The sequence below is a fragment of the Vibrio sp. T3Y01 genome, assembly GCF_013114525.1.
GTDB classification, from domain to species: Bacteria; Pseudomonadota; Gammaproteobacteria; order Enterobacterales; family Vibrionaceae; genus Vibrio; species Vibrio chagasii_B.
Genome location: NZ_VTXJ01000005.1, coordinates 1 through 57671 on the forward strand (window position 1 = coordinate 1; position 57671 = coordinate 57671).

Annotated in this window: 52 protein-coding genes, 1 tRNA gene and 1 riboswitch (1 of these 54 running past the window's edge); of the genes, 30 read left to right on the forward strand and 23 right to left on the reverse strand. The window is 44.0% G+C overall.

Going from position 1 to position 57671, the window contains the following annotated elements; all coding sequences use genetic code 11:
- Positions 1-168: 168 nt before the first annotated feature.
- From F0232_RS06905 to sodB, 3 genes are all read right to left on the reverse strand, one after another.
- Positions 169-852, reverse strand: a complete 684-nt coding sequence (locus tag F0232_RS06905; protein WP_061033818.1) for an SDR family oxidoreductase — start codon at positions 850-852, stop codon at positions 169-171.
- A 268-nt stretch (positions 853-1120) separates the two neighbouring features.
- Complete coding sequence (locus tag F0232_RS06910; protein WP_269999530.1) at positions 1121-1624, reverse strand: VC2046/SO_2500 family protein; 504 nt, start codon at positions 1622-1624, stop codon at positions 1121-1123.
- A 233-nt stretch (positions 1625-1857) separates the two neighbouring features.
- A complete protein-coding gene (sodB, locus tag F0232_RS06915; protein WP_105057425.1) occupies positions 1858-2442 on the reverse strand; it encodes a superoxide dismutase [Fe] in 585 nt (194 codons plus the stop codon).
- 269 nt (positions 2443-2711) lie between these two features.
- Between sodB and F0232_RS06920 the strand changes: the two genes are divergently transcribed.
- Complete coding sequence (locus tag F0232_RS06920) at positions 2712-3050, forward strand: Grx4 family monothiol glutaredoxin (RefSeq protein WP_004741702.1); 339 nt, start codon at positions 2712-2714, stop codon at positions 3048-3050.
- A gap of 96 nt (positions 3051-3146) precedes the next feature.
- Positions 3147-3776, forward strand: coding sequence for a DsbA family protein (locus tag F0232_RS06925; protein ID WP_105057424.1), 630 nt, complete (start codon positions 3147-3149; stop codon positions 3774-3776).
- Positions 3777-3955: 179 nt separating this feature from the next.
- Here F0232_RS06925 and F0232_RS06930 read toward each other — a convergent pair whose 3' ends face one another.
- Both F0232_RS06930 and rnt read right to left on the reverse strand, forming a co-directional pair.
- Positions 3956-5281: a Na+/H+ antiporter family protein gene (locus F0232_RS06930; RefSeq protein WP_061033815.1), complete on the reverse strand. Its 1326-nt coding sequence runs from the start codon at positions 5279-5281 to the stop codon at positions 3956-3958.
- A 64-nt stretch (positions 5282-5345) separates the two neighbouring features.
- Entirely contained in the window at positions 5346-5990 is a 645-nt protein-coding gene (rnt, locus tag F0232_RS06935; RefSeq protein WP_105057423.1) for a ribonuclease T, read from the reverse strand.
- Between the two features lie 188 nt (positions 5991-6178).
- On the opposite strand from rnt, the gene F0232_RS06940 reads away from it, so the two are divergent.
- Positions 6179-7060, forward strand: coding sequence for an OmpA family protein (locus F0232_RS06940; RefSeq protein ID WP_032498507.1), 882 nt, complete (start codon positions 6179-6181; stop codon positions 7058-7060).
- Positions 7061-7165: 105 nt separating this feature from the next.
- On the opposite strand, the gene F0232_RS06945 is transcribed toward F0232_RS06940, so the two are convergent.
- The 9 genes from F0232_RS06945 to rsxA form a co-directional block, all read right to left on the reverse strand.
- On the reverse strand, positions 7166-7600 hold the full coding sequence (locus tag F0232_RS06945) for a DUF2753 domain-containing protein (RefSeq protein WP_004741697.1): 435 nt from the start codon (positions 7598-7600) through the stop codon (positions 7166-7168).
- Positions 7601-7801: 201 nt separating this feature from the next.
- The gene (gene gloA, locus F0232_RS06950; RefSeq protein WP_008220190.1) at positions 7802-8218 is read right to left on the reverse strand and encodes a lactoylglutathione lyase; all 417 of its coding nucleotides are present in this window, start codon (positions 8216-8218) and stop codon (positions 7802-7804) included.
- 108 nt (positions 8219-8326) lie between these two features.
- The gene (gene nth / locus F0232_RS06955) at positions 8327-8962 is read right to left on the reverse strand and encodes an endonuclease III (RefSeq protein ID WP_105057422.1); all 636 of its coding nucleotides are present in this window, start codon (positions 8960-8962) and stop codon (positions 8327-8329) included.
- Positions 8963-9131: 169 nt separating this feature from the next.
- Positions 9132-9824, reverse strand: a complete 693-nt coding sequence (locus F0232_RS06960; RefSeq protein ID WP_061033813.1) for an electron transport complex subunit E — start codon at positions 9822-9824, stop codon at positions 9132-9134.
- Positions 9824-10453, reverse strand: a complete 630-nt coding sequence (gene rsxG, locus F0232_RS06965; protein WP_105057421.1) for an electron transport complex subunit RsxG — start codon at positions 10451-10453, stop codon at positions 9824-9826. The genes F0232_RS06960 and rsxG overlap by 1 nt, the downstream gene beginning before the upstream one ends.
- A 13-nt stretch (positions 10454-10466) precedes the next feature.
- A complete protein-coding gene (gene rsxD / locus F0232_RS06970; RefSeq protein ID WP_105057420.1) occupies positions 10467-11513 on the reverse strand; it encodes an electron transport complex subunit RsxD in 1047 nt (348 codons plus the stop codon).
- A complete protein-coding gene (gene rsxC, locus F0232_RS06975) occupies positions 11513-14185 on the reverse strand; it encodes an electron transport complex subunit RsxC (protein ID WP_061033810.1) in 2673 nt (890 codons plus the stop codon). The genes rsxD and rsxC overlap by 1 nt, the downstream gene beginning before the upstream one ends.
- Before the next feature lie 7 nt (positions 14186-14192).
- The gene (rsxB, locus tag F0232_RS06980; RefSeq protein WP_004734040.1) at positions 14193-14786 is read right to left on the reverse strand and encodes an electron transport complex subunit RsxB; all 594 of its coding nucleotides are present in this window, start codon (positions 14784-14786) and stop codon (positions 14193-14195) included.
- Positions 14787-14788: 2 nt separating this feature from the next.
- On the reverse strand, positions 14789-15367 hold the full coding sequence (gene rsxA, locus F0232_RS06985) for an electron transport complex subunit RsxA (RefSeq protein WP_004737335.1): 579 nt from the start codon (positions 15365-15367) through the stop codon (positions 14789-14791).
- Between the two features lie 842 nt (positions 15368-16209).
- On the opposite strand from rsxA, the gene F0232_RS06990 reads away from it, so the two are divergent.
- The 5 genes from F0232_RS06990 to F0232_RS07010 all read left to right on the forward strand — a co-directional run bounded on the left by F0232_RS06990 (position 16210) and on the right by F0232_RS07010 (position 21566).
- Positions 16210-16977 carry a transcriptional regulator gene (locus F0232_RS06990; protein ID WP_367613619.1) on the forward strand — a complete coding sequence of 256 codons (768 nt, stop codon included), beginning with the start codon at positions 16210-16212 and terminating at the stop codon, positions 16975-16977.
- 130 nt (positions 16978-17107) lie between these two features.
- Positions 17108-17488, forward strand: coding sequence for a hypothetical protein (locus tag F0232_RS06995; RefSeq protein ID WP_239938164.1), 381 nt, complete (start codon positions 17108-17110; stop codon positions 17486-17488).
- 186 nt (positions 17489-17674) lie between these two features.
- A complete protein-coding gene (gene sph / locus F0232_RS07000; protein WP_061033819.1) occupies positions 17675-19078 on the forward strand; it encodes a sphingomyelin phosphodiesterase in 1404 nt (467 codons plus the stop codon).
- A 696-nt stretch (positions 19079-19774) separates the two neighbouring features.
- Positions 19775-21106 (forward strand): hypothetical protein, encoded by a 1332-nt coding sequence (locus F0232_RS07005; RefSeq protein ID WP_061033806.1) that lies wholly within the window; start codon positions 19775-19777, stop codon positions 21104-21106.
- Positions 21107-21125: 19 nt separating this feature from the next.
- Entirely contained in the window at positions 21126-21566 is a 441-nt protein-coding gene (locus tag F0232_RS07010; RefSeq protein ID WP_061033805.1) for a hypothetical protein, read from the forward strand.
- A 466-nt stretch (positions 21567-22032) separates the two neighbouring features.
- Here the strand turns inward: F0232_RS07010 and F0232_RS07015 are convergent.
- Positions 22033-22108: transfer RNA gene (locus F0232_RS07015), tRNA-Asn, on the reverse strand.
- Between the two features lie 509 nt (positions 22109-22617).
- On the opposite strand from F0232_RS07015, the gene uvrB reads away from it, so the two are divergent.
- From uvrB to luxU, 3 genes are all read left to right on the forward strand, one after another.
- Positions 22618-24648 (forward strand): excinuclease ABC subunit UvrB, encoded by a 2031-nt coding sequence (gene uvrB / locus F0232_RS07020; RefSeq protein ID WP_105057418.1) that lies wholly within the window; start codon positions 22618-22620, stop codon positions 24646-24648.
- Positions 24649-24937: 289 nt separating this feature from the next.
- The gene (gene luxO / locus F0232_RS07025; RefSeq protein ID WP_032553998.1) at positions 24938-26326 is read left to right on the forward strand and encodes a quorum-sensing sigma-54 dependent transcriptional regulator LuxO; all 1389 of its coding nucleotides are present in this window, start codon (positions 24938-24940) and stop codon (positions 26324-26326) included.
- A gap of 23 nt (positions 26327-26349) precedes the next feature.
- Complete coding sequence (gene luxU / locus F0232_RS07030; protein WP_061033803.1) at positions 26350-26694, forward strand: quorum-sensing phosphorelay protein LuxU; 345 nt, start codon at positions 26350-26352, stop codon at positions 26692-26694.
- 78 nt (positions 26695-26772) lie between these two features.
- Here luxU and F0232_RS07035 read toward each other — a convergent pair whose 3' ends face one another.
- The gene (locus F0232_RS07035) at positions 26773-27660 is read right to left on the reverse strand and encodes a YvcK family protein (protein ID WP_061033802.1); all 888 of its coding nucleotides are present in this window, start codon (positions 27658-27660) and stop codon (positions 26773-26775) included.
- A gap of 194 nt (positions 27661-27854) precedes the next feature.
- A riboswitch (molybdenum cofactor riboswitch) is annotated at positions 27855-28007 on the forward strand.
- Between F0232_RS07035 and moaA the strand changes: the two genes are divergently transcribed.
- The 11 genes from moaA to F0232_RS07090 all read left to right on the forward strand — a co-directional run bounded on the left by moaA (position 27996) and on the right by F0232_RS07090 (position 38324).
- Positions 27996-28985, forward strand: coding sequence for a GTP 3',8-cyclase MoaA (moaA, locus tag F0232_RS07040; RefSeq protein WP_004737343.1), 990 nt, complete (start codon positions 27996-27998; stop codon positions 28983-28985). Its footprint overlaps the riboswitch before it by 12 nt.
- Before the next feature lie 79 nt (positions 28986-29064).
- Positions 29065-29577: a molybdenum cofactor biosynthesis protein B gene (gene moaB / locus F0232_RS07045; protein ID WP_004737344.1), complete on the forward strand. Its 513-nt coding sequence runs from the start codon at positions 29065-29067 to the stop codon at positions 29575-29577.
- A gap of 12 nt (positions 29578-29589) precedes the next feature.
- The gene (gene moaC, locus F0232_RS07050) at positions 29590-30069 is read left to right on the forward strand and encodes a cyclic pyranopterin monophosphate synthase MoaC (protein ID WP_004734026.1); all 480 of its coding nucleotides are present in this window, start codon (positions 29590-29592) and stop codon (positions 30067-30069) included.
- Positions 30066-30311: a molybdopterin synthase sulfur carrier subunit gene (gene moaD / locus F0232_RS07055; RefSeq protein WP_004737346.1), complete on the forward strand. Its 246-nt coding sequence runs from the start codon at positions 30066-30068 to the stop codon at positions 30309-30311. Before moaC ends, moaD begins: the two co-directional genes overlap by 4 nt.
- 2 nt (positions 30312-30313) lie before the next feature.
- Positions 30314-30769: a molybdopterin synthase catalytic subunit MoaE gene (moaE, locus tag F0232_RS07060; protein WP_105057417.1), complete on the forward strand. Its 456-nt coding sequence runs from the start codon at positions 30314-30316 to the stop codon at positions 30767-30769.
- A 652-nt stretch (positions 30770-31421) separates the two neighbouring features.
- On the forward strand, positions 31422-33053 hold the full coding sequence (locus F0232_RS07065; protein ID WP_061033800.1) for an ABC transporter substrate-binding protein: 1632 nt from the start codon (positions 31422-31424) through the stop codon (positions 33051-33053).
- A gap of 112 nt (positions 33054-33165) precedes the next feature.
- On the forward strand, positions 33166-34086 hold the full coding sequence (oppB, locus tag F0232_RS07070) for an oligopeptide ABC transporter permease OppB (RefSeq protein ID WP_017062174.1): 921 nt from the start codon (positions 33166-33168) through the stop codon (positions 34084-34086).
- A gap of 12 nt (positions 34087-34098) precedes the next feature.
- Entirely contained in the window at positions 34099-35001 is a 903-nt protein-coding gene (oppC, locus tag F0232_RS07075; protein WP_061033799.1) for an oligopeptide ABC transporter permease OppC, read from the forward strand.
- Positions 35002-35053: 52 nt separating this feature from the next.
- Positions 35054-36028 (forward strand): ABC transporter ATP-binding protein, encoded by a 975-nt coding sequence (locus F0232_RS07080; RefSeq protein WP_061033798.1) that lies wholly within the window; start codon positions 35054-35056, stop codon positions 36026-36028.
- The gene (gene oppF / locus F0232_RS07085; RefSeq protein ID WP_061033797.1) at positions 36025-37020 is read left to right on the forward strand and encodes a murein tripeptide/oligopeptide ABC transporter ATP binding protein OppF; all 996 of its coding nucleotides are present in this window, start codon (positions 36025-36027) and stop codon (positions 37018-37020) included. The genes F0232_RS07080 and oppF overlap by 4 nt, the downstream gene beginning before the upstream one ends.
- A 365-nt stretch (positions 37021-37385) precedes the next feature.
- Entirely contained in the window at positions 37386-38324 is a 939-nt protein-coding gene (locus F0232_RS07090; protein ID WP_105057415.1) for a glutathione S-transferase family protein, read from the forward strand.
- An 82-nt stretch (positions 38325-38406) separates the two neighbouring features.
- Here F0232_RS07090 and pta read toward each other — a convergent pair whose 3' ends face one another.
- Together pta and F0232_RS07100 are read right to left on the reverse strand one after the other, a co-directional pair.
- Entirely contained in the window at positions 38407-40572 is a 2166-nt protein-coding gene (pta, locus tag F0232_RS07095; RefSeq protein WP_105057414.1) for a phosphate acetyltransferase, read from the reverse strand.
- A gap of 139 nt (positions 40573-40711) precedes the next feature.
- On the reverse strand, positions 40712-41908 hold the full coding sequence (locus F0232_RS07100; RefSeq protein WP_004737356.1) for an acetate kinase: 1197 nt from the start codon (positions 41906-41908) through the stop codon (positions 40712-40714).
- A gap of 344 nt (positions 41909-42252) precedes the next feature.
- Here F0232_RS07100 and yfbV point away from each other — a divergent pair, with 344 nt between their 5' ends.
- From yfbV to F0232_RS07115, 3 genes are all read left to right on the forward strand, one after another.
- A complete protein-coding gene (yfbV, locus tag F0232_RS07105) occupies positions 42253-42705 on the forward strand; it encodes a terminus macrodomain insulation protein YfbV (RefSeq protein ID WP_105057413.1) in 453 nt (150 codons plus the stop codon).
- Positions 42706-42975: 270 nt separating this feature from the next.
- Positions 42976-43941, forward strand: coding sequence for an ABC transporter substrate-binding protein (locus F0232_RS07110; protein WP_105057412.1), 966 nt, complete (start codon positions 42976-42978; stop codon positions 43939-43941).
- Positions 43942-44197: 256 nt separating this feature from the next.
- Entirely contained in the window at positions 44198-45664 is a 1467-nt protein-coding gene (locus F0232_RS07115; RefSeq protein WP_061033792.1) for a sensor domain-containing diguanylate cyclase, read from the forward strand.
- Between the two features lie 49 nt (positions 45665-45713).
- On the opposite strand, the gene dusC is transcribed toward F0232_RS07115, so the two are convergent.
- On the reverse strand, positions 45714-46670 hold the full coding sequence (gene dusC, locus F0232_RS07120; RefSeq protein ID WP_102424921.1) for a tRNA dihydrouridine(16) synthase DusC: 957 nt from the start codon (positions 46668-46670) through the stop codon (positions 45714-45716).
- Between the two features lie 179 nt (positions 46671-46849).
- Between dusC and F0232_RS07125 the strand changes: the two genes are divergently transcribed.
- Entirely contained in the window at positions 46850-47470 is a 621-nt protein-coding gene (locus F0232_RS07125) for an SEC-C metal-binding domain-containing protein (RefSeq protein ID WP_105057411.1), read from the forward strand.
- 374 nt (positions 47471-47844) lie between these two features.
- Here F0232_RS07125 and dsbB read toward each other — a convergent pair whose 3' ends face one another.
- Together dsbB and nhaB are read right to left on the reverse strand one after the other, a co-directional pair.
- Positions 47845-48354: a disulfide bond formation protein DsbB gene (dsbB, locus tag F0232_RS07130; protein WP_061033789.1), complete on the reverse strand. Its 510-nt coding sequence runs from the start codon at positions 48352-48354 to the stop codon at positions 47845-47847.
- 147 nt (positions 48355-48501) lie between these two features.
- Complete coding sequence (gene nhaB / locus F0232_RS07135) at positions 48502-50094, reverse strand: Na(+)/H(+) antiporter NhaB (RefSeq protein ID WP_102426095.1); 1593 nt, start codon at positions 50092-50094, stop codon at positions 48502-48504.
- Positions 50095-50734: 640 nt separating this feature from the next.
- Here nhaB and fadR point away from each other — a divergent pair.
- Positions 50735-51574: a fatty acid metabolism transcriptional regulator FadR gene (gene fadR, locus F0232_RS07140; protein WP_008220261.1), complete on the forward strand. Its 840-nt coding sequence runs from the start codon at positions 50735-50737 to the stop codon at positions 51572-51574.
- A 117-nt stretch (positions 51575-51691) separates the two neighbouring features.
- Here the strand turns inward: fadR and F0232_RS07145 are convergent, their stop codons facing one another.
- Both F0232_RS07145 and metG read right to left on the reverse strand, forming a co-directional pair.
- Entirely contained in the window at positions 51692-52171 is a 480-nt protein-coding gene (locus F0232_RS07145) for a DUF1456 family protein (protein WP_105057410.1), read from the reverse strand.
- A 214-nt stretch (positions 52172-52385) separates the two neighbouring features.
- A complete protein-coding gene (metG, locus tag F0232_RS07150) occupies positions 52386-54446 on the reverse strand; it encodes a methionine--tRNA ligase (protein ID WP_105057409.1) in 2061 nt (686 codons plus the stop codon).
- Between the two features lie 157 nt (positions 54447-54603).
- On the opposite strand from metG, the gene apbC reads away from it, so the two are divergent.
- From apbC to F0232_RS07165, 3 genes are all read left to right on the forward strand, one after another.
- Positions 54604-55680, forward strand: a complete 1077-nt coding sequence (apbC, locus tag F0232_RS07155; RefSeq protein WP_105057408.1) for an iron-sulfur cluster carrier protein ApbC — start codon at positions 54604-54606, stop codon at positions 55678-55680.
- Positions 55681-55956: 276 nt separating this feature from the next.
- Positions 55957-56598 carry a uridine kinase gene (gene udk / locus F0232_RS07160; protein WP_004737367.1) on the forward strand — a complete coding sequence of 214 codons (642 nt, stop codon included), beginning with the start codon at positions 55957-55959 and terminating at the stop codon, positions 56596-56598.
- Between the two features lie 106 nt (positions 56599-56704).
- A protein-coding gene (locus tag F0232_RS07165) for an AsmA family protein (protein ID WP_105057407.1) crosses the window boundary here: on the forward strand, positions 56705-57671 show its beginning. Its footprint extends 1160 nt past the window's final position; 967 of the gene's 2127 nt are visible here — the first part of the coding sequence; the start codon lies at positions 56705-56707; its stop codon lies off the right edge, out of view.

The following is a 57671-nucleotide window of genomic DNA, read 5'->3' on the forward strand; positions in this document are numbered from 1 at the left end:
AAGATAAAGCTAATCAAGCGAATGGGATATGGGTATCGAGATACAGACTACTTCTTCTTGAAGATAAAAGCGGCTTTCCCCGGAAAGCCGCGATGAACCTTTTTTATGGCTGTTGATTAGTGAACTGCCCTTAGAGTTGAGACTTTATCTGAGTAGGAATGGGGGAGTCTAAACCTCTGCTGCAACAACTCGTCCACTGAAGTAATCATTAGAGATAATGTATTCAGCGGTTCGGGTGAGTTCGTCTTGCAGTTGCGCCCAGTGACAACGGTTGAACTTACCATCGGCGTTGTGAATCGCAGGAACGACACCGCCAACACGGATCTTAAATGGGGTGAGTTCTTTGGCCCAGCTGTGGGTAAAACCGGTGATCATGGAATTGGCGCTTTCTAGTCCAGATACATCGTGAAAATCGTCGTGCGATATGACATTCACGATAACCCCTTCTTTGTTTTCTTCTCGTAGCCTCTCAGCGCTGATTTGGCCAAAAGCAAAAAGGGTCGATGCCATAGAGGAAAGATCATTAATAAAGCTGCTGACGGGCTGATCACCAATTAGGCTCGGCATCGGTGAACTTATCCAGTTATTGACCAGTACATCGGGGGTGGTGTTGAAAGTGGTTTGGATAAAATCAAACACGCTGAGAATCGACTGGCTGTCATGGCTTTCGAGTGGGTAGTGGTAAACGGAATCAGAGAACCGAGCACATTGTAAATAAGTAGCCTGAAGCGCTTCGGTATCGTTATCACAAAGGATGACGGTGGCTCCAAGGTTCACAAAGTGGTTCGCAATCGTCCCTCCTAGTCGCGAACCGGCAGCTGTTACCAATATGATTGAGCTTTTTATTTCCATCCCAGTACCTAAACAAATCATCCATGTAGGATAAGGATGGGTTAAATTTTATACAATGGGTGTGAATTGGTTCAAACTAAGTTAGGTGAATTAATAAGTTTTTATGAACTTAGTGGCAGGTCACATTTTGTAGTAACTTCAAGCAGTAATCGACATTTGTTAATTTGAGGGTGCCTAAGGCTGGTGGTTCATATCACTCTCGTGAATCATTCGAATGGCGTGAATTGAACAAAGCAGATAGAGATGCAGAAATAAAGTGAGACTGAAGCTATACCTGAGCCTGGATCTGGTACTTACGTTGAGCTGTAGATAGCACGTTGTACAGCGTTGCTGATGGTAAGTCAGGCTGGTTTTTGTTTGCTAGCTTACGACGATCGTGACCAGATAGGTTTTGGTAAACTTCTTCAGGTAAGTCACCAGTGTCTTCTGGCATAAATGCCAGTGCTTCTGGTTTTAGATAGTGACAGAGCTTAGCACTCACCAAGCTTGATTGGTGAAAGTGATTAGACTGTTGTGCTGATATCTCGTAAGACGATTGATTTGAACGCAGTTGCTGAGGTTCGGCGATGCCAAACTGTTTACGGAGGCGATCTTCCGTTGTCTCTGTGACTTCAATAGTATCGATAGGCGTACAGTCTCGAACATCATTAGAGAACATAGATAACAGCAACGCGAAATCCGCACGGCGACCTTGCTCAACCGCTTGGCTGATTCCGATGCCGAACTTCAGTTCGTTGATGATTCCTGCTTTATCTAAAGTATGTATTTGCATGACGCCTCTCATTTGATACATCTTTAACGGCATGAAGGCAGCAAACTTTAGCCTTTAATTACAAGCGAATAGAGATTTAATTTAGGCTAGGAAAGGGTAGTTAAAAGGGCTAGATTATTGATCGTTATGTTCGTTGTTTACTATGTAGCATATCGTAGATACAAAAAAGCTCACGCCGAGGCATGAGCTTTTAATAGTTAACTCGCTATAAATAGCGCAGTTTAAGTAATAGATTACTTAGTTAGGTTCTCTTCTACGAAAGACCAGTTTACTAGGTTCCAGAATGCAGCCATGTAGTCAGGACGAACATTGCGGAAATCGATGTAGTAAGCGTGTTCCCATAGGTCAACAGTTAGAAGTGGAGTAACACCTTCTTCTGTTAGAGGAGTCGCAGCGTTAGAAGTGTTAACGATGTCTAGAGAACCGTCAGCTTTCTTAACTAACCAAGTCCAAGAAGAACCGAAGTTGTTGATTGCTGAATCAGTGAATTTTGCTTTGAATTCTTCGAAAGAACCGAATGCAGCGTTGATAGCTTCTGCAACAGCGCCAGTTGGTTCGCCGCCTGCTTTTGGAGCAAGACAGTGCCAGTAGAACGTGTGGTTCCAGATTTGAGCAGCGTTATTGAAAACACCACCAGTAGAAGTCTTAACGATCTCTTCTAGTGTTTTGCCTTCAAACTCAGTACCTGGGATAAGACCGTTTAGCTTAACAACGTAAGTGTTGTGGTGCTTACCGTGGTGGAAATCTAGCGTTTCTGCTGAGATGTGTGGTTCTAGTGCGTCTTTCGCGTAAGGAAGAGCCGGTAGTTCAAATGCCATTGCTCAATTCTCCATTGATATGAAAGAGTTAACTCTTTCGATTGCTTCCAGTGATATTATTATTCATGGCTCGCTATACTGCCAACCATGGTCAATTTGCTGACTTGGTTTCTAGTTTAGCAAGTTTTTACTTTATTAAAAGCATATTTCATCACTTTTATGTGAATTGTTAGTCTAGCTTGTTAACCGCTTTTTTTATATGGTTTTTATTCTTTTGGTTTGGGGTAGAATAAAGGCAATAAAAGCCGTAATCCATTAACGAGGAAGCAATGGAAACTATCGATAAAATCAAACAGCAAATTGAAGAAAACACTATTCTACTGTACATGAAAGGTTCTCCTAAGCTACCTAGCTGTGGTTTCTCTTCTCAAGCGTCTCAAGCTCTAATGGCATGTGGCGAAAAATTTGCTTACGTAGATATTCTACAAAACCCTGATATCCGTGCAGAGCTGCCAGCTTACGCACAATGGCCAACTTTCCCACAGCTTTGGGTTGAAGGTGAGCTAATCGGTGGTTGTGACATCATTCTTGAGATGTTCCAAAAAGGCGAACTTCAGCCAATCATCAAAGAAGCGGCTGCTAAAGTTGCTGGCGATGACGCAGAGTAAGTTCTAGCCTTTATGCTGAACAGTAAACTAGGGGCCTTAATCAGGCTCCTTTTTTGTTGGAACTGAGAGAAGAATTGACTCGATAAGGAACGAACAATGGATGTAAAACTGCATTATGTACATGATCCAATGTGCAGCTGGTGTTGGGGATATAAGCCGACACTGGAGTTACTAAAACAACAATTGCCTGCGAGTATTGAGTTTAACTATGTAGTCGGTGGTTTGGCTCCGGACTCTGACGAGCCAATGTCAGAAGAGATGAAAAGTAAGCTGCAAGCTATTTGGAAGCAGATCGAAGCTAAGCTAGGTACTGAGTTCAATCATGAATTTTGGACTGAGTGTAAACCTGTTCGCAGCACTTACCCTGCGTGTCGCGCTGTTATTGCTGCGGGTTTCCAAGATCACTATGAGCAGATGCTTGAAGCGATTCAACACGCATACTACTTGCGAGCGATGCTGCCGCACAGTGAAGAGACTCATAAGCAATTGGCTGAAGAGCTAGGCATGAATGTTCAGCAATTCGAGAATGACCTTGCTGGTAAGTTACTAGAGGGTGAACTAGAAGATCAGCTGAGCTTCAAACATGCGATGGGTGTGCATTCTTACCCAACCCTAATGCTTGAAGTTGACGGTATCTTCACTGAAGTCGAGCTGGATTACCACTCATCAGAAACGACACTTAAGTCGATTCGAGAAGTTCTAGTAATGAGCGCTCCTACCGTTTAATTGGCGATACTGAATCGTACTACTTCAAAGGCTTGCTCATAAGAGTAAGCCTTTTTTGTATTAGGTATGCGGTTCTTCTGTGTAACTTGGTGGGAGAAACGCCGGATACAAAAAAGACCGCACTAGGCGGTCTTTTTAAATTTTTAACATTGATTCTGACTATAGAACCTAGCTATAAGCTACAGAACCATGGCTGCAATCCAACCGAATACGATCAGTGGGATGTTGTAGTGTAGGAATGTCGGTACAACGGTTTCCCATACGTGCTCGTGTTGGCCATCAGCATTAAGACCAGACGTTGGACCTAACGTTGAGTCAGAAGCCGGAGAGCCTGCATCACCAAGTGCTGCCGCTGTACCTACTAGAGCGATGGTTGCCATAGGGGAGAAACCAAATGCTGCCGCTAGTGGAACGTAGATAGTTGCAAGGATTGGGATCGTAGAGAATGAAGAACCGATACCCATGGTAACCAATAGACCAACCACTAGCATAAGTAGTGCAGCTAGAGGCTTGTTGTCGCCGATGCTTGTTGAAAGTGCTTCTACCAAAGATTCAACGCCACCTGTCTGCTTCATTACTGCTGCGAAACCTGCTGCGGCAATCATGATGAAACCGATCATTGCCATCATATGTACACCCTTGGTGAAGACGTCTTGTGTCTCTTTCCAAGCAATTACGCCACCGAAAGTGAATACCATGAAGCCAGCAAGTGCACCGATGATCATTGAACCCGTCGATAGCTGAACTGTTAGTGCTGCAACAATACCTGCTGCCGCTACTAGGATGTGCTTCTTGTTGATCTGTTTTGCTTCAGTTGAAACGATCGTGTGAGAGGTTTCTTTGTATTGGCGAGGCTTACGGTAAGTGAAGAACACTGCCGTTAGAAGGCCGAAGATCATACCCGCAGCTGGTAGCAACATAGCCATTGGAACTTGGCTCGCAACGACGCTTTCAAGGCCGTTGTCGTGAAGGTTCTTAAGCAGGATGTTGTTTAGGAAGATGCCACCAAAACCGATCGGCAATACCATGTATGGCGTAATCAGACCAAAAGTAAGCACACACGCAACCAGACGACGGTCTAGGTTCATTTTTGCGAATACGCCTAATAGAGGTGGGATTAAAATTGGGATGAAGGCGATATGTACTGGAATCACGTTTTGCGAAGACATGGTCACTAAGATCAAAGACGCAAGGATGCCGTATTTAAGACCAGTCGATGCTGCACTGTTCTCTTTGCCGTGAATGCGTTTAATAACACTTTGAGCAAGTAAGTCTGTGATACCAGAGCGTGAGATAGCAACAGCGAATGTACCAAGCATGGCATAGCTAAGTGCAATCGTTGCACCGCCGCCTAATCCACTTTCGAAAGCCGCGACTGCATCGTTCAAGCTCATACCAGAGGCTACGCCACCGATAATTGCACTGAACGTCAGAGCAACGACTACGTTTACGCGCATCAAAGCTAAAACAAGCATGATGCAAACTGAAATTACAACAGGATTCATATTATTCTCGGGATGTTGTGTTCTTTATGAAGGCAATACGAATGAACGTTTACCAACTCTATTTTTATTCTTCGTCAACAAGCGGCCAACCACCAAGGGCTTTCCACTTGTTTACGATGCCGCAAAATAACTCTGTGGTTTTTTGCGTATCATACAAAGCAGAGTGTGCTTCTTTGTTGTCAAATTCCATCCCTGCAGTGCGGCAAGCTTTAGCCAAAACGGTTTGACCGTAGGCAAGACCACTAAGAGCTGCAGTGTCAAATGTAGCAAATGGATGGAACGGGACGCGTTTAAGCTTACAACGCTCACTTGCTGCATTAACGAAGTTTAAATCGAATGTTGCATTGTGAGCGACCATGATTGCACGACTGCAATCTGAAGCTTTTTGTTCTTTTCTCACTAGCTTGTAGATTTCTTTAAGGGCTTCTTGTTCCGACACAGCACCACGTAATGGGCTAAATGGGTCTTTAATTCCGTTAAAGTCTAATGCTGCCTGCTCTATATTTGCGCCTTCAAAAGGCTCAACGTGAAAATGAAGCGTTGATGCAGGCTGCAGATCTCCGTTCTCATCCATTTTTAATGTAATGGCACAGATTTCTAATAATGCATCGGTTTCAGCGTTAAACCCTGCGGTTTCCACGTCGATGACCACTGGAAAATAGCCGCGAAAGCGTTTTTTTAGGGTCAGAGCTTCGTTTTCTACAGTCATGTTAGCCCAAATAAGTGTGATTAAGGCTGCATTATTGCAGATAATAGCAGTGATAAAAACTAGGGAAGGGCAATAAATCTTAAATTACCTAACCTATTGCGGCTTGATAATTGCATATTTAAACACGAGAGAAAAATGCGGCAATTGGCTGCATTGTTAAACGAATTGCTTAAGAGATACTCCACTTTATGAAGAAACAACTCATAACAGGTTCAATGCTATTTTCGCTACTTATGTCGTCATCAGCCATGGCACAAGAAAAGCGTTACGGAGCATCTCCTCAACAGTCGACATGGGAGATGGTGGCCAACACGCCATTAGAGTGCCGCTTAGTGCATCCGATCCCTAACTTCGGTGATGCTGAGTTCTCATCCCGAGCGAGTAAAAAGATCATTTTAGATTTCGAACTGAAAATGCGTCGCCCAATGGGGGCAACTCGTAATGTTAGCTTGATCTCGATGCCACCACCTTGGCGTCCAGGCGAGAGTGCCGATCGCATGACAACCATCAAGTTCTTCCAGCAATTTGATGGTTATGTTGGCGGGCAAACGGCTTGGGGTATCTTGAGTGAGTTAGAGAAAGGGCGCTACCCAACATTTAGCTACCAAGAGTGGCAGAGCCGAGATCAGCGTATTGAAGTGGCGTTATCGTCGGTGTTGTTCCAAGAGAAATACAATGTGTTCAGTGACTGTATCGCTAACTTGTTGCCGTACAGCTTCGAAGATATCTCATTCACTATTTTGCATTACGACCGTAATAGCGATCAGCTAAACAAATCGTCACGTAAAAGGCTTAGTCAGATCGCCGAGTATGTTCGTTATAACCAAGACATTGACCTCGTTTTAGTTGCAACCTACACCGATTCGGCAGACAGCAAAGGCATTAGCCAAAACCTGTCAGAACGAAGAGCTGAGTCTTTAAGAGAGTATTTTAAATCTCTTGGTTTACCGGAAGACCGCATTCAAGTGCAAGGCTATGGTAAGCGTCGCCCAATTGCTGATAATAGCTCGCCAATTGGTAAAGATAAGAACCGACGTGTGGTTATCTCCCTAGGTCGAACACAGGTCTAAGCTGGAAACGAAACACCTTAAATGGAAAAGCCCGTCACTATGACGGGCTTTTTGTATCTGATATTTGGTTAAATCAACTCTATTTATGCCTATAAAGGGGGTTGCTTAGTTTAGGCGAAAGCGAGCGATCATTTCGCAGTTGGTCGCGGTATCGATTTTTTCCACCATAGAAGCAATTTTTGGGTTTGGATGGCGTTTCATGAAGTCGATAAGTGCTTTTTTACAACAGCCAATGGAATCAATAAAGCTAGCACATTGAGTATTGGGACACTGAGGGATCAGAGTCAGTACTTTCTCTGAAGCCAATTGAAGATACTTAAGTTCATACTCGGTATCACCTGCCCAGCGCCAGAATTGTGCAAGGTTATGACAAGATATAACCGAGATCAGTAACCGCTCATCGGCCTCTATATCTGTGCGCTCAGTAATTTCCTCACTTAGGTTCAATGCCTGCTGATAATGAAGAATACTTCGTACAGGATCGTCGAGCTGCAATGCAGTATCGGCAAGTAACGTGTGTTTTTCCCATTCGCTAATCATTGTATTACCTCACTAATCAATAGGGGTGATAATTTAAATGATAATCATTATCAAGTAAAGTTTCATCAGTGAGATTGTTAATAATTATTGGTAAAGAATATCGATTGTGAGGGAAGTGATAAAAAAGAAGCGAGCACTGTGCTCGCTTCTTTGTTTATCTTATTAGGCGTTCTAGCCGTATCTCGCAAAGGTATTTCGGAATTAACCTTCTAGACCTGCGCTCGCTTGTTTGTTTTGAATCAGCTCAATCATGTAGCCGTCAGGGTCCTTAACGAATGCGATGTGTGTTGACCCGCCTTTTACTGGACCTGGCTCACGAGTCACGTTACCGCCTGCTGCTTTAATCGCGTCACACGTTGTGTAGATATCATCAACACCGATAGCCACGTGGCCGAAAGCAGAACCAAGGTCGTATTCAGTCGTACCCCAGTTGTACGTTAGTTCAATTACAGCGCCTTGAGACTCGTCGCCAAAGCCAACGAAAGCCAGTGTGTATTCGTACTCTTTGTTTTCGTTCTTACGTAATAGCTGCATGCCCATTACATTGGTGTAGAACTCGATAGACTTGTCTAGATCACCCACGCGTAGCATGGTGTGTAAAATACGACCGTTTGACATGATTTGCTCCTAGCTTTAACTATGTTTACGTTTTTGTAATTCTGTTTTCTGCCGCCAGACAATTGCGACACTGTTTAGCCAATAGGCTTGTGGTTCTTGTTTATGAACTTAGACGTCAGTTTTCTCTTTAAACTCACACAGATCTTCAATAATACAGCTGCCACAGCGAGGCTTACGTGCGACACAGGTGTAACGTCCATGAAGAATGAGCCAGTGGTGAACATCCAGTTTGAACTCTTTTGGCACTACTTTAAGTAGCTTGGCTTCGACATCATCGACTGTCTTACCCATCGCGAGTTTAGTTCGGTTCGATACACGATAAATGTGAGTATCAACGGCAATGGTTGGCCAGCCGAAAGCGGTGTTCAATACTACGTTGGCAGTCTTGCGGCCAACACCAGGAAGAGCTTCCAGTGCAGCGCGATCTTCTGGCACTTCACCATTATGAAGATCAAGCAGCATACGACATGTCTTAATGGTGTTTTCTGCTTTCGAATTAAACAGACCGATAGTCTTGATGTACTCTTTCAGGCCATCGACACCTAGGTCGAAAATCGCTTGTGGAGTATTGGCAACAGGGTAAAGCTTATCTGTAGCTTTGTTCACGCTGACGTCAGTTGCCTGTGCAGACAAAAGTACCGCAATCAGAAGTTCGAAAGGGCTACTCCAATTTAGCTCAGTCTCTGGCTTTGGGTTGTTTTCTCTCAAACGCGCAAGTATTTGTACTCGTTTTACATTGTTCATAGCGACATTACTTTCAAATAGTTAGGGCAGAGCTCTGAAGTGGGTATTCAATACACTCGAAAAACTCAGGCCGTATCATCGGTTACGCGCTCTTATGAGCGTCATTGTTATGTGTATTGGTTATATCTATTTCTGCTGAGCGGTTGAGCAGCTCAGCAGATTTTTGTTGTTAAGCGTTAGTCACGCGGGCACGCTCAATAACAGGTTTTTCTGGCTTTGGTTGTTTCGATTTCGCTTGATGATCGATGATGTTTTTCAACGCTATCAAGAAACCAACACCAATAAATGCGCCCGGTGGAAGTAGAGCCAACAAGAAGCTGTTATCAAACTGGAATATTTGGATTCGTAACACAGAAGCCCAATCACCAAGAAGCAGGTCTGCACCATCAAACAGAGTACCGTTACCAATAACCTCACGCATTGCGCCCAGTACCACCAATACTGATGTCATACCAAGGCCCATCCAGAAACCATCTTGAGCGGCAGGTAATACTTCATTTTTAGAAGCGAAAGCTTCCGCTCGGCCAATGATGATACAGTTAGTTACGATCAGTGGGATGAAGATACCGAGAGATAGGTACAGGCCATAAGCGTAAGCATTCATCAGCAGCTGAACACACGTTACCAGTGATGCAATGATCATCACGAATACTGGAATACGCACTTCTTTTGGCACGTGGTTACGAACCAGAGAAACGGCAACGTTCGAACCGACTAATACAAGTAGCGTGGCAATACCGAGCCCAAGTGCGTTGGTCACCGTTGAAGAGACAGCCAATAGCGGACACAAGCCAAGTAGCTGTACTAGGGCAGGGTTATTGGCCCACATGCCATTTTTGATTAGTGTTTTATGATCACTCATTATTCACCACCACAATTTAGAGGTTGAGCAAGCAATGCTTGGTTGTTTTGGTTAACGTATTGAACCGTTTGTTTGACTGACTTCACGACTGCTCTTGGTGTGATGGTTGCACCAGTAAACTGGTCAAAGTCACCACCGTCTTTACGAACCTTCCAACGGTCTAGATTAGAATCCGTCACTTGCTTACCTGCAAACGAAAGAATCCAATCACTCACACGTAGATCAATCTTATCACCTAATCCCGGAGTTTCTTGGTGAGAAAGTACACGTGTGCCCAAAATGGTACCGTCGATTTTCATACCGACGATCACTTTAATTGCACCGTTATAACCGTCTGGTGCAATTGCCTCGATAGCAATCGCGCTTGGCTCACCATTGATTTTTGCGATGTAAGCGGGCATCGCTTGTTCAGTACCAAGCTCTTCAGCTTGAACTAAAGTACAAGACGAAAACAGTTCGTTGTCGTGAAGATCGTGCGGGATCACTTGGTTAAGAACAGACAGTAGCTGAGCTTGTTCTTGTTGTTTGATCTGGTCTTTTGTGAGGTAGTGGGTTACCGCCACTAAACCTGTCGATGCACAGGCAAAAATCGCGAGCACAAGGCCGTTTTTCTTAATCGCATTTAGCATGATGTCCGCTCCTTTAGTGGCCGTATGTACGAGGCTTGGTGTAGTAGTCAATCAGTGGAACACACATATTGGCTAACAATACAGCAAACGCAACGCCATCAGGGAAGCCACCCCAACTGCGGATAATAAACACTAGCGCACCAATTAGGGCCCCAAACACTAAGCGGCCTTTAACAGTCGTCGAAGCCGAAACTGGGTCGGTTGCAATAAAGAATGCACCAAGCATAGTCGCGCCAGACAGAAGGTGAATGGTTGGAGAAGCGGTTTCACCAGGAGTGAGCACTAAGAACACTAGGCTAAATAGAGCAAGGCTGCCGATGAACGCCACAGGAATATGCCATTGAATCACGCGTTGCTTGATAAGTACCAGGCCGCCAACGAGGTAAGCAAGGTTCACCCATTCCCAGCCTACGCCAGCTAGCCAGCTAAATTGCGGTTGAGACAGAGCTTCAGACGCTGTGTTACCTGCTGTTAATGCGGTTTTGAATGCATCAAGCGGCGTTGCCATAGTGGTGCCATCAATACCAAGACGAGCTTGTTGTAGAGATAACCCTTCATTATTGAAACCAGTAAAGATCATCAAGAAGGAGTCAACAAAGCTTGTCGCTTCTGCGGTTAAGCTGGCTGGTGCATTCCAACTGGTCATCTGAACTGGGAATGAAATCAGCAAAACAACGTAAGCCACCATCGCCGGGTTAAATGGGTTTTGCCCTAAGCCGCCATATAGGTGCTTCGCAATAATAATCGCGAAGAACATACCAATCACCAGAATCCACCACGGTGAGTGCGGAGGAATAGCGACACTGAGTAGCCAAGCGGTCACAACTGCACTGTAATCTCGTAGCGCCATTACTGGCGGACGTTTTCTTAGCAGCATTACGGCTGCTTCAAAGGTAACAGCAAGTGCGATAGCAAATACTAACTGGATGAGCGTACCCCATCCAAAGAAGTAGGTTTGAGCTAGTAGACCTGGCAATGCACAAATAGCGACCCATTTCATGAGATCTGGTGTGCTTCTACGATTGTGTGCGTGCGGTGAGCTGGCGATAAAGAAGGCCACTACTCTTTCTCCTCATTGTTCTTTTTATCTTGCTCTTGCTGCGCTTTTCTTGCTTTAGCACGAGCAATAGCGGCAGCAACGGCTGCTTTCTTAGGATCGACTGGTTCTGATTGAATCTCAGCTTCCACTTCAACTAAAGGTTCAACCACAGATTCAGACGTTTCTGCTGACTCTTCTTGTTTAGCTTGTTGTGCCTTTCTTGCTTTAGCGCGAGCGATTGCGGCAGCAACAGCAGCTTTTTTAGGATCAACGGGTTCTGATTGAGTTTCAGCTTCAACTTCAACCACTGGCTCAGGAGTTTCTGCCGTTTCATCTTGCTTGGCCTGCTGTGCTTTCTTAGCCTTAGCGCGAGCGATGGCCGCAGCAACAGCAGCTTTCTTAGGGTCGACTTGCTCCGATTGAGTCTCGGTTTCAACTTCAACCACTGGTTCAGATGTTTCTGCTTGCTTCGCTTGCTGGGCTTTTTTGGCTTTAGCACGAGCGATAGCGGCAGCAACAGCATCTTTTTTAGCGTCACCAGAGCTTTCAGCAGGAGCATCAGAAGCTGATGCTGCTTGTTGTGTTTTCTTCGCTTTGGCGCGAGCTATTGCGGCAGCAACGGCATCTTTCTTAGCATCGCCAGAACTCTCAGTAGGAGCTTCAGAAGTAGATTCCGCTTGTTGGGCTTTCTTCGCTTTAGCGCGAGCTATTGCGGCAGCAACGGAATCTTTCTTAGCATCACCAGAGCTTTCAACAGGAGTCTCAGAAGTTGATTCCGCTTGCTGTGCTTTCTTCGCTTTAGCGCGAGCAATCGCAGCAGCAACGGCGTCTTTCTTCGTATCGCCTGAGCTTTCAGCTGGAGCGTCCGAAGTAGATTCAGCTTGTTGAGCTTTCTTCGCTTTAGCACGAGCAATAGCCGCAGCAACGGCGTCTTTCTTGGCGTCGCCAGAGCTTTCTGCAGGAGTATCGGCTGCTGCTTGTTGTGCCTTGCGCTCTCTCGCTTGACGCTTGCGCTCTTCACGCAGTTTAGACATTTCAGAGTTGTCTGGTTCAGCGCCTTCCGCTTTTTGAGCTGCAGCTTGTTTCGCTTTTGCCTTCGCAATAGCTGCAGCAACCGCAGGTTTCACTGCTGGTTCTTCATTCGGAGCCTGATCCGCAGCGGCTTTTTGTGCTTTAACACGAGCAATCGCAGCAACAATAGCATCATCACCGCCGGATGTTTTCATATCTTTACGGCGGTTATCTGCGGCTTTTTTAAAGCGGTTTTCACGTTCGGCTTTATCACGCTCCATACGAGCGTTCTTCTCTTCAAAACGAATCTTGGCGCGTTCTGCAGCAGCGGCTTCATCTTTTCGAGTTTTGATTTCAGCTTTTGCTTGGCGATAGTACTGAACAAGAGGGATTTCGCTTGGGCAGACAAATGCACATGCACCACATTCAATACAGTCTTTAATATTTAGCTCTTCACACTTGTCTAGCTCATTGGCTTTTGCATGCCATTGCAACTGTTGAGGTAACAGTGACGCTGGACAAGCTTCGGCACATGCACTGCATCGAATGCACTCCATTTCGTAAGTGCTTGGTGAAATTTCACGACGCGTTGGCGCTAAAATACAGTTCGACGTTTTAGTGATTGGCACATTGGCATGTGGCAAGGTGAAGCCCATCATAGGGCCGCCCAAAATTAAACGCGGCAGCTTTTTATCAGCTTTGTAGCCAAATTCTTCAAGCAGCTCATGTACCGGCGTGCCTAATAGCGCCCAAACGTTACGTGGTTGCTTAAAGGTCTTGCCGGTTAAAGTCACAACGCGGTTAACGACAGGTTCGCCGTCGATTACTGCTCTCTTGATCGAATAAAGAGAGCCGACGTTTTGAACCAGAACACCAATATCTGCAGGAATACCGCCAGCCGGAACCTCTTTATTGGTGAGGATCTTGATCAGCTGTTTCTCACCACCTGAAGGGTATTTGGTTGGGATAACACGAATGACGATGTCTTTGTCTTTCGCTGCAATCTCAAGTGCTTTTATCGCGTCTGGCTTGTTGTCTTCAATGCCGATAACCGTCAGCTTTGGTTGAAGGATGTGTTCAACCACTTCGATGCCTTTTAGTACTTCTTCGGCATGTTCTTGAAGCAACTTGTCATCAGAGGTGATGTAAGGTTCACACTCAGCTGCATTGACGATCAGAATATCAGTACGGCCAAGGCCAGACTGAAGCTTTTTCGCAGTAGGGAAGCCTGCACCGCCCATACCTGAAATACCAGCTTGACGAATCACATCAAGCAGTTCGTCTGAGGTCTTTGTTGAAAATTCTTCAACGGGAGTTCGTTCAATCCAAGCGTCTAAGCCGTCAGGTTCAATGACGACACTGAGTTCGCTTAAGCCTGAAGGGTGAGCGGTAGTTCTTGGTTCGATAGCAGTAATCACACCTGATGTAGGTGCGTGTACCGGTAATGTAAAACCGGTATCTAGAGCCGTTAGTTGTTGGCCTTTCAGTACGGTGTCACCCACGGTAACCAATAAGTTACCTGGCTTACCGATGTGCTGTTTTACCGGAAGGACGATTTCTTCTGGAAGCCTTGCATGAACGATGTCAGTGGTATTGGACTGTTTCTTGTTTTCAGCAGGATGCACGCCGCCTGGGAAGGTCCAAATAGAGCCCGTGCGAATTTGTTCAATTAAAGAGATCATACTAACCCTATGCCTTAGGCTCTGACGCGGTCGCATCAGTTGCTTGGTTAGTGATATCTGTAACAGGAATGATGTTCATCTGCCATTTCCAATTTTCAGTCGTTGTTGCCACTGGAATCATTTCAATACAGTCAGTAGGGCACGGCGCGACGCAAAGATCACAACCAGTACATTCATCTTTAATTACTGTGTGTAGTGCCTTAGTACCACCAACTATGGCGTCGACAGGGCAGGCTTGAATACATTTAGTACAGCCGATACACATATCTTCATGAATGAAGGCAACAGTTTTTACTTTGTTATCTAAGTCGTGAGCGGAGTCTTCAACTTCTACGCCCATTAAGTCTGCTAGCTTCTCAATGGTTGCTTGGCCACCAGGAGGACATTTATTGATTTTGTCTCCGTTAGCAATCGCCTCCGCGTATGGGCGACAACCTGGGTAGCCACACTGGCCACATTGTGTTTGCGGTAAAATGGTGTCGATTTGATCGACGATAGGATCGGCTTCTACTTTGAAGCGAATAGAGGCGAAGCCCAAGATAGCGCCAAAAACAGCGGCTAAAACGGCTAGCGCAATGATCGCAATTAAAATGGTACTCATGCTTATTTCACCAACCCAGTAAAGCCCATGAATGCCAGAGACATTAGGCCTGCTGTGATCATCGCTATCGATGCGCCTTTAAATGGCATTGGAACATCAGCAACCGCAATACGTTCACGCATTGCAGCAAATAGGATCAGAACAAGGGAGAAACCTACCGCCGCGCCAAAACCATAAACGATCGACTGGATGAAGTTGTGGTTTTCATTGATGTTCAAGAGTGCCACGCCTAATACCGCACAGTTGGTGGTGATAAGGGGTAGGAAGATACCCAATAGGCGATAAAGAGTCGGGCTGGTTTTGTGAACCACCATTTCCGTAAATTGAACCACCACCGCGATAACCAAAATGAAACTCATGGTACGCAGGTATTCAATACCCAGAGGGGTAAGGATGTAGGTTTCTACTAGGTATGCAGATACCGACGCTAACGTCAGAACGAAAGTCGTCGCGAGGCCCATGCCAATCGCAGTCTCCAGTTTCTTGGAGACTCCCATGAAAGGACATAGCCCTAAAAACTTCACTAGCACAAAGTTATTGACCAGCACTGTGCCAACCAACAACAAAAGGTATTCGGTCATAATGGATTAATTCTTGAGATTCCGATCCCGATATTATCCTGCTTTGCTCACCTAATAACAACCAGTGAACGGTGTGGTTTTGTATGTCTGATGGAAATTTATACGCTTAATAAGAGGATAGCAGATCTCATTGAAACAAATCAGTTGTTCTAAAGCGTGATAATGACACACGTATCACGGACGTGTTTGGGCTTCTATACGTGGTTTTCTCGAGCAGAGAATTGACAACTTTAACGAGGTTACTGTCTTCTTGTTGAGTACTGAATGTATCAGCTTTTAAGAAACCGGTTTCACCAGTGAGGATTAGAGGGAAGGGGCAAATCGTCTACCCTAAATGAGCCTGACATCGGCAAAAACTTAATCTGCGCAGATTAGTTTGTTGTAATTCAGATTTTTAGCGAACGTCTAGGCATAGGTTTTTTCCGGTAAGAGAAAAAATCAAAAGACATTTACTGTCATTATAAGTCAATTTGTGAATTAAATTGTAATATTTACTAATAATTAAGTGAAATTCACTCTCTTTTTTTTATGAAATAGTTGTCAAGTTTGGAATATATGTATTTTAGTTTTTTTTGTTTCATGGCGATGCATTTTTTATATATAGTTGCCTTTACAAAAAAGTTACTTATTTTGTCTTTTTAAATAACCATTTAATTAATCCTGTTAACGTTCGGTTAGTGACAAATGGTTTAATGAATCAAGTGACATATCAAAAATTGTTTTAAATTAATCCAATATTTATCCATGAAAATTATATTTGTATAAATATTATGGTTATTCAGTTTCAAGGCTAATTTATGTACAAATTAAATAATTGGTTAATTCACTTAGACCACCCGTTAGTGACTGATTTACTCAAAAATGAAGAAAAGCGCATCGGCTATCATGATCATCTTGTGATTCTAATGTTGTGTGAAAACGCTGGGAAAATTAATACAAAAGAAGATTTGTTGAATAGAGCTTGGCCAGGAAAGCACGTTTCGGAAGGGTCACTTACACAATCGATTAGCGCGATACGTACGTTGATCGAGGATGATGGGAAGCAACAAAAGTATCTGAAAACGGTCGCTAAGGTTGGTTATAAACTAGAAAGTGAGGCGGTGTCGTGGCTAGAAGAGAGTGATAGTCAATTAGATAGCCAAGACCACTTATTAACCGGGGACCCGAGTGGTAAGGCTGGGAGTTTTGAAGACAGCACCGACAAAAACACACAACATACATTTGGTCGTAATCAAATCTATATTGCATTGGGCCTCGTATTCATTGTGATTGCCGCATTGTTTCCATTGGTGTTTGCTACAAAAGAGCCTAATTTAACGAGTTGGCTCCCACTAACCAAAATGTTTTCTAGCGAAGCGTTAACAGTCTACAGCGATAATGAAGAAGAGGCCAAAGTAGTCGCAAAAGGCGTTACTCCTCTGGTTTCTGAAGAAGTTAAACAAGGTAGGTTAAGCCGATTGATCCTTGCCCACTCTCAAGAAAGCTTATCTATTGTCATCCTCAAGCCACTGGCACCACCTGTCAATTTAGTGGTTTTGTTTGAATCTCCTCAGTCTACGGATGATCTCGTTGGTATGGTTAACGCGGAGCTTAGTCGTTATGTTTACTAAAAATAAAAGCATTTACTTTCTTCTTTTTTGTCTTTGCATAATGTTTGCTTCTATTACACATAGCCTACGTTCGAAAAAAAATGTTTTGGTCAACTCTACCACCCTTTATATGACAGTAGATGGTGACTATATGGCCACAGAGAACATGGACGTAGTGATCAGTGAGGATAATTTTGAGGCGGTTACGGTTATAAAAGAAGCTGGACTCAATAACACCCTAGATATTTACACAAAAGGAAAATTCATTCGCAAGAGTGATGGCCTATTTAATGTAAGCTTACGTGAAGAACGCGTTGACCATGGAGACATTGATTTTGAGCGTGATGATGACATGCTTGTTTATGATAGGTATGTAAAAGCACGAAATAAGTTGTCGTTCTTTAAGTCGGTTCAAATACTTGAAGAGCTACCGAACCAATATATGCTTATCATTTCAAATAGCCCTGTAAAGAAAATGGTCGCTGTGAAAATGGAACCACTGCCAATTGTAGACTTTTATGATTACTATTAAGGTTTTAACCATGGTTTGATATTTTTTTTAGACCTATTTAATTATTATCAATTATATCACTATGGGAGGATACATCTCAGTTTAATAGGAGATGTACTAACCATGACAAGATATCTGATATCAGTTTTTCTAATACTATTCACATTTACTTTACGAGCTGAGGAGAGCAGTTCACCTCCCAAGATAATGAATTACAATGTCTATATGCTGGATCACCATCTGGGAATTTTCGTTGGTGGGACTAATCCAAATAAACGAGCAGAGTTATTGGCAAACTCGTCGGTTTTTGATGATATCGACGTGGTTGTATTTAATGAAGTGTTCGATAACCGAGCGAGTCAAATACTTATCGATGCACTCGCTCAGAAATTTGGGTATCTAACGCCTGTTTTGGGCCGTACAAAGAATGGCTGGGACCATACTGAAGGTTGGCGTTCGACATCTCTTGATGATGGCGGCGTGATTGTATTCAGTAAATATCCAATTGAGTATAAGTCACAAGTGATTTTTAGAGATGGTTGTGGCGCAGACTGGGCATCCCAAAAAGGTTTTATACACACCGTCATTAATAAAGGCGGAGAGAGATACAATATTATCGGCACCCATGTTCAAGCTGACGATGATACCTGTAATATTGCTCCCTCTGTGGTTAGACAAGACCAGTTCGCACAAATAGAGAGCTATATTTTCGGGGCAAGCCGCTCAGCTGACGAAATGTTTTTTATTGCTGGTGACCTAAATGTCGCAAAGGACTCACAAGAGTTTTCCTCAATGCTCGCGACCTTAAATGCATCAGCGCCGACTAACTATGCTGGCGCGCCTTACTCATGGGACCCTGCTGTCAATGGTTTAGCTCACGCAAACTACCCAAATTTTAAAGGGCAATTACTAGATTATGTTCTTGTTGAGCGTAGTCATAAGCAACCCAAGAACTGGCATAACCAAGTGTTAGATATCGTGTCGGATAGAGTTGAGTTACCCGGCACTCAGGAGCCGTATTACTTTTATGAGTATTCAGACCATTTCCCAGTCACTGCATTTGAGTATGCAGATGAAACCACGCCAACTCAGAGTGTGCGCCCAAACAATAAGCCGTATAACGCCATCAGACTAAAGCATCGATTAACTGGAGAATATGTTTACGCAGATCCAAATGTGTCTAATGGCTGGCTTACCTACGGTCCCGATGGAGAGCAATCCAATGCGAAGTTTAAGTTAGACAACTGGCATCCATATATAGGTACTTGTATCCACGACCATGACTATGTACAGATCTCTAGAACAGATGGTTATAAAGATCACTACTGGACTTATAGTGGTAGTACGTATTACACGGAAGATCACGATTCTTCTGACTTCATGAAGATTAGCCGCTTAACAGAATCCGATAGCTGCATCCAAAATGGTGATGTCGTGTATATTTATGATCATGCTCATCATCTCTGGACATCCCCGAACAAATATCTTGAGCCTAGTAACCTGTATATCCAAGGGACTAAAGAGCTACCCGTTGGAGAAAATGGGCTGTTCATTATTGAGATGGACAACTTTGAATTCTCCGACTGGGAATCGAGTCTTTCCTATAAATGAATATATTCTAAATATTGATTTTTCTTGAAATTACTTGATTGTCAGTACTATTTGACTCATTTGGTTTATTGTAAATAGTGAATCAATAGAGTGTGTTGGGTGATAGTAAGAGGTCAGGTTGGTTAGCCATCAATGTAGCCCTTAAGTTACCATCTTTAAATAAAAGCCACTTTAGTGTGGCTTTTTATATTATAAAAAATCATCCAATTCTCGGTTGGTTAATAAATGGCTAAACGAATTTTTAAATTCATGATGTGTTGAAATTTGGTTTTTATAAATTGCCTTAATTAATAAAAACTTGTTGGAATGGTTTTTGGCGTTAGTAAGATATTGAATTATGAACTTTGACGGATACTTTGAAAAAATACAAATTCAAATAGAGAAGGTGGATTCGCTAGAAGACCTTTTAGTATGGCGGAAGAGAATTAATATAGGGCATTCTGGTCTTTCTTTTCGTACAGAGCAAGGCTGTCTTATTTCACATTGTTACCGAAGGTTTAAGGAAGAAGACTCAAAAATTATCGAACTTAATTTTTCTTGTGATATATGAATGAAATGGTGACTTCACTATTGTTCAGGTTTTTTCAATAACAGAATATATTTTTTTATTACTACTTTATTGTGATTATATTTTTTTGACTCGTTAATTTTAAAAGGCATCGATATTGATGTTAATGCAGTTAAAAGGAACGAGTGATGAAATTAAGAAGCTTCAGTCTAAGCTTGATAACAGTCTCTGTGTTATCTGGCTATGCTAATGCATCTCCTATCCCCGGAATTGATGATGCTTACTTTAAAGGTGCTGACGAGTACGTTGTGTACGACGACCCGGCGACAGCCTGCGATATATTTAATGCAAAAGTAGAATATATTAATAACCATCTAGAGCAGGAGGGTTTACCTGGAAAAATTGCGAATCTTTGCCAGCATGCAAGAATAGAAGATGGTCAAATTGAAGAACAGTTCATTATTACCTCTCAGAATGGTGCCTATGGCCCAGGTAAGGAAAAGTACAAAATTCATGAGCAGGTTGACGTTGCTCGTACTATCGATCTGTTGATGTTTTCTCAGTCAAACAAGACTAACTATATTATGGCGGTTGACGGCAGCATGAATGTCACACGTCAAACCCTTGCCGATGGAGGCTATTTTTTCGAGTGGGAAGATGAAAAAGTTGCGCCGCACTTTTATTACCGAGAAGGATACTTAGGTCAGATTTTCCACGGGAATTCTCAATTCAATTTCATGTCAGGTGAAGATGCTTACAATCAGATGCACCGTAGAGCGGTTAATGAAGCCCCTAATGATCTAGAAGAGCAAACAAGGTTGACTTGGAAGTATTTAAGTGAGAGGTGTGAAAACGACGAACTCAACGATCACTGTCTTCCTCAACACCGTCACGGAAATCTGTTTGTGAACCAGCAAAGCTTTCCGGGCTCGAGTAATGTGAATAAAGAGATTTCGTTAGCTGAGAGTACGTCTTTTAGCTTTGATATTACGGGTTCTTTTGAAGCGAGCAAATCAGATGGTCCGTCTGCTGGTCTCGCAGTAGGCTTTGGTTTTAACAAAACCAAAGAATCTAGTCAAACACACAGTATGTTGAATTACACCTCGGTTGATGAGGGCAATGATATCGGCCATACGGTTGTCCAGACTATTAATACAAAAGCGGTGGGGGAAGCTGGCTATTATGCGGATAATCCATCTTCAGAATTTTGGCATGTAAAGAATGCTGCTGAAATCTGGGGTGAAGATCTGTACCGAGTTTATGATCTGAAGAGTTATGAGACTTGGCAGGAAAACTACACTGCGGATTGGAATACTTGTCGTGATCAAAAACTGGTATTTGGCAATGCGGTGACGGTTTCGCGCGCTTATCTCAATATGTATGGCAGCACTTGGTCAATTAATGAGAATGAGTCAATTTTGTACCAAAGAGATTCTAACTACGGCATTACGATCGATACCGATTGTACTACGGATGATAAAGGTCAAACTTTCCGTATTATGAAAGAAACAATTCTTTAGTTATTAGAGGGTAAAGAGAATGAATTTTGTTAAAAGCACTATTTTTGCTAGTACGCTGCTATTGTCTTTGGCTTCTAATGCTGCGAGCCTATCTACCATTGGAACGCAAGATAACGGTGTATTCAATGAGATGCAGCGAATCCAACTGAAGTCTGCTGGAGAACGTAGCTCTGCGAAGTCTGCGGATATCTTTTTTATTAATAGTAATGATGTTCAAGTTGAAGACTTGACGAAAGAGTTACTGAAAGACTTTAACTCTATCGTGATCGTTGGCGACTCATTTAAAAATAAAGAATTGATGATTAAGCTGGTTGGATTTGGTATCGAGAGAGAAGTGGTAGCTATTACCAATATCCACGACTCATCGAAGCGTCAGATCAATACCTACAGCAAAGGCGATAAAGCTGGCGATGATAAGGTAGCAGCTGTGCTAATGGATACGATTGCTCGTCACCTGTAATACAACATAAATAGACTCTGCAGTGTACCGATTATTTTTCGGTTAACCTGTGGTCTCAAAATTAAGTAAGCCACGGACTCGTTCGTGGCTTTTTTGATCTGCACTAGGCATAGGGCATAGCAAAGTCCTATTTTTGGGCTGAGATATTGGTTTGGTATAAACCAGTCGCTTTAAAACGCAAAAAGCCGCATCAAGTGATGCGGCTTCTTTAAATTTGGTTCCCCTTGTCGGGACTCGAACGCGGGCGGCTAGTACGGTCCGACGCTTCGGCTGAGACATTAACTTGGAACAAGTTAGTCGCAGTTAAAATGAAAAAAGCTCAATCTTTCGATTGAGCTTTTTCCTAGAATTTGGCTCCCCCTGCGGGACTAGAACGCGGGCGGCCAGCTCTGAGACATTGGCTTGGTACAAACCAGTCGCTTTATAACGTAAAAAGCCGCATCAAGTGATGCGGCTTCTTTAAATTTGGCTCCCCCTGCGGGACTCGAACCTGCGACATACGGATTAACAGTCCGCCGTTCTACCAACTGAACTAAGGGGGAATTGCTTGTTAGCGACGCGAATTCTAATAAGAGTCCTATTTTCTGTCAACAAAAAATAGTAGAAAAAAATTAGATAAATAACTTTACTTTCTTGAATGCCTTGTTGGATTTGGCTTTGTTTTAGTTATCCACCAAAATTGTGGATAAGTGTGTGTGTGAAACTTTAACAACAATAGCCGGGATAAATCTGAAAATGTAAAAAATTGATCTAACTTGATGTATTTAAAGGATAGTTTGCAATTTATTACGATTGTATAACTTTTCTTGATTACAAAGGGAACAGTAAAACAAGCGGTATTTTTAGGTTTTTTGGGGAAAAGTAGTGGATTAAAATTCGAGTAATTTAGCTGAGGAAACTTTGCAGGGGCACGGATAATACCAAGTTCTAAGATTAAAAGCTATAACTGATCTCTAATCTTAAGATGCATTTCTCCAGATAATAGTTGCATCGACACTCCTCCTAGAGTGACAATGACCTGATTAAAAAAACAGTATGGAAATGGCGACCTATGAGTAAACTTTTTGATTTGGTATCGGACTACAGTCCGTCCGGTGACCAGCCAACTGCGATTACCCAATTACTAGATGGACTGGATTCTGGTCTTGCACATCAAACTCTATTAGGGGTAACGGGGTCGGGTAAAACCTTTACGCTTGCGAACGTCATTTCACAATCTCAAAGACCAGCAATCCTATTAGCGCCGAATAAGACGTTGGCTGCCCAACTTTATGGTGAGATGAAGTCTTTCTTCCCAAATAACGCTGTTGAGTATTTCGTTTCTTACTACGACTACTACCAACCGGAAGCCTACGTTCCAACGACGGATACATTTATTGAGAAAGATGCGTCTGTAAACGCTCATATTGAACAAATGCGGCTCTCGGCGACTAAGGCCTTATTAGAAAGAAAAGACGCCATTATCGTTGCGTCTGTTTCCGCTATCTATGGTTTGGGCGACCCTGAGTCTTATTTGAAAATGATGCTTCACTTGAGCCGTGGCGAGATCATGGATCAGCGCGATATCTTGCGTCGTTTGGCCGAACTTCAATATTCCAGAAACGATGTTGCTTTTGAGCGTGGTCAGTTCCGTGTTCGTGGTGAAGTGATTGATATCTTCCCGGCTGAATCTGACCAAGACGCAGTGCGAATCGAGATGTTTGATGATGAGGTCGACTGCATCAGTATCTTCGACCCGCTAACTGGCGCAATTAAACAAAGAGATTTGCCACGCTTTACGGTTTATCCAAAGACTCACTACGTTACGCCAAGAGAAAAAATCCTTGAGGCTATCGAGAACATCAAGGATGAACTGCGAGAGCGTGCCCAATATCTGAAAGACAACAATAAACTTCTCGAAGAGCAGCGCATTTCGCAGAGGACTCAATTTGATATCGAGATGATGACAGAGCTCGGTTTCTGCTCGGGCATTGAAAACTACTCACGTTACTTAAGTGGCCGTGCTGAAGGTGAAGCGCCGCCAACATTATTCGACTACTTGCCTGACGATGGCCTGCTAATCATTGATGAGTCACACGTTACCGTGCCGCAAATCGGTGCGATGTATAAAGGTGATCGCTCTCGTAAGGAGACTTTGGTTGAATTTGGCTTCCGTCTACCGTCTGCGTTAGACAACCGACCAATGAAGTTCGATGAGTTTGAATCCATCGCGCCGCAAACGATTTTTGTCTCTGCAACGCCTGGTAACTATGAACTTGAAAAATCAGATGGAGAGATCGCCGATCAAGTCGTTCGTCCTACTGGTTTATTAGACCCTATTATTGAAGTAAGGCCAGTCGCGACTCAGGTGGATGACTTGTTGTCTGAAATCAGAATCCGTTCAGCGAAAGAAGAGCGTGTATTGGTGACTACGTTGACCAAGAGAATGGCGGAAGATCTTACTGAATATCTAACAGAACATGGGGTGAAAGTGCGTTACTTACACTCGGATATCGATACGGTTGAACGTGTTGAAATCATTCGAGACCTACGTCTTGGCGAGTTCGATGTGTTAGTAGGTATTAACTTACTTCGAGAAGGTTTGGATATGCCTGAAGTATCGCTGGTGGCGATTCTTGATGCTGACAAAGAGGGATTTTTGCGTTCTGAACGCTCTCTGATCCAAACGATCGGTCGTGCAGCTCGTAACCTAGAAGGTAAGGCGATCTTGTACGGTGACTCGATCACTAAATCGATGAAAAAGGCGATAGATGAAACGGACCGCCGCAGAGAAAAGCAGCAGGCCTACAACGAAGAACAAGGTATTACGCCACAAGCTCTTAAGCGTAATATCAAAGATATCATGGAGTTGGGTGATATCACTAAGTCGAAGCAGCAACGACAATCTAAGCAGGTACCATTGTCTAAGGTGGCAGAGCCATCAGAAAGTTACGCAGTACTAACACCACAACAGCTCGATAAAGAGATCAGTAAGTTGGAAGCGGCGATGTATCAACATGCTCAAAACTTGGAGTTTGAATTGGCAGCGCAGAAACGCGATGAAATTGAACAGCTGAGAAAGCAGTTTATAACCAATAGCTAAATGTTACTTATTATTGGCTCAACCTCCCTCTTGCTCGTGTTCTAGACAAAAAATAGCCAGTAGGAAATGTTCTACTGGCTTACGTTTGTGAACACTTAGTCCACTAACAACGTCAGTTGGCTAGGTGACCCGAAGGTCATCTAATCGACTGCATCGTTCATGCCATATAGATAAGATATTGATTGTTTGAAGTCGGTATAGAAATACAATACAAATATTGTGGCCAATTTGCATAATGCAAAGCGGAATGCGACTATAATAAGAAATGCAAATTATAAATGGCTAGGATATGCAATCAAAAACGCTAGATAACAAATCAAAGTATTTGTTGATGGTAGAGGATACCGCCTCGGTAGCAGCTTTGTACCGCTCGTATCTTACACCGCTCGAAATTGATATCAACATTGTGGGCACTGGTCGCGATGCAATTGAGAGCTTGAATCATCGAATCCCTGACCTAATTTTATTAGATCTACGCCTGCCTGATATGACGGGCATGGACGTGCTATTTGCGGTTAAACAAAAGTACCCTGAGGTGCCTGTTATCTTCATGACAGCTCACGGTTCGATTGATACCGCAGTTGAAGCGATGCGTCACGGTTCTCAAGACTTCCTTATCAAACCGTGTGAAGCAGACCGCCTTCGTATCACGGTCAATAATGCTATCCGCAAAGCGACGAAATTAAAGAACAGTTCAGAGCACCCTGGAAATCAGAACTATCAAGGTTTCATCGGTAGTAGCCAAACTATGCAGCAGGTGTATCGAACTATTGACTCTGCCGCATCAAGTAAAGCGAGTATTTTCATTACTGGTGAAAGTGGTACCGGTAAAGAGGTGTGTGCAGAAGCTATTCATGCTGCGAGTAAGCGTGGCGATAAACCGTTTATCGCTATCAACTGTGCGGCGATTCCCAAGGACTTGATTGAAAGTGAACTGTTTGGTCACGTGAAAGGGGCATTTACAGGGGCGGCAACAGATCGTCAAGGCGCTGCTGAACTGGCTGATGGTGGCACTTTGTTCCTTGATGAGCTCTGTGAAATGGACCTTGAACTGCAAACCAAGCTTTTACGCTTTATCCAGACAGGTACTTTCCAAAAAGTGGGTTCGTCGAAGATGAAGAGTGTCGACGTTCGTTTTGTGTGTGCGACCAACCGCGATCCTTGGAAAGAAGTTCAAGAAGGGCGTTTTAGAGAAGATTTATACTATCGTTTGTACGTGATTCCTCTGCACTTGCCACCATTGCGTGAGCGTGGTGAAGATGTCATCGAGATTGCGTACTCACTGCTAGGATATATGTCCGTAGAAGAGGGCAAAGCGTTTGTGCGTTTTGCTCAGGAAGTGCTTGATCGTTTCAATCAGTATGAATGGCCTGGTAATGTACGTCAGCTGCAAAACGTGCTGCGAAATGTTGTGGTATTGAACAATGGTAAAGAGATTACGCTCAACATGTTGCCGCCACCACTAAACCAGCCAATTGAAAACAGTCTACGCTTGAAAGAGAAGCAGAGTGAAGACATCACCGTTAAAGATATTTTCCCGCTGTGGATCACTGAAAAAACAGCCATCGAGCAGGCCATCAAAGCGTGTGATGGCAACATTCCAAGAGCTGCTGGTTTCTTGGATGTAAGTCCTTCGACCATTTACCGTAAATTGCAAGCGTGGAATGCAAAACAGTAATCACCAAACGAAAAGAAATAACAATGACCAAAGTATTGAATCAACAAAAAGTTGATGAGCTTGCCGGTGAAATAGGGCAAGAGAATGTTCCGGTGTTACTGGAGATCTTTTTAGGAGAATTAAAAGGCTACTATGAGCACCTAGAGATAAATAAAGAGTCGGATACCTCCAAGTATTTGGCGGATATTAGCCATGCTCTAAAGAGCAGCGCTGCCAGCTTTGGTGCTGACTCCTTGTGCAGTTTCGCGATTGATTTAGACAGTAAAGTGAAACAGTCTCTGCCTATTACCGATGGTGATTTTGAAGATATGCAGTCATTACTGCTTTCGACATACACAGAATATCAGCAGTTGATGACGGATCTCTAAAGTAGAGAATTACTATAGAAACTAAAAAGGAGCGGAATGCTCCTTTTTTAGTTTCTGTTGTTTGAGCTGGTTTGTGGTTTAAGCCAACTGAGCTTCGATCGCTTGTTGTAACTTCACTCGGTCATGGCGCCAGTCTCGGTTGGCCGACGCAAGATCAGTGGTGACACAATTCCATTGTCCTTCAAGTTCAGGGTGAGGCTCATTACCAAGAATAATATCTATCTTGCGTGCTTTACAGGTACGTTCACACCACTCAAGCTGTTCTTGAAGTGTCATTTTCCCGGCAGGACCATGCTCTGGCGATAAGTTTTCAACGAAGATAAGCTTAGCATGGGTATTTTCGGAAATAGCTTTACCAATCTCTGGGAGCAGAAGTGGTGGCATCACACTGGTCAAAAAGCTCCCTGGCCCAAGAACGATGCAGTCCGCTTGCTCAACTGCAGCAACGGCTTCTTTAGTTGCTGGAACTTCCGGCGACAAGTCCATCATGCGTAGCTTTTCTGTCATGTCATCCACATTGGTTTCACCTGTTACCCAGCGCCCATCCATAGATAGGGCGGTAAGGTCTGACGGGTGTTCGGTCATAGGGACGATATTGACATCGACCTTGAGCATATTTCGGATCAGGTTAATCGCTTCTAATGGTCGAACCGAGAGGTTGTCTAGTGCGGTCAGCATCAGATTACCCAAGTTATGACCGTCGAGTTCACCTTGACCGCGAAAACGGTATTCAAACATCATCGAGCTGATTGACGGCTCAGTGATTAATTGATTGATGCAGTTACGAGTATCACCCCATGCGATACCACCTTGGCAATCTCGAATTCGTCCGGTTGAACCACCGTTATCTGTTGTAGCAACAATGCCCGTGGCGTTACTACCGAAATCTTTTAATGCCGCCAACATGCGACCTAAGCCATGGCCGCCACCGATTGCGACCACTTTCTTTGAAGTGTAAATATTCATTTTTTATTCTTGTTAGATTATTACCAACTATAATTTAGGTTAAATGCTTCTTGTCAGATACTCAACAAGAGTTATTTTGAGCGTTTGATACGTTTTTTTTGCCAATGTGACCCGTTTTTTGTCATCAAAGCTAGATTCACGTACAAATATTAAGTATTTTATTACCCAGCTACTGTGCGTGTGAATGTAACGTGCGGTTGCCATAACTCCGAGCTCTCGCATGCTAAGTCGCACAGTGGTATTTGCTGTACCGATACGCATCAAGAGCCAGTGACATGTTGTCACAAGGGCTTAATTGGAAATGATTATGCCTCCCGTGTTTGGAAAGGTGTTCCGTGGCGCAACAATTCGAAGATAGATTCCATCGCAAGTTTTATTACTTGCGCTTGTCGGTTACAGACGTCTGTAACTTTAAATGTACTTACTGCTTGCCAGATGGTTACAAACCGTCAGGGCAAAAAAACTCGTCTTTTTTAAGTGTTCCCGAGATCAAACGTGTCGTTAAAGCGTTTGCAGATTGTGGCACCTCAAAGATCCGCATAACAGGCGGAGAGCCGAGCCTGCGTAAAGACTTCCCCGAAATTATTCAAACCGTTGCCAACACTCCAGGTATCAAAAAAGTTGCTACAACAACTAACGGCTACCGCATGGAGAAACAAGTAGGGCAGTGGCGTGATGCTGGTTTAACTCACATTAACGTAAGCGTAGATAGCTTAGATCCGCGCATGTTCCATCAGATCACTGGTGAGAATAAGTTTACTGAGGTAATGCGAGGCATTGATAAAGCGTTTGAGGTTGGCTTTGAACAAGTCAAAGTAAACGTAGTATTGATGAAAGACCTCAATAGCCAAGAGTTACCCGCCTTCCTTAATTGGATTAAAGACAAACCGATTCAACTGCGTTTTATTGAGCTGATGAAAACCGGCGAGATGGACGAGTTGTTTGATAAACACCATGTGTCAGGTGTCGCGATTCGTAACCAGCTTATTGCTAATGGTTGGTTGCTTAAAGTGAGAGCCGTTAATGATGGCCCTGCGCAAGTGTTCGTTCACCCAGATTACAAGGGTGAAATTGGTTTGATCATGCCTTACGAGAAAGACTTTTGTGAGAGCTGTAACCGACTGCGCGTTTCTGCGACCGGTAAGCTTCACCTATGTCTGTTTGGCGATCACGGTGTTGAACTGAGAGATTTGATTCAAGAAGATCAACAAGAGCAAGAGCTCATTGATCGTATTCAGGCTCAGCTACAAACCAAGTCCGTTAGCCACTTCTTACATGATGGCAACAGCGGCATGACTCCAAACTTGGCGTCAATCGGCGGTTAACCCGCACACACTCAAACGTATTTTATCGCTCAGTTTATTTAAGCTGGGCGAATCAGTCTAATTTTATATAGGTGAACAAATGGGTCACGCAGAAAGCAAATTTCAAGCAGCAAACATCGCAGTACTAACGGTTTCAGATACGCGTACAGAAGAAAACGATACGTCAGGTGGTTACTTAGCTGAGAATGCTAAAGAAGCAGGTCACAACGTAGTTGATAAGCAAATCGTTATCGATGACATGTACAAGATCCGTGCGATCGTATCTAAGTGGATCGCTGATGAAAGTGTACAAGCGATCATGATCACTGGCGGTACGGGCTTCACATCTCGTGACAGCACGCCTGAAGCGCTTAAGCCACTATTCGACAAAGAAGTAGAAGGCTTTGGTGAGTTATTCCGTCAAGTATCTTACGAAGAGATCGGTACATCGACAATTCAATCTCGTGCAATTGCGGGCTTTGCGAACCACACAGTTATCTTTGCAATGCCAGGCTCAACAGGCGCTTGTCGCACGGGTTGGACTAAGATTATCAAGCAACAGATGGATGCTAGCCACCGTCCTTGCAACTTCATGCCACACCTTTCTGTATAAGGCGGTTTGAGTATGAGCCAATTTACACACATTAACGCGTCTGGTGAAGCAAACATGGTCGATGTATCGGCTAAAGCAGAAACAGTACGTGAAGCGAGAGCAGAAGCGTTCGTGCAAATGTCTGCTGAAACGCTAGAGCTTATTGTTTCTGGTAGCCATCATAAAGGTGATGTTTTCGCAACGGCACGTATTGCTGGTATTCAAGCGGCTAAAAAGACGTGGGATCTGATTCCACTGTGTCACCCTCTGCTATTAACTAAAGTAGAAGTGCAGCTTGAAGCTATCGAGTCTGAAAACAAGGTTCGCATCGAATCGGTTTGTAAGCTTGCTGGTAAGACTGGCGTAGAAATGGAAGCGCTAACGGCTGCTTCTGTGGCTGCGTTAACGATTTACGATATGTGTAAAGCTGTTCAGAAAGACATTGTTATCGAAAACGTGCGCCTGTTAGAGAAGACAGGTGGTAAATCTGGTCACTTCAAGGTGGAATCATGATTACAGTACTTTTCTTTGCTCAAACTCGTGAACTTGTTGGTGTGGACAGCGTTGAAGTTGATGCACAATTTAAGACGATTGAAGCGATTCGTAGTCATCTTGTGACACAAGAAGGCAAATGGGATATCGCATTGGAAGAGGGTAAGCTTCTGGCTGCACTTAACCAATCAATCGTACCTCTGACAACTGAAGTGAAAGACGGCGACGAAGTGGCTTTCTTCCCGCCAGTGACTGGAGGCTAAGCATGGATCCAAGAGTATTAGTGACAGCTGAGGACTTCTCGGTAGGCGACGAATACGACTACTTGGCTCAAGGTACAGCTACCGGAGCGATTGTGACGTTCGTTGGTAAAGTTCGCGACATGAACCTTGGCGACAATGTGATTGGTTTGTCTCTGGAGCACTATCCGGGTATGACAGAAAAATCACTGAGCGAGATCTGTGACCAAGCTGAGGCTCGCTGGCCTATTCAGAAGATGCGTGTTATCCACCGTGTAGGTGACTTAGATATCGGCGACCAGATTGTATACGTTGGTGTATCCAGTGCACACCGTGGTGCTGCATTTGAAGCCTGTGAATTCGTTATGGACTTCCTGAAAACCAAGGCTCCCTTTTGGAAAAAGGAACGCACGACCGAAACGACGCGTTGGGTTGATTCTCGTGATTCAGACACGAAAGCAGCGGAACGCTGGGAGAAGTAATTTCTCTTAAAGTGATGTTGCTTCAGCATTTACTCATTTGTATATGAGACAGTCAAAAACCGACCACTTAGGTCGGTTTTTTTGTACCTGCTATAAATCTATTTATAGATAACCATTGATTTGATAAATGATAATTCATTGTGGTTGCATATAAATTCATCGAGTAATTTTGTCTTAATTGGTGCATTGGATAACCCGGTTTGGTGCAGAGCATTATGCTGTCTTGTATAAAGTGATTATCCTCACAAATAGTGTAGACGGTTTAGGTGATATGTGATGTGCAATTAGATTTCATGTGGCATTAATGTTAATTTGCGCTCAGTGTTCTAGCATAAGATGCTAAAAAAAAGTATCAACACAGATACATCAACACTAAAGGCTGTTTTTTAATTAATCCCTCTACGCAAGTCACTACTGATTTGGGATTTGTTAGATATTTACACTGATACCTTAAGTATTTCGGAGAATTATCCGATTTTTTGCGACTTGTTTGTGGCAAATTACTTCAATGGTTGATAGTGTGTGCCTCAATCTTTGTAAGGTTTTAGATTTTTATGCTTAAATTTTGAGCTAAATAAATCTAAATCACTGCCGTTCAGTGAACCAAGCAAAGAAGTCATGGATGCAATACATAAAACTTGGAGTTTATTAAATGTACAAGAATAAAATCACTCAGGCCCTTCTTCTAGGTGCTGGTTTGGCAGTGGCTGCCTCTTCTACTCTTTCTATCGCTGCTGAAGTTCCAGCAGGCACAGAACTGGCAAAAGTTCAGGAACTTGTTCGCGGTAACGGTACTGAAGTTGCAACTATCGACCCACACAAATCTCAAGGTGTACCAGAATCTCACGTAATTCGTGATCTTCTAGAAGGTCTAGTGAACCAAGACGGCGACGGTAACACTATCCCTGGTGTTGCGGAAAGCTGGGAAACGACAGACAACAAAACATTCACTTTCCACCTACGCAAAGACGCAAAATGGTCTAACGGCGATCCTGTAACAGCTCAAGATTTTGTATACAGCTGGCAACGTGCAGTTGATCCTGCAACGGCTTCTCCATACGCTTGGTACATGGAATACACCAAGATGGCGAATGCGAAAGATATCGTAGCGGGTAAGAAAGACAAGAGTGAACTAGGCGTTAAAGCAGTGGATGCAAACACTCTAGTTGTTGAATTAGAAACAGCGGTACCATACTTCGTAATGATGATGGGCCACACAACAATGAAGCCAGTACACCAGGCAACGGTTGAGAAATACGGTGACCAGTGGACTAAGCCAGAGCACTTTGTTGGCAACGGTGCATTCTCTGTTGATAAATGGGTTGTTAACGAGCGTCTAGTACTTAAGCGTAATGAACAGTACTGGGACAACGATAAAACAGTTCTTAACAAAGTAACGTTCCTACCAATCGAAAACCAAGTAGCGGAAATGAACCGTTTCCTATCTGGCGAAATCGACTTCACAAACGAACTGCCAACTGAGCACTTCAAGCGCCTTCAAAAAGAGCACGCTGAAGATGTATCTGTAGCGGGTAACCTATGTACTTACTACTACATCTTCAACACTAAGAAAGCACCGTTTGATGACGTTCGTGTTCGTCAAGCAATCTCTTATGCAATCGACCGTGATATCGTAACAGGTGCAATCCTAGCGCAAGGTCAAAAACCTGCTTACTTCCTAACGCCTGAAATCACTGCTGGCTTCAACCCTGAGCTACCAGCTTACGGTAAGATGTCTCAAAAAGAGCGTAACGCAGAAGCAGAGCGTCTTCTTGCAGAAGCGGGTTACGGTAAAGACAACCCACTTAAATTCAACCTACTTTACAACACTTCAGAGAACCACAAGAAGATTGCTGTAGCACTAGGTTCAATGTGGAAAAAAACACTAGGTCTTTCAGTAACACTTGAAAACCAAGAGTGGAAAACATACCTATCTTCTAAAGACTCTGGTGACTTCGAAGTTGCACGTGCTGGTTGGTGTGGTGACTACAACGAAGCGTCTTCGTTCCTAACGCTAATGAAGAGTAACAACACTACCGGTGGTGTTCACTACGATAGCGCGGCTTACGATCAAATCATCGACAAAGCACTTAACTCTACTTCAGAAGAAGAGCGCGAAGCACTTTACCTAGAAGCTGAGAAGTTGATGGCTAACGATATGCCAATCGCTCCTATCTACCAATACGTGAAATCTCGTCTACTTAACCCGCATGTTGGTGGCTTCCCAATCAACAACGCGGAAGACAAGATCTTCTCGAAAGACCTATACATCAAAGCTCAATAATCAGCTTCGATTCAAAAGTTAATATAAATATAACGATACAGGCACTACATGCGCAGGGCGCGCATGTAGCGTCTTTCTAATTTTAATTGTCACAGACTGAAAGAGTGAGTTTATGCTTAAATTCATTATGAAACGGATATTTGAAGCGATCCCAACCATGTTGGTTTTGATCACTATATCTTTCTTTCTTATGCGTTTCGCACCGGGTAACCCGTTTTCAAGCGAGCGTCCATTACCGCCAGAAGTTATGGCTAACATCGAAGCTAAGTACGGCTTAGATAAACCAGTATTTGAACAATACACCACGTATTTGACAAATATCTTACAAGGTGACTTCGGTCCATCTTTTAAATACCAAGATTACACAGTAAATGAGTTGATCGCGGTAGCACTTCCAGTATCGGCGAAGGTAGGTTTCGTTGCCTTTATCTTCACATTACTAATGGGGGTCACCGTCGGGACCATTGCCGCCTTGAAGCATAATACCTGGGTCGACTACACCATCATGTCGACCGCGATGCTTGGGGTTGTAATGCCATCGTTTGTATTGGCACCTGCACTGATTTACCTATTCTCACTGCACTGGAATATATTCCCTGCTGGTGGTTGGCATGGCGGTACATTCATGTACATCGTGCTACCTGTTATCGCGATGTCTCTTCTATACGTAGCAACTTTCGCTCGTATTACTCGTGGTAGCATGATCGAAACTCTTAACAGTAACTTTATCCGAACTGCACGTGCAAAAGGTCTAAGCTACCGTTACATCATTCTTAAGCATGCTCTTAAGCCAGCAATGCTGCCTGTTGTTTCATACATGGGACCTGCATTCGTAGGTATCATCACAGGTTCAGTTGTTGTTGAAACCATCTTCGGCCTACCAGGTATCGGTAAGCTGTTTGTTAACGCTGCGTTTAACCGTGACTACTCGCTAGTAATGGGTGTAACCATCTTGATTGGTTTCCTATTCATCTTGTTCAACGCAATTGTTGATATTTTGCTAGCGCTGATTGACCCGAAAATTCGCTACTAACAGGGACTGGTTATGTTGAAGAAAAAAGAAAATTTAGAAGCGATCGAAAAGTTCTCTGAGAGTTTGGAGATTGAAGGTCGTAGTTTATGGCAGGATGCTCGTATTCGTTTCATGCGTAACAAAGCGGCGATGGTCAGCCTGTTCATCCTTACTATTATGGTACTGGCGGTTATCTTTTTGCCGATGCTGGCTCAGTATACTTACGACGATACTGACTGGTATGCAATGCACGTTGGCCCCAATGCTGACCACTGGTTCGGTACTGATAGCTTAGGTCGTGACCTGTACGTGCGAACTCTGGTCGGTGGCCGCATCTCATTGATGGTTGGTGTGATGGGTGCTTTCGTAGCAGTATTGATTGGTACGCTTTACGGTGCAGCTTCCGGCTTCATTGGTGGTCGTACTGACCGAGTGATGATGCGTATCCTAGAAATCTTGTACGCAGTACCATTCATGTTCCTAGTAATCGTTCTAGTAACATTCTTTGGTCGTAACATCATTCTAATCTTCGTTGCGATTGGTGCGATTGCTTGGCTAGACATGGCGCGTATTGTACGTGGTCAAACGCTGAGTCTACGTAGTAAAGAGTTCATTGAAGCTGCTCACGTATGTGGTGTAAGCAAATGGAAGATCATTACACGTCACATCGTTCCAAACGTTCTAGGTATCGTAGCGGTTTACTCTACGCTGCTTATTCCGAGCATGATCCTTACAGAATCATTCTTATCTTTCCTTGGTCTTGGTGTTCAAGAGCCTATGACAAGCTGGGGCGCATTGCTTCAAGAAGGTTCGCAAACAATGGAAGTTGCAATTTGGCAACTGGCATTCCCTGCGGCATTCATGGTAGTCACGCTGTTCTGCTTTAACTACGTAGGCGACGGTCTGCGCGATGCGCTTGATCCAAAAGACAGATAAAAATTAATAGCAAATAAAACTACAAAAGCTATAAAAGATTAAGGAAGCAATGATGAGCTTATTAGATGTCAAAGACCTGCGCGTCGAATTTACCACGCAAGATGGTATCGTAACCGCAGTAAACGACTTGAACTTCTCACTTAACCAAGGCGAAACGCTAGGTATTGTTGGTGAGTCAGGTTCAGGTAAATCACAGACTGTATTCTCTATCATGGGGTTGCTGGCGAAAAACGGCATCATCTCTGGTAGTGCAAAATTCGAAGGTAAAGAGATCCTTAACCTTCCAGAAAAAGAACTGAACAAAGTTCGTGCTGAACAGATCGCGATGATCTTCCAAGATCCTATGACATCACTGAACCCTTACATGAAAGTAAGTGATCAGCTGATGGAAGTACTTATGCTGCACAAAGGCATGGGTAAAGCGGAAGCATTCGAAGAATCAGTACGCATGCTTGAGGCGGTTAAAATCCCTGAAGCACGTAAGCGTATCACCATGTACCCACACGAATTCTCTGGCGGTATGCGTCAGCGTGTGATGATTGCAATGGCGCTATTGTGCCGTCCAAAACTGCTTATTGCCGATGAACCCACCACCGCGCTGGATGTAACTATTCAAGCTCAAATCATGGAGTTGCTGAACGAACTGAAAGACGAGTTCAACACGGCAATCATCATGATTACCCACGATTTAGGCGTTGTTGCGGGTTCTTGTGACAAAGTACTCGTGATGTATGCTGGTCGTACAATGGAGTACGGTACGGTTGACGAAATCTTCTACGAGCCGAGTCACCCATATGCGGAAGGTCTACTGAAAGCTATTCCTCGTTTGGATACAGAAGGTGAGATCCTACCGACTATTCCAGGCAACCCACCAAACTTACTTCGCCTGCCAACAGGCTGTCCTTACCAAGACCGTTGTCACCGTGTAATGGACCGTTGTAAGCAAGAAGCACCGATTCTGACTCCATTTGGTCAAGGCGACCGTCAGCGTGCTTGTTTTTCTGATTGGGAGGCTTGGACAAAATGAGCGTAGTAGATAAGCAGTTATTATTAGATATTAAAGACCTGAAAGTTCACTTTAGCATTGCGGCTAAATCAGCGTGGCCTTGGGCAAAACCTTCAAACCTAAAAGCAGTTGATGGCGTTGATATCCACCTTTACGAAGGTGAAACGCTGGGTGTAGTAGGTGAGTCTGGTTGTGGTAAATCGACGTTTGCTCGTGCCATCATTGGTTTGGTTGAAGCAACTGACGGTGAAGTAATGTGGTTAGGTCAAGACCTAACTAAGATGCAAGAAGTACAACGTCGTGAAACTCGTAAAGAGATTCAGATGATCTTCCAAGACCCACTAGCATCGCTTAACCCGCGTATGTCTGTTGGTGACATCATTGCTGAGCCGCTAGAGACGTTCTACCCAGAGCTTTCTAAGCAGGAAGTGAAAGACCGTGTTAAGGAGATGATGGCGAAGGTAGGTCTACTGCCTAACGTAATCAACCGTTACCCGCACGAGTTCTCTGGTGGTCAGTGTCAGCGTATTGGTATCGCACGTGCACTTATCTTGAAACCTAAGATGATCATCTGTGATGAACCTGTTTCGGCACTTGACGTATCTATCCAAGCTCAAGTTGTTAACCTTCTGAAAGAACTGCAAAAAGAGCTAGGCCTTTCGTTGGTATTCATCGCGCACGATTTGTCAGTGGTTAAGCACATCTCAGACCGTGTATTGGTAATGTACCTAGGTAATGCGGTTGAGCTGGGTGAATCAGATGCACTTTTCTCTGATCCAAAGCACCCGTACACTAAGGCGTTGATGTCTGCGGTTCCTATTCCAGATCCTCGCTTAGAGCGTAGTAAAACAATCCAGATGTTGGAGGGCGATCTACCATCGCCAATTAACCCACCATCAGGTTGTGTTTTCCGTACTCGTTGTCCACAAGCGACAGAGGCGTGCGCGCAAACTAAGCCAACGATTCAAGGCGATGACGTTCACGCAGTATCTTGCTTGCACGTACAAGTCTAGAGCCAATTTAAAACGGTTCAGCCTGTGACAGGCTTAAGCGCGACTAGTTTTTAGAGTCGCGCTTTTTTTGTACTGCAGGCCTAGTTCCTATATTTTGCTCAACAGCTTCATCAAATAATTCGAACAACTAAGCCAACTTCTTCTAGTTTTGAAAAAGCTGGCTTTTTTTATACTAATACCAATCGTAGTAAATAACTGCTCATCCTAGCTTGCTAAAACGCTCGATAACGGCGTTAGAATTTTTGATTGTAGATAGCTACTAACAGAAAAATTCTTCTTTGTTCTCAAGCCTTTTCTCTGCGCTATTTCTGAACATTTACTTACTGTGATTGGTATAAAAAAGTTAGCATTACAGAGGTTTGGATATGGGTAAGTTAGTTGAAGGTGTTTGGCACGATGTGTGGTACGACACTAAAGAAAGTGGTGGTAAGTTCGTTCGTGAAGATGCGGGCTTTCGTAACTGGGTTGAGAATAAGGCCGGTGCGCCATTTGAGCCAGAAAGTGGTCGTTACCACCTATACGTATCTTTAGCTTGTCCGTGGGCGCATCGCACGCTGATCTTCCGTGAACTGAAAGACCTAACAGAGCACATTGATGTGACCGTCGTATGCCCAGACATGATGAGTGAAGGATGGCAAATGGGTTTACCTGAGCCGTTGTTTGGTCATACTCGCATGCACCAAATCTACACTCAAGCCAAACCAGATTACTCTGGTCGAGTGACGGTGCCTGTATTGTGGGATAAGAAAACCAATACCATTGTGAGCAATGAGTCGTCTGAAATCATCCGCATGTTTAACTCAGAATTTAATGAGCTAACGGGCAACACCGATGATTACTACCCATGGGAGTTGGCGAGCAAGATTGACGAATGGAACGACTACATCTATCCGAACATCAACAATGGCGTTTATCGTACTGGATTTGCAACGACACAAGAAGCTTATGAAGAGGCGTATGACGCGTTATTTGAAGCGTTAGATAAAGTGGATGCGCATCTTAGTGAGAACCGTTATTTAGCGGGAGAGCAGATTACTGAAGCGGATTGGCGGTTGTTCACGACCTTGGTTCGATTCGATGCTGTGTATGTGGGTCACTTCAAGTGTAACAAGCAACGAATTGCGGATTACAAACATATCCAAGGTTATCTAAAAGAGCTCTATCAAATAGAGGGTATTAAAGAGACTACGGATTTCTACCACATCAAGCGCCACTACTATTATAGCCACACTGGTATCAACCCGACTCAAGTGGTGCCTAAAGGGCCTGATCTGGATTTAGATTCGCCTCACGGACGTGGTTAGAATCATTAATTAATTCGCTTTTCTTCAGGCGTAAAAAAACCCTAGATAAACATCTAGGGTTTTTGCTTTCTGAAAAAGAAAATTAGTTAACTACTTTTTCTTCAGCTTGCGCAGCTTGGTCTGCTTGGATAGCCGTTAGAGCTACTGTGTACACGATATCGTCTACTAGAGCGCCACGAGACAAGTCATTTACTGGCTTGCGCATACCTTGAAGCATTGGACCGATAGATACTAGATCTGCTGAACGTTGTACCGCTTTGTAAGTCGTGTTACCAGTGTTTAGGTCTGGGAATACGAATACAGTCGCTTTACCAGCTACTGGAGAGTTCGGTGCTTTAGAAGCAGCAACGTTTTCCATGATAGCAGCATCGTATTGTAGAGGACCGTCGATCACTAGATCTGGACGTTTCTCTTGAGCAAGCTTTGTCGCTTCACGTACTTTATCTACGTCTGCACCCTTACCAGATTCACCAGTAGAGTAAGAGATCATAGCAACGCGTGGGTCGATACCGAATGCCGCAGCAGAATCTGCAGATTGGATAGCGATTTCAGCAAGCTGTTCAGCTGTTGGATCTGGATTGATCGCACAGTCACCGTAAACCAGTACTTGGTCAGGCAGTAGCATGAAGAATACAGAAGATACGATAGAAGCATCTGGTGCAGTCTTGATGATTTGGAACGGAGGAACGATCGTGTTCGCTGTAGTGTGAACAGCACCAGAAACCAGGCCGTCTACTTCACCGTTTTCAAGCATCATAGTGCCTAGGAATACTGAGTCTTGTAGCTTCTCACGAGCAACAACTTCAGTCATGCCTTTCGCGCCACGTAGCTCAACTAGACGAGCTACGTAGTTTTCACGTACTTCGTCAGAGTTGATGATCGTTACGCCAGCACCTAGCTCAACACCTTGTTGTGCTGCAACACGACGGATCTCTTCAGGGTTACCTAGAAGTACACATTCTGCAATGCCGCGCTCTGCACAGATAGCCGCAGCTTTAACTGTACGTGGCTCATCACCTTCAGGAAGAACGATACGTTTGCCAGCTTTGCGAGCGAACTCAGTTAGTTGGTAACGGAATGCTGGTGGGCTTAGACGACGAGATTTCTCAGTACCTTCCGTCATTGACTCGATCCAGTTGCCATCGATGTGACCCGCAACGTGTTCGTTGATGAACTCGATACGCTCTTTATCGTCTGCTGGTACTTCTAGGCTGAAGCTCTGTAGGTTCAGAGATGTCTGCCAAGTGTTACCTTGTGCTTTAAAGATTGGAAGACCAGTCTCTAGAGCAGGCTTGATTAGGTCTTGGATTTCCGCAGGGATATCGTAACCACCAGTTAGAAGAACAGCACCAATCTCAACGCCGTTCATTGCTGCAAGTGCTGCTGCAACGATAACGTCAGGACGGTCAGCCGAAGTCACAAGTAGTGAACCTGGCTTGAAGTGTTCAATCATGTGCGGTAGAGAACGCGCACAGAAAGTGATGCTCTTAATACGACGAGTATTCAATTCACCTTCGTTGATGATTTCAGCGTTTAGGTGAGAAGCCATATCTGCAGCACGAGTAGCGATTAGCTCGATGCTCCAAGGCACACAACCAAGAACACGGATTGGAGAAGTGTTGAAGATCTCCATTACTTTTAGTTCGCTTTGCTGAGCGCTGTCTGCATCGTCAAAGATTTCAGATAGGTCAGGGCGAGTACGGCCTGCTTCATCTACTGGAGCGTTAAGCTTGTTGATGATAACGCCAGAGATGTTTTTGTTCTTAGTGCCACCGAAGTTAGAACATGCTACTTCGATACGCTCTTTAAGTTGAGCAGGGTTGTCAGTACCCGGAGTTGCAACAAGTACAATCTCTGCACCTAGTGTTGCAGCAATTTCTGCGTTCACTTGGTTAGCGAATGGGTGTTTACGAGTTGGTACTAGACCTTCGATAAGAGTTACGTCAGCATCTTTGTTGATCTGGTTGTAACGCTCAACAACTGTTTCTAGTAGCTCGTCCATGTTGTCGTTACCGATTAGGCTTTCAGCAACAGACATAGCAAGAGGTTGACCGATCTTAACATCGCTGTTTACGCCAACGATAGTTGAAGTCAGATCAGGTTGGTCGCCACCAGAACGTGGTTGAGAGATTGGTTTGTAGAAAGAAACCTTAACGCCCTTGCGCTCCATTGCGCGAAGAACACCCATGCTTGCGCTAGTTAGACCAACACCAGCACTAGTAGGGATAAGCATAATAGTACGAGACATTCGTATGAGTACCTTTAGCTATTGGATTAAAAAAGCTCAACTTCATATTCCTATTTAAGGGTAGGAATAGGAATAGAAGCTGAGCCCCATTTTTATCAAAAGACCGCCGACTCGTTAAAGCCTGCGGTCCTAAATTTGATTAAAGACCTGCTAGTTTCGCAGTGTCTTCAGCAATTACTAGCTCTTCGTTAGTAGAGATAACCATTGCAGGGATACGGCTGTTAGCTGTAGTGATAGTACCTTCGCCGCCGAAACGAGCTTTAAGGTTAGCTTCACCGTCAACTTCGATGCCGAAGATGCCTAGGCGGTTTAGAACCATTTCACGGATTGGGCCAGAGTTCTCGCCGATGCCGCCAGTGAAAGTGATTGCGTCTAGACGACCTTCTAGAGTTGCAGTGTAACCAGCAACGTATTTAGCTAGACGGTGACAGAACACGTCCATTGCACGAGTTGCTTCTTCTTTTTCACCGTAGTTGTCTTCAACGAAACGACAGTCAGAAGTCACTTCAGTTAGACCAGCAAGACCAGACTCTTTAGTTAGCATGTTGTTGATTTCTTCAACAGAGTAGCCAAGAGCGTCGTGTAGGTGGAAGATGATTGCAGGATCTAGGTCACCACAACGAGTACCCATTACTAGACCTTCAAGAGGAGTAAGGCCCATAGAAGTATCTACAGATTTACCGTTCTTGATTGCACATACAGAAGCGCCGTTACCTAGGTGACAGTTGATGATGTTAACTTCTTCAACTGGCTTGTTTAGTAGGCCTGCAACTTCACGAGTGATGAATAGGTGAGAAGTACCGTGCATGCCGTAACGACGGATGCCGTGCTCTTTGTACAGGTTGTACGGTAGAGCATATAGGTAAGACTCAGAAGGCATTGTTTGGTGGAACGCAGTGTCAAATACAGCAACGTTTTTAAGGCCTGGGAAGTTCTGTTGAGCAGCTTCGATACCGATTAGGTGAGCTGGGTTGTGAAGAGGTGCGAAAGTCGCAGCGTCTTGAATACCCTTAAGTACGTCATCTGTGATTAGTGCAGATTGAGTGAACTGCTCGCCGCCGTGTACGATACGGTGACCGATAGCGCCAAGGTTAGCTTTAAGCTCAGGCTTAGAAGCAAGAATAGTTTCTACCATGAAAGATAGTGCTTCTACGTGAGCTGCGCCCGCGCCTAGTTGTGCTTCGTGCTTGCCGTCAAGTTTCCACTTCATACGAGCTTCTGGAAGACCTAGACACTCAGCAAGACCAGTTAGGTGCTCTGCACCTGTTTCTGCATCAACAACAGCGAATTTAAGAGAAGAACTACCACAGTTTAAAACTAAAACTAGCTTAGACATTAATGACTACCTGTTAATTTTTCTGATCGAAATCAGTTAAGGATGAAAATTAATCTCAAGAATAGACGAAGCTCGCTAGCTTGCGTACTAACCTTGGTCAAAAAAACGTTAATTTCCGTATTAAAGTGAAAGCGCACTTTTTAAGCAAAAGCGGCTTGTGCATTCCTTGCAGAAGTCTTCTCAAAGTTGCTTAAATTGTAAATAAGGGCAACAATGAGATTGAGGTCTGCAAATAATAGCGATATTGTGCAAATATAACAAAAAAATTTGAAAGAATATTATTTTTCGTCAAATTTTTGTGTTTTTAGTTGATGATTTCAACTTTTTTTTAATGGGAGACTCATATGAGCAATAGAGTTGGTTTAGCTGGCAGTTTAAAAGATGGCCAAAAGTACATGGATCTCTGGCCTGTTCGAAAAGAGTTAAACGCTATTTTCCCAGAGCAACGCATCATTAAAGCGACGCGCTTTGGTGTTAAGGTAATGCCTGCGATCGCTGCTATCAGTGTTCTTACGCAAATGGTTTTTAATAATTACCAAGCAATGCCACAAGCTGTGGTCATGGCTTTGTTCGCTATTAGCTTGCCACTTCAAGGCATGTGGTGGTTAGGTAACCGTTCAAAGACTCAACTTCCGCCGGCTTTGGTCTCTTGGTATCGAGAGTTACACGAAAAGATCACTGAAACAGGGTTCGCGTTAGAGCCGATGAAGCCGCGCCCTCGTTATAAAGAATTAGCCATTATCCTTAACCGCGCTTTCCGTCAGTTAGACAAGTCGTCAATGGAGCGCTGGTTCTAAAAACACCTCACATCTCCCCATAGGCCTGAGAGCATCGATATTCTACATACTTGCTTGCTCTCAGAGCTAACCCTTGCATATCTTATTCACCCCATTTCTTATCGTGTCCCAAAGCAAACCTAGCTTTCCTCGCATAATTCGAGCCTTGTTGTGTTTTTGTTAAATATCACTTCAAGTTATCAATTGTTACTGGTAATAATATCAATAGTGATTTGATGTTGTTCTCTTTGATCGAGCAATAACAACGGAAGCTTGATTCAGGGAGTGTGAATGGGTTTAGTAAAAAAAGTATTAACGGCAGTTTTGAGCTGTTCTCTGCTGCTATGGACTAGCAGTGTGATGGCAAACATTGCGAAAGTGTCGGTGTCACAAGTGGTCGATCACCCAGATTTAAACGCGACACGTTTAGGGCTTCTTGAAGGGCTAAGAGCAAAAGGTTATGAACCTGGAAAAAACTTAGAGTTTTCTTATGAAATGGCCGATGGAAACCCAGCTCAGGCAGCGAAAATTGCCAGAGAACTTGTGAGCGAAAACCCACATGTTTTGGTGGGCATCGCCACGCCGAGCTCACAGGCTTTGGTGTCAGCTACGAGAACCATTCCTATTGTGTTTACGGCCGTAACCGATCCAATCGGAGCAAGGCTTGTTAAGCAATTTGAAAAACCGGGACGCAATGTGACTGGCCTTTCTGATCTATCTCCAATTGTTCAGCATGTCTCCCTAATCAAAGAGCTTCTTCCTGAGGCGAACTCTATAGGCGTGGTCTATAACCCGGCAGAAGCTAATGCGGTCGCTTTAGTTGGGCTACTAAAAAAAGCAGCGCGTGATTTTGGCTATGAGCTCTATACAGAAAAGGCGCTGACCATTGATGATGTGGAATCTAAAGCAGAATCAGTGGCCAAGCGCTCCGACGTAATTTACGCGCTGACCGATAATACGGTTGCTAGCGGTGCTGAAGGCCTTATTGAAGCGGCAAACCAAGCGGGGACGCCAGTGGTCGCAGGGGCAACGTCTTATGTAGGGAAGGGGGCTATTGCTGGTTTAGGGTTAGACTATTACGACGTTGGAGTACAAACCGCGGATTATGTTTCTGCTATCTTGAATGGTCAAAAGCCCGGTAAATTGAGCGTAAAGACCGCACAGAGTTCGCAATTGGTGATTAACTTGGATGCAGCTCGCGAGCTAGGTGTTACGGTGCCAAAGTCAGTGATTGAGCGTGCGATAGTGAGCCGGTGATGGCGTTGGATAGCATGAGCTTAGCGAATTAGACATAAGTCATATTGTTAACGGTGCTAGCATCGCCTTCCATCAAATGGCGCTACGCTGTTCTACGCGTTAACTTTTATCTATTTTGTTCATTTATAAGCAGTTATTTCACCGAGAGCGGTACCGTTAATATCAATTTACATTATTTTACGTCGAGCAGGTTGGCGATTAATGTAATAATATTAATGGGGTAAATGAAAATAGCTGAGCGCTAAGAGCACATTATATGAAAGTAAATAGGCACTTTAGCCTTACCTTTGTCTTCGGGTTTCCCGCGGTGATCGCGGCAATGCTGCTTGGTTTAATCGGAAAGAACCATTTCGATTCGGTGAAAAAAGACATCGACAGCGAGTTTCATCGTATCGAAGATGTATTTAAAAGAACTACAAAAGTGGTCACAGCCCTAGACTACAGCTTCTCTAACTACTACAAATCAGGAAACCCGCTTTTTCTTGATCACAATAAACATGTAGTGAATGGACTTTGCCAAATCTGGCCTATTGATGTGCTACTCCTAGCGGATGGTAAAACTTCAGATATTCCCTCTGTTGATATCGACTATATGTTGATTGGCGAAGAGTCCCTCTGTTCCGAAAGCAGTGATAGCTACAAAAGTGCATCAGAAAAGATCGCACTTGCCCCGATTCTTTCATTCTTATCTCAACTTGATGAATACCACGACGGTGTACACTTCATTGATACTCGTGGTTATGTGATCTCTTCGCCAGAGGATTTTGCCAAAGGGTTGAGTAAAGAGTTGTTATCGACCATTAAGAGTCGCCCATACTGGCAGAAAACTGCGAATAACCCCGATCAACTGACCCTCTCTGGCCCTGGTTATCGTTTTGATTCTCTTGATCGCATGATTAGTATGACTATTCCTGTGTTCCATAAAGGCGTGCACCAAGGAATGTTGTCGGTTGATATAAACGCGGGTCGGCTGTTGGCAAACTCTAACGAACATCTGGCTGGTCGTATCGATATCATAGACACAACTCTAACGATGCCGAACGCTAACGCAGCTTTCTATCATGGGATTAACCTCGAAGGTGTCGCCTCGCATCACGCGATGTACTATGAGTTAGATTTAGTGAAAGAGATTGAGCACTTTTTTGTTTATGAGAAAGACAGCCTTATCGTTGCCATTATTGTGTATCTGTTCTCTGTGACTATTTTCTTCTACGTTAACTCTAATATTGAAAGGGGTTATTTCAAAGAGCTTGCGGCTAAAGATCCAATGACGGGGTTGCTGAATCGACGCGGGTTGGAAGCATTTTGGCGTAGAGTAGAGCATGACCAGCTGTTTGCTTTGACCGTTTTTGATATTGACGACTTTAAGTCGATCAATGACACCTACGGTCATGATAAAGGCGATGATGTCATTCGTTACATGTCACGCCAAATCACGAGTAGCATACGCAGTAGTGATGTTGCTGCCCGGTTTGGTGGCGAAGAGTTTGTAGTCTATCTGAAAGGGGATGATCGCGAGACTTTGATGCGAACACTCGATCGTGTAAAAACAGCGATTTGCGCCAATTCAACAGATATTATTCCGAATGGATTCACAGTATCTGGTGGTGTGTGCATTGTAGAGACAGAGCAGAGCAAGCTTAACTTTGAAGAGATATTTAAGTTTGCTGATGAGAAGCTTTACGTGGCTAAAACGACCGGTAAAGATCGTATCGAATTCTAGCCACGTTGTTTAGTCTACATGCTTTAATAGACAGTTCGAGAGCGGAGATCTATGCAGGCTGATTGTACAGTTCTTGGTAGCGTTTGATCTGCTCGACGATAGGCGCAGCTTTTTTGTAGGTTCTGATTTCTCGGAACAGCTCTTCCGCTTCTGGGTACTCTTTTCGCAGATACACAAACCACTGTTTTACACGGTTTGGATAGTAAAGACCTTTATCGCCCTCAATTTCGAACTCTGAATAGCGTAACAGCAGAGCAATCACCTCTATCCATGGCATTGGCTGGTGGTTGTGCTTAACCACGTTACCAAGATTTGGAACGTTGAATGCGCCACGGCATACCATGAGTGAATCGACACCTGTTGTTTTAATGCAATCTTGACCGTCTTGATAATTCCAAATCTCACCATTCGCGATCAAAGGTAACGATGTCTTCTGGCGGATCTGATTAATGTAATCCCACTTTATTTCACTTGCCTTATAGCCACCGGTTTTGGTTCTTGCATGAACCGTCAGTTCGTCCGCTTTGGCTTGTTCAATCGCATCGACAATCTCAAAGCACTCATCTGGGTGTTCCCAACCTAAACGAATTTTAGCCGAAACAGGGATGTGCTCAGGAACGGCTTCTCGGGTCGCTTTAACAACTTGATAGATAAGCTCGGGCTCTTTCAGTAATGATGCGCCACCGTTACTCTTGTTTACCGCTTTTGCTGGGCAACCAAAGTTTAGGTCGATTCCTTTTGCACCAAGGTTCGCAGCTTGAATCGCATTCTCTGCCATCCATTTTGGGTGTTGGCCAAGCAGTTGAACGTGGACAGGGACGCCCGCCATCGTTTGAGAGCCTTGGTGAAGCTCAGGGCACAAGCGATGGAACACATGCGGTGGTAATAGTTGATCAGTAACACGGACGAATTCTGTTACACAGAGGTCGTAATCATTGAGCTCTGTGAGAATTTCACGCATTAGATGGTCTAGAACGCCCTCCATAGGGCCAAGTATTACTCGCATGCTGATTTACCGAAACATCTCTGTCCTGAAAATAAAGAGGCGTGATTGTACGGCTTGACCACAGGATTGTCACTATGAGTGTGGCTTTGCTTACGATGAGGCTCGTTCAATCGGTTAATGGCGACATGATGCATGGGATAGCGTTATAATATGGAAAATGCCCAATATCCAGAGCTTTCATGACATATCAATTATTAAGCCTACCAGAATCAATTACCGACATTACTCCGCAGTTTCTTGAAGGGGCAATTCTTGCTTCTAACCTAGCCACTAAGCCGCTAGAGCCAGAAGCGTGGCTTGCGATTATTGCTCCAGAAGCGGGTGAAGCGCTTGTGGCAATCGTGACAGAACAGATTAACCGCCAGCACAACCTCATTCAGCGTAGTGAATACTTACTGACAGATGTGTTTTCTGAAGGTGACTTTACTGAACAATTCGCTGATTTCGCGGAAGGTTTCATGATGGTCTGGCCAACCGTAGAAGAGCAATGGCAAACCGTAAGTGTTGCTGACGGCACGTTACGTATGCTTCAAGCTCTGCTGACGACATTGATGCTCGCGATTGATGAAGAGCAAACTCAACAGCAAATGGTGGCGGCTGGACTAGAGAACCCGCCTGCGCTTGCAGATCTTGTCGGACAAGTCGACTTGATGATTTCAGAAGTTGCACTAGCCGCTGATGAAGCAATGCTGGGCAATAAATCTCAGAGCGTGAATCCGTTTAAAGATATCGGTCGTAACGATGCTTGTCCGTGTGAAAGCGGTAAAAAATTCAAGCAATGCTGTGGTAAGAACAGTTAATCGTTTCAAGCGCTGTTCTTTAGAAAACGACAAAGATTGGATAACAAAAAGTCGACCCTAAGGTCGACTTTTTAGTTTTTGTAAAGCGTGAGTGACTAGGGCGTGTTGATCTTTTGAGCTGATTTTTGCAGCGAATTGCTGGGGATTTATACAAGGCAGAGGCTTTGATGTGTAGCTAGTCTACATGATAAGCCGATAACGCAGTAGAAATGACCAGCAAACGCTGCCCGAAGGATTCGACTAAAAGCGCTTTACTCTTTGTTGAGGGAGATTTGCTTAGAATGACTAGGCTACTTCTCCCTCGCCGCGATTAAAACGCTTTTGACTAGGCGTCCCCACCCGAACAAAATTTAACCACGAAAGGTCAACGCGCCCTAGCTGTTTTTGGATTTAACGAATTGAGAAATGACCACGAAACCGAACGCCACTAAGTTGCCTGCAAAGATAATGACAAGCCATTGCGGCATAGAAAGCGACAAGAACTGCCACACGACCTTGCTGCAGTCACCGTAGGCTTCAAACATCCACGGAGCCCATTGGTTTAAAGGTGCCCAGCTAGGGAAGGTCACGAACAGGTCACAGGTTGCGAATGGAGACGGGTTGAACTGGTAATCAACGTGCTCCAAAGCCAACGTTAAACCTTTGTATGCGCCAAAACCCCAGCCAGCAAGGCCAAGCCAGCGCGAGATTGGATTGTTCGGGGCGATAGCGCCTATCATGGCCGCGACACCAATAGCTAGCATTGCCACACGTTCATAAATACACATGACACAAGGGCCAAGCATCATGACATGCTGAAAGAACAGCGCACAAGCCTCAAAAAATACGATAAATGCTAGCAGTAAAAGCCAAGATAAACGTCCCTTAGAGAAGTCTTTGAGCATTACAAAAAAGTTCACGAATTAAATCCCGTCTATAAAATAAAAAAGCCCTGAATACTCAGAGCTTTTTATCTTGGATAAGTTTCCTAATCAACTAATATTTTTGATTAGTGAGTTACACATTTTGTGCTTTGCGACACAGTGTGTAGCTTAGTGACCACCAGAGATCACTGGAGCAACCGCTTCGCCCGTGCGCTGAATGATCCAACCTGCGTCATAGAACCATGCCGTCATCGGTTCAACAAAGTATACGATGCCTGCAAGGCCAACCAGTGCTAGCACGATAGTGTATGGCAGGGCCATGATTACCATGCGGCCGTAAGACAGTCGAATTAACGGCGCAAGTGCAGACGTTAATAGGAATAAGAACGCAGCTTGACCGTTTGGTGTTGCAACAGAAGGTAGGTTAGTACCTGTGTTGATAGCAACAGCAAGCAGGTCGAACTGGTCGCGAGTAATAATGCCTTCAACTAACGCTGTTTTCACTTCGTTGATGTAAACCGTACCTACGAACACGTTATCTGAAACCATCGATAGAATACCGTTGGCTACATAGAATAGGGCAAGCTGAGCGCCTTTATCTTCAACGTGAAGAACCGCATCGATTACTGGCTTGAATAGTGCTTGGTCGATGATTACTGCAACGACAGCGAAGAACACAGCAAGAAGCGCAGTAAATGGTAGCGCTTCCTCAAAAGCTTTACCCATAGAGTGCTCTTCGATTACACCTGTAAACGCAGTCGCTAAAATGATAACTGAAAGACCAATTAAACCAACTTCAGCAACGTGAAGTGCCAAGCCAACGATAAGCCAAACTGCGATTGCACTTTGAACCCAAAGCTTTGCAACATCTTGTTTAGTTCGGTTTTCACGTTCTTTGTTGTCAAACTCAACTAGGATTTGGCGAACGTTGTTTGGCAGCTTTGCGCCATAACCGAATACTTTGAATTTCTCGACAAGCGCACAAGTTAGAATGCCGCAGAAGAAAACAGGCAATGTTACAGGAAGCATACGGATAATAAACTCACCGAATTCCCAGCCTGCTTGTTTAGCGATAACTAAGTTTTGTGGTTCACCAACCATGGTCATTACACCACCTAGCGCAGTACCTACACCAGCGTGCATCAGTAGCGAGCGTAAGAAAGCACGGTAGTCTTCTAAGTCTTCACGAGTTAGTTCAGAGATTTCTTCATCGTGAGTATGGTCGTGTGCAGAGTTAGAGCCTTTGCCCGATGCCACTTTGTGGTAAATCGAGTAGAAGCCCACAGCCACGCTGATCACAACTGCGATTACAGTTAGTGCATCTAGGAAAGCTGATAGGAATGCTGCTGCGACACAGAACGCAACAGAAAGCATGATCTTAGAACGAATGCCGAGCAGTATCTTCGTGAAAATGAACAGAAGAAGTTCTTTCATGAAGTAAATGCCGGCAACCATGAATACTAATAAGAGTAATACTGGAAGGTTTGCTTGCAGCTCATGATAAACCATTTCAGGTTTGGTCATGCCAATCGCAACGGCTTGAATTGCCAATAAGCCACCCGGTTGAAGAGGGTAGCACTTGAGAGCCATAGCTAGGGTGAAAATAAACTCAACCACCAATAGCCAGCCCGCAACAAATGGGTCAACTAGGAAGAAAACAAACGGGTTGATGATTAAAAAGGAAATGATGGCAAGTTTATACCAATCAGGAGCTTTACCAAGGAAATTCTTGATAAAAGCGTTTCCGAGAGACATCGGCATGTTAATACTCTTTTATGTTGATTATGAATAGACAAGCAATACAACATTTTGAGAATCGAGCTATAGAAAGTGTTAAAAACTATAACTAACAGTGACTTAGAAAAACTACATTCCATGTAACGTTCTGTGGTCTTGCCAAGTCACTCCCTTAGAAACTCAAGCACTGCTTATTTTTGAGCGCAACTCTACTCTTAGATAACATTTAGTCAACAGGAAAAGCCCTGTAGCACCTAAAATACCTCTTTTTTGTGTGAGAAACGCGATCAAAGTAGCGGAAGCATACCACTTAAAATGTGATAAAAACCGACTAGAATCAATATTTCAGCGAAATGATTGAAATTTACAGAATAAAGACGGTTTATATATGATTATTACAACTTAATATTGCAATTTGATAGCTTTGAAAATATGACCAATGTCGTTGATTTTAAAGTGAATTTATTGTGTTAATTATTTGTTGAAATGCTGATTTATATAGACTTGCTTTGCAAACCTTGGACGGAAACATGAGCTTAACTTTAGAGCTTTAGCTCTACTGGTGTTTTGGGGGAGTAAAATTTTTGAGGGTGTTTCCGCTCGCCTTTACTAGTGGTATGATGAGTAAATTAGAAGAAAATAATTTAATTGGATTGAAGTGTAGATGGTCATTAAGGCGAAGAGCCCGGCAGGATTTGCAGAAAAGTATATCATTGAAAGTATTTGGAATGGCCGTTTCCCTCCAGGTTCTATCTTGCCAGCAGAGCGTGAGCTTTCTGAGCTAATTGGTGTTACACGTACTACGCTTCGTGAAGTACTACAACGTCTTGCTCGTGATGGTTGGTTAACAATCCAACATGGCAAACCAACTAAAGTTAACCAGTTTATGGAGACATCAGGCCTTCATATCCTTGATACGCTAATGACGCTGGATGTTGATAACGCAAGCAAGATGGTAGAAGACCTGCTTGCTGCTCGTACTAATATCAGCCCGATTTTCATGCGTTATGCATTCAAAGCAAATAAAGAGGCTTCAGAGCGTACAATCAGTAATGTGATTGAATCGTGTGAAGCGCTACTTGCGGCACCTACGTGGGATGAGTTCTTAGAATCTTCTCCGTATGCAGACAAAATTAAGCAAGCAGTAAAAGAAGACACAGAGAAAGATGAAGCAAAACGTCAGACGATCTTAATTGCAAAGACGTTCAACTTTTATGACTACATGCTGTTCCAACGTTTAGCGTTCCATTCAGGTAACCAGATTTACGGTCTGATCTTTAACGGTGTACGTAAGCTCTATGATCGTATCGGTAGCTACTACTTCTCTAATCCTGAAGCTCGTCGCTTGGCTATGGAGTTTTACAAAGAGTTGTTCGTTATCTGTGAGAGCGGTCAACGTGAAAACTTGCCTTTGGTTATTCGTAATTACGGTATCGCAAGTGCACAGATCTGGAACGAAATGAAAACGACGTTACCAACAAACTTTACGGAAGACGACAGCTAATCTTTTTGGTGAACTTAGTCAGTTGCTAAAGTAAGAACAAAGAAAAGCGGCGAGATAATTCAATTATCTCGCCGCTTTTTATTTATTAAGAGTCTGGTTAACTTGGTCGATTGTTATTTAACCCGCAAACTCTTCTGAGTCAGGACGGTGAGTAAATTGAACGCCATTTAGAAAATCACAAAGCAATTGGTCTTCACACACTTTGTAGTTTTTGTTCTCTGGCTTGCGGAAGTAGGCGCCAATCTCATACTTACTTAGGCTGATACCCACCACTTCTAATACATCGAGCACGTCTTCTGCTTTCATGTTCAACGCAATACGTAGCTTCATGAAAATCATGTTGTTGGTAAGTGCAACTTCAGGCTTTGGCTGAGCCCCTTCTTTTTTACCGCGCTTAAGGTTAATGAAACCATTTAGGAATACCGCTAACTCTTTGTCTTTCATCTTAGAGCATGACTTATCGTTATCCGCTTTTAGCCAGTTAATCACTTGGTCGTGGGCAACAGTCACATCCGCTTGCTCGATAGCTTTGATGATTTGTGCGTTCTTAAGGTTTAGTGCGTGTTGAATACGACGCAAAATTTCGTTGTTAGTCACAGAGGTGTCCTAAAAGGTTTAGAGAGTAAAGCGGCTTCAAACGGCGTATTGCTGCCGATAACCTTGTCATACTTTACTTAGCATAGTTGACGGCGACTCTAACAGAGAACGCCGATTTTCGGTAGATATAAAAAATCCCCGATGCTATTAACTCTTTCAAGTTAAGTTACATCAGGGATTTGGCAGTGAATGCTTTATCTGACAGACGCCAGAATTACATTACACGCATACCAGGTTGAGCACCTTCGTGTGGCTCAAGGATCCATAGGTCGCTGCCGCCAGGGCCCGCTGCTAGGATCATGCCTTCAGACATACCAAACTTCATCTTACGAGGTTTTAGGTTTGCAACCATAACAGTTAGCTTACCTTCTAGCTCTTCAGGTTTGTATGCTGACTTGATGCCAGAGAATACTTGGCGAGTCTCACCACCGATGTCCAGTTGGAACTTCAGTAGTTTGTTCGCTTTTGGCACCTCTTCACATGAGATGATACGAGCAATACGCATATCAACGGCTGCGAACGCGTCAAATTCAATCTCTTCAGCGATTGGTTCTTTGTCTAGCTCTGTTTGGCTTGCTTTTTCTTTCTCAGCTTCTGCTTTCTCTTTAGCGGCCATTTCTGCTGCTGCGTCTTCTTTAGAAGACTCAATCATCGCTTCCACTTTCTTAGGATCAATACGGCTAAATAGCGCTTTGAACTTAGTGATCTCGTGATCAGTTAGCGGAGTAGCAACACCTTCCCACGTTAGCTCTTCGTTTAGGAAAGCTTCAGTGCGAGCCGCAAGTTCAGGCATCACTGGTTTCAGGTAAGCCATTAGGACACGGAATAGGTTGATACCAACAGAAGAAACTTCTTGAAGCTCTTTCTCTTTACCTTCTTCTTTTGCAAGAACCCAAGGTGCTTTTTCGTCGATGTACTGGTTCGCTTTATCTGCTAGTGCTGTGATTTCACGGATAGCACGACTGAATTCACGAGTTTCGTATAGCTCACCGATACGCGCTGCAGCAGCAACGAATTCGTTGTATAGCTCTGGTTCTGCAAATTCAGCGGCTAGCTTGCCTTCGAAGCGCTTAGTGATGAAGCCAGCGTTACGAGAAGCTAAGTTAACAATCTTGTTTACTACGTCAGCGTTTACACGTTGAGTGAAGTCTTCAAGGTTAAGGTCAAGGTCATCGATACGGCTGTTTAGTTTCGCAGCGTAGTAGTAACGTAGACATTCAGGGTCTAGGTGATTTAGGTACGTACTTGCTTTAATGAAAGTACCTTTAGACTTAGACATCTTCGCGCCGTTTACAGTCACGTAGCCGTGTACGAATACGTTGTTTGGCTTACGGAAACCAGAACCTTCTAGCATTGCAGGCCAGAATAGGCTGTGGAAGTAAACGATGTCTTTACCGATGAAGTGGTAAAGCTCAGCGGTGCTGTCTTTCTTCCAGTACTCGTTAAAGTCTAGATCGTCGCGCTTGTCACATAGGTTCTTGAATGAGCCCATGTAGCCGATTGGTGCATCTAGCCATACGTAGAAGAACTTGTCTTTTTCGCCTGGGATCTCGAAGCCAAAGTATGGTGCATCACGAGAGATGTCCCATTGTTGTAGACCAGACTCGAACCACTCTTGCATTTTGTTTGCTGTTTCAGCTTGCAGTGAGCCAGAACGTGTCCACTCTTTTAGCATGCTTTCAAACTGAGGTAGATCGAAGAAGAAGTGCTCAGAGTCTTTCATTACTGGAGTTGCGCCAGAAACTGCTGACTTAGGATCGATTAGCTCAGTTGGGCTGTATGTCTCACCACAGTTATCACAGTTATCACCGTACTGGTCTTCTGACTTACACTTAGGGCAAGTACCTTTTACGAAACGGTCTGGTAAGAACATCTCTTTCTCAGGGTCGAAAAGCTGAGAAATAGTACGGCTAGAAATGAAACCGTTCTTTTTAAGTTCTAGGTAGATGTGAGAAGCCAGTTCACGGTTCTCGTCGCTGTGTGTGCTGTGGTAGTTATCAAAGCTGATATCAAAGCCAGCGAAGTCTTTTTGGTGCTCTTCACTAACAGCAGCGATCATCTCTTCTGGCGTGATACCCATCTGTTGAGCTTTAAGCATAATTGGCGTGCCGTGAGCATCGTCAGCACAGATGAAGTTTACAGTGTTGCCACGTAGACGCTGGTATCGAACCCAGATATCAGCTTGGATATGCTCAAGCATATGACCAAGGTGAATAGAGCCGTTAGCGTACGGAAGCGCACAAGTTACCAAAAGTTGTCTTGGATCAGTTGCCATACTTAATAATTCGCTTTTTTGATAGGTATAAATTTGATTGGTAATACTACTTTATAACGTGTGATACGCCAAGGTATCAGACAAAGGATTCCCCTAGTTTTTTAGGGGTTCAGTCTTCATCTCGTGGGTGATAGCATAAATAAAAAAAGGAGCCCCAATGCGTAACTTTACTTCGAAGCAAGATTTCTGTTCATGGTTGAATGAGTTTGAGTCACCAATCCTCATCCCAGAGTGGGCGCTACACCAAAACATTGTCTCAGTTGATCCTCGCGGATCGTTTGTTATTACTTTGCCTTTCGCTGCGAATCAGCTTGCTGTTGACCTGGAAAATTGGATTAACGCTCAGATTGAACAAAAGCTTGTGAGTGCTTTTCAATTTGAAGTGAAGGTCAAGCCATCGGCACTTGAAACGACGGTATCAACGCCACTTAAAGGCGTGAAGAATATTATTGCCGTCACTTCTGCCAAGGGCGGGGTGGGTAAATCAACGACTTCAGTTAACCTTGCGTTGGCTTTGTCTAAATCTGGTTCAAAAGTCGGTTTGTTGGATGCGGACATCTACGGCCCATCGGTTCCTATGATGCTAGGGCAGTTAGATGCGAAGCCAGAAGTGCAAAACAATAAGTGGATGATGCCAATCGAAGCACACGGTATTTTCACTCATTCAATTGGCTACCTTGTATCGAAAGATGATGCCGCTATTTGGCGTGGTCCGATGGCGGCAAAAGCACTCGGTCAGCTTGTGAATGAAACCGTATGGCCAGAGCTGGATTACCTGGTTATCGATATGCCACCGGGCACAGGTGATATCCAGTTAACTCTATCCCAGCAAATCCCAGTAACCGGTGCGGTGGTTGTGACTACTCCTCAAGATCTAGCATTAGCAGACGCACGTAAAGGTGTCGCGATGTTCGATAAAGTGAGTGTGCCTGTAGCAGGCTTAGTTGAAAACATGAGCTACCATATATGTAGTCACTGTGGTGAGAAAGAGCATATCTTTGGCGCTGGTGGCGCAGAGGCTATGTCTGAAGAGTTCTACCTCGATATCTTAGCGCAAATCCCACTGCATATTGATGTTCGCGAAGACATCGATGCCGGTTGCCCGACGGTAGTGCGTCGCCCTGATAGCGAACATACACGTCACTACCTTGAGCTTGCTGAAAACGTCGCGGCTAAAATGTTTTGGACGGGTAAAGCGCGACCAGAAGCGATCAACTTTTCTATGGTTGAATAGTAAGCGCGAACCTCAACGCGGTATAGATAATGAGTGGTTTAGATAAACAGCCCGTGGTTTTTGCACAACTATCGTTTTTTGGTTAGGTAGTTGGCAAGCCTGTGCAAATAGTTGTAGGCAAGTTATTTGAAAGCAAACGATTGTCTTAAGTAAATGTATTGAGATCATCAATTTGACTGCAATTTGCTAAAATGGCGACTAGAATCTCGGTGCTTTAGCCCCTATAATCAGGCGGTTTATCTATTCCCACCACCAAACCATATCGGGTGCAAAATAATGTCTGATAATAATCAATGTGTCATCGTAGGTATCGCTGGCGCTTCAGCTTCAGGAAAAAGTCTGATTGCTAGTACGATTTATAATGAGCTGCGCGAAAAAGTAGGCGACCATCAAATTGGTGTTATCACGGAAGATTGCTATTACAGCGACCAAAGCCACTTGAGTATGGAAGAGCGTGTTAAAACTAACTACGATCACCCAAATGCACTGGACCATGATCTGTTATGTGAGCATTTACAGCAGCTGATGAGTGGCAATGCTGTAGAAGTACCAGAGTACAGCTACACAGAACACACACGTACTTCTGAAACGACTACACTTACTCCTAAGAAAGTGATCATTTTAGAAGGTATTCTGCTATTAACAGACCCACGTCTTCGTAACCTAATGCACGCAAGTGTGTTCATGGATACACCACTAGACATCTGTCTACTACGCCGTGTTAAGCGTGACGTTGAAGAGCGTGGTCGCACAATGGATACAGTACTAAAGCAATACCAAGAAACAGTACGTCCAATGTTCATGCAGTTTATCGAGCCTTCAAAACAACATGCAGACATCATCGTTCCTCGTGGTGGTAAAAACCGTATTGCGATTGATGTGCTAAAAGCGCACATTGCGAAGTTGTTGAAGTCTTAATCGAATAAAATTTTGCCTAAGTGACTCACTTAGCTTTATTTTTTACCGAATCAGTGGCACTTTTATAGTGCCACTTTCTTTTGGAATCTAAGCAAGGAATATGCGGATGAAGAAACTACTCATTTTCATAGCTGTACCAGTGTTTGTTGTAATTGCAGCAATTCTGGCACTAGTGCTGTTAGTGAATCCCAACCAATTTAAGCCATTAATTGTCGAACAAGCCCAAAAACACACAGGCCTAGAGCTCGTGATCGAGGGGGATATCAGCTGGCAATTCTTCCCATCCATTGGCTTTGAACTTGGTCAAACTGAATTGCGTAACCCTGAAGGGTTCACCCAACCGAACTTATTTAAGGTTGATACGGTTGGTGTTGATGTTTCGGTTACTCCGCTATTTAGCAACCAATTAGAGATCGGCAACATTACTCTAGATGGTGCAGAATTCTATTTAGAAACGCTTAAAGATGGTCGCAAGAACATTGATGCACTAACGCAAGCGTCAGCGCCTCAAGAATCTGAGCCTGCAGCAGACACAAGTTCTGAATCAGCGCCTGCCCCTCAAGAGCAAACTACCACAGACGCATCGGGTTGGACGATCAACCTTGCGGGCGTAACTGTATCAAACGCATTATTTGAAATGGACGACAAGCAAGCGGGTTCATTCACTAAGCTATACGATGTGTCTTTGAATCTTTCTGAGTTTGCCGTTGATACATGGACAACCGCGACGTTTGCAGCTTCTGGTGAAAACAATCAACAGAAGTTCTCTGCGGAAGGTAGCGCAGAGTTCAAGTTAGCTGAAGGCTTCGCAAGTTACGCACTTCGTAATATCGACTTAAACGCTAAGTTCAATGATCCAGCGACGTCGATTGAGTCAGCAAAAATTGGCTTGAATACGTTTGAGTTCGATAAGGTAAACCAACTGACTTACGCTGTAATCGGTAACGCGGCTGGCCTTGACCTTGATCTTAAAGGTGGCGGTGAACTTACTGTTGATAGTGCGATTTCAAAAGTAACGCTGAACAAATTAACGTTAGACTCAACATTCAAAGGCGACACGCTTCCTCAGTCTC

Bases quoted from the DNA above. Each gene is read 5' to 3' on its own strand.
- uvrB (WP_105057418.1), top strand. From the start codon at position 22,618: ATGAGTAAACTTTTTGATTTGGTATCGGACTACAGTCCGTCCGGTGAC.
- F0232_RS06960 (WP_061033813.1), bottom strand. From the start codon at position 9,824: ATGAGTGATCATAAAACACTAATCAAAAATGGCATGTGGGCCAATAAC.
- moaD (WP_004737346.1), top strand. From the start codon at position 30,066: ATGATTACAGTACTTTTCTTTGCTCAAACTCGTGAACTTGTTGGTGTG.
- oppB (WP_017062174.1), top strand. From the start codon at position 33,166: ATGCTTAAATTCATTATGAAACGGATATTTGAAGCGATCCCAACCATG.
- rsxG (WP_105057421.1), bottom strand. From the start codon at position 10,453: ATGCTAAATGCGATTAAGAAAAACGGCCTTGTGCTCGCGATTTTTGCC.
- gloA (WP_008220190.1), bottom strand. From the start codon at position 8,218: ATGTCAAACGGTCGTATTTTACACACCATGCTACGCGTGGGTGATCTA.
- F0232_RS07010 (WP_061033805.1), top strand. From the start codon at position 21,126: ATGAATTTTGTTAAAAGCACTATTTTTGCTAGTACGCTGCTATTGTCT.
- dsbB (WP_061033789.1), bottom strand. From the start codon at position 48,354: ATGCTCAAAGACTTCTCTAAGGGACGTTTATCTTGGCTTTTACTGCTA.
- F0232_RS06925 (WP_105057424.1), top strand. From the start codon at position 3,147: ATGGATGTAAAACTGCATTATGTACATGATCCAATGTGCAGCTGGTGT.
- sodB (WP_105057425.1), bottom strand. From the start codon at position 2,442: ATGGCATTTGAACTACCGGCTCTTCCTTACGCGAAAGACGCACTAGAA.
- F0232_RS06995 (WP_239938164.1), top strand. From the start codon at position 17,108: ATGGCCACAGAGAACATGGACGTAGTGATCAGTGAGGATAATTTTGAG.
- oppC (WP_061033799.1), top strand. From the start codon at position 34,099: ATGTTGAAGAAAAAAGAAAATTTAGAAGCGATCGAAAAGTTCTCTGAG.
- yfbV (WP_105057413.1), top strand. From the start codon at position 42,253: ATGAGCAATAGAGTTGGTTTAGCTGGCAGTTTAAAAGATGGCCAAAAG.
- moaE (WP_105057417.1), top strand. From the start codon at position 30,314: ATGGATCCAAGAGTATTAGTGACAGCTGAGGACTTCTCGGTAGGCGAC.
- sph (WP_061033819.1), top strand. From the start codon at position 17,675: ATGAATTACAATGTCTATATGCTGGATCACCATCTGGGAATTTTCGTT.
- dusC (WP_102424921.1), bottom strand. From the start codon at position 46,670: ATGCGAGTAATACTTGGCCCTATGGAGGGCGTTCTAGACCATCTAATG.
- nth (WP_105057422.1), bottom strand. From the start codon at position 8,962: ATGAACAATGTAAAACGAGTACAAATACTTGCGCGTTTGAGAGAAAAC.
- F0232_RS06920 (WP_004741702.1), top strand. From the start codon at position 2,712: ATGGAAACTATCGATAAAATCAAACAGCAAATTGAAGAAAACACTATT.
- F0232_RS07005 (WP_061033806.1), top strand. From the start codon at position 19,775: ATGAAATTAAGAAGCTTCAGTCTAAGCTTGATAACAGTCTCTGTGTTA.
- apbC (WP_105057408.1), top strand. From the start codon at position 54,604: ATGCGTAACTTTACTTCGAAGCAAGATTTCTGTTCATGGTTGAATGAG.
- F0232_RS07125 (WP_105057411.1), top strand. From the start codon at position 46,850: ATGACATATCAATTATTAAGCCTACCAGAATCAATTACCGACATTACT.
- metG (WP_105057409.1), bottom strand. From the start codon at position 54,446: ATGGCAACTGATCCAAGACAACTTTTGGTAACTTGTGCGCTTCCGTAC.
- F0232_RS06940 (WP_032498507.1), top strand. From the start codon at position 6,179: ATGAAGAAACAACTCATAACAGGTTCAATGCTATTTTCGCTACTTATG.
- fadR (WP_008220261.1), top strand. From the start codon at position 50,735: ATGGTCATTAAGGCGAAGAGCCCGGCAGGATTTGCAGAAAAGTATATC.
- F0232_RS06945 (WP_004741697.1), bottom strand. From the start codon at position 7,600: ATGATTAGCGAATGGGAAAAACACACGTTACTTGCCGATACTGCATTG.
- F0232_RS07065 (WP_061033800.1), top strand. From the start codon at position 31,422: ATGTACAAGAATAAAATCACTCAGGCCCTTCTTCTAGGTGCTGGTTTG.
- F0232_RS06905 (WP_061033818.1), bottom strand. From the start codon at position 852: ATGGAAATAAAAAGCTCAATCATATTGGTAACAGCTGCCGGTTCGCGA.
- F0232_RS07100 (WP_004737356.1), bottom strand. From the start codon at position 41,908: ATGTCTAAGCTAGTTTTAGTTTTAAACTGTGGTAGTTCTTCTCTTAAA.
- nhaB (WP_102426095.1), bottom strand. From the start codon at position 50,094: ATGCCGATGTCTCTCGGAAACGCTTTTATCAAGAATTTCCTTGGTAAA.
- F0232_RS06910 (WP_269999530.1), bottom strand. From the start codon at position 1,624: ATGCAAATACATACTTTAGATAAAGCAGGAATCATCAACGAACTGAAG.
- moaB (WP_004737344.1), top strand. From the start codon at position 29,065: ATGGGTCACGCAGAAAGCAAATTTCAAGCAGCAAACATCGCAGTACTA.
- rnt (WP_105057423.1), bottom strand. From the start codon at position 5,990: ATGACTGTAGAAAACGAAGCTCTGACCCTAAAAAAACGCTTTCGCGGC.
- luxO (WP_032553998.1), top strand. From the start codon at position 24,938: ATGCAATCAAAAACGCTAGATAACAAATCAAAGTATTTGTTGATGGTA.
- udk (WP_004737367.1), top strand. From the start codon at position 55,957: ATGTCTGATAATAATCAATGTGTCATCGTAGGTATCGCTGGCGCTTCA.
- F0232_RS06930 (WP_061033815.1), bottom strand. From the start codon at position 5,281: ATGAATCCTGTTGTAATTTCAGTTTGCATCATGCTTGTTTTAGCTTTG.
- moaC (WP_004734026.1), top strand. From the start codon at position 29,590: ATGAGCCAATTTACACACATTAACGCGTCTGGTGAAGCAAACATGGTC.
- F0232_RS07080 (WP_061033798.1), top strand. From the start codon at position 35,054: ATGAGCTTATTAGATGTCAAAGACCTGCGCGTCGAATTTACCACGCAA.
- rsxA (WP_004737335.1), bottom strand. From the start codon at position 15,367: ATGACCGAATACCTTTTGTTGTTGGTTGGCACAGTGCTGGTCAATAAC.
- luxU (WP_061033803.1), top strand. From the start codon at position 26,350: ATGACCAAAGTATTGAATCAACAAAAAGTTGATGAGCTTGCCGGTGAA.
- oppF (WP_061033797.1), top strand. From the start codon at position 36,025: ATGAGCGTAGTAGATAAGCAGTTATTATTAGATATTAAAGACCTGAAA.
- rsxB (WP_004734040.1), bottom strand. From the start codon at position 14,786: ATGAGTACCATTTTAATTGCGATCATTGCGCTAGCCGTTTTAGCCGCT.
- F0232_RS07115 (WP_061033792.1), top strand. From the start codon at position 44,198: ATGAAAGTAAATAGGCACTTTAGCCTTACCTTTGTCTTCGGGTTTCCC.
- rsxC (WP_061033810.1), bottom strand. From the start codon at position 14,185: ATGATCTCTTTAATTGAACAAATTCGCACGGGCTCTATTTGGACCTTC.
- F0232_RS07035 (WP_061033802.1), bottom strand. From the start codon at position 27,660: ATGAATATTTACACTTCAAAGAAAGTGGTCGCAATCGGTGGCGGCCAT.
- F0232_RS07110 (WP_105057412.1), top strand. From the start codon at position 42,976: ATGGGTTTAGTAAAAAAAGTATTAACGGCAGTTTTGAGCTGTTCTCTG.
- pta (WP_105057414.1), bottom strand. From the start codon at position 40,572: ATGTCTCGTACTATTATGCTTATCCCTACTAGTGCTGGTGTTGGTCTA.
- F0232_RS07090 (WP_105057415.1), top strand. From the start codon at position 37,386: ATGGGTAAGTTAGTTGAAGGTGTTTGGCACGATGTGTGGTACGACACT.